This is a genomic window from Stenotrophomonas sp. CCNWLW57, from assembly GCF_037203925.1.
GTDB lineage: Bacteria > Pseudomonadota > Gammaproteobacteria > Xanthomonadales > Xanthomonadaceae > Stenotrophomonas > Stenotrophomonas rhizophila_A.
Map to the genome: position 1 here is coordinate 627295 of NZ_JBBCBJ010000001.1, position 57671 is coordinate 684965.

45 protein-coding genes (2 of these 45 only partly in view) are annotated in these 57671 nt (G+C 67.4%); 20 read left to right on the forward strand and 25 right to left on the reverse strand.

Features of this window, described 5'->3' with window-relative positions; translation table 11 throughout:
- The 8 genes from V9K91_RS02795 to V9K91_RS02830 all read right to left on the reverse strand — a co-directional run.
- Positions 1-50, reverse strand: the 5' portion of a protein-coding gene (locus V9K91_RS02795) for an excinuclease ABC subunit UvrA (protein WP_336442647.1). 2587 nt of this gene lie to the left of the window's left edge; only the first 50 of its 2637 coding nucleotides appear in the window; it begins with the start codon at positions 48-50; its stop codon lies beyond the left edge, outside the window.
- A gap of 69 nt (positions 51-119) precedes the next feature.
- Positions 120-2648 (reverse strand): methyl-accepting chemotaxis protein, encoded by a 2529-nt coding sequence (locus V9K91_RS02800; protein ID WP_336442648.1) that lies wholly within the window; start codon positions 2646-2648, stop codon positions 120-122.
- Between the two features lie 95 nt (positions 2649-2743).
- On the reverse strand, positions 2744-3577 hold the full coding sequence (locus V9K91_RS02805) for an NAD(P)H-binding protein (RefSeq protein ID WP_336442649.1): 834 nt from the start codon (positions 3575-3577) through the stop codon (positions 2744-2746).
- Between the two features lie 18 nt (positions 3578-3595).
- A complete protein-coding gene (locus V9K91_RS02810; protein ID WP_095363063.1) occupies positions 3596-4603 on the reverse strand; it encodes a bestrophin family ion channel in 1008 nt (335 codons plus the stop codon).
- A gap of 31 nt (positions 4604-4634) precedes the next feature.
- Entirely contained in the window at positions 4635-5141 is a 507-nt protein-coding gene (locus tag V9K91_RS02815; protein ID WP_336442650.1) for an Ohr family peroxiredoxin, read from the reverse strand.
- Between the two features lie 32 nt (positions 5142-5173).
- Positions 5174-5929, reverse strand: a complete 756-nt coding sequence (locus V9K91_RS02820) for an SDR family oxidoreductase (RefSeq protein ID WP_095363064.1) — start codon at positions 5927-5929, stop codon at positions 5174-5176.
- Between the two features lie 128 nt (positions 5930-6057).
- Positions 6058-7092 carry a LysR family transcriptional regulator gene (locus tag V9K91_RS02825; protein ID WP_095363065.1) on the reverse strand — a complete coding sequence of 345 codons (1035 nt, stop codon included), beginning with the start codon at positions 7090-7092 and terminating at the stop codon, positions 6058-6060.
- Entirely contained in the window at positions 7083-7346 is a 264-nt protein-coding gene (locus V9K91_RS02830; RefSeq protein WP_336442651.1) for a transcriptional regulator, read from the reverse strand. The genes V9K91_RS02825 and V9K91_RS02830 overlap by 10 nt, the downstream gene beginning before the upstream one ends.
- Before the next feature lie 137 nt (positions 7347-7483).
- On the opposite strand from V9K91_RS02830, the gene V9K91_RS02835 reads away from it, so the two are divergent.
- Together V9K91_RS02835 and V9K91_RS02840 are read left to right on the forward strand one after the other, a co-directional pair.
- Complete coding sequence (locus V9K91_RS02835) at positions 7484-8371, forward strand: RNA polymerase sigma-70 factor (protein WP_095363066.1); 888 nt, start codon at positions 7484-7486, stop codon at positions 8369-8371.
- Positions 8371-8982 carry a DNA-3-methyladenine glycosylase gene (locus tag V9K91_RS02840; protein ID WP_095363067.1) on the forward strand — a complete coding sequence of 204 codons (612 nt, stop codon included), beginning with the start codon at positions 8371-8373 and terminating at the stop codon, positions 8980-8982. The genes V9K91_RS02835 and V9K91_RS02840 overlap by 1 nt, the downstream gene beginning before the upstream one ends.
- A gap of 17 nt (positions 8983-8999) precedes the next feature.
- Here V9K91_RS02840 and V9K91_RS02845 read toward each other — a convergent pair whose 3' ends face one another.
- From V9K91_RS02845 to V9K91_RS02855, 3 genes are read right to left on the reverse strand one after another with little or no spacing between them, the layout of a single operon-like run.
- Positions 9000-9632 (reverse strand): M23 family metallopeptidase, encoded by a 633-nt coding sequence (locus V9K91_RS02845; protein WP_095363068.1) that lies wholly within the window; start codon positions 9630-9632, stop codon positions 9000-9002.
- An 18-nt stretch (positions 9633-9650) separates the two neighbouring features.
- Positions 9651-12704, reverse strand: coding sequence for an efflux RND transporter permease subunit (locus V9K91_RS02850; RefSeq protein ID WP_095363069.1), 3054 nt, complete (start codon positions 12702-12704; stop codon positions 9651-9653).
- Entirely contained in the window at positions 12701-13903 is a 1203-nt protein-coding gene (locus V9K91_RS02855; RefSeq protein WP_217977534.1) for an efflux RND transporter periplasmic adaptor subunit, read from the reverse strand. Before V9K91_RS02855 ends, V9K91_RS02850 begins: the two co-directional genes overlap by 4 nt.
- 155 nt (positions 13904-14058) lie before the next feature.
- On the opposite strand from V9K91_RS02855, the gene V9K91_RS02860 reads away from it, so the two are divergent.
- From V9K91_RS02860 to V9K91_RS02870, 3 genes are read left to right on the forward strand one after another with little or no spacing between them, the layout of a single operon-like run.
- Positions 14059-14859: a MipA/OmpV family protein gene (locus tag V9K91_RS02860; RefSeq protein WP_095363070.1), complete on the forward strand. Its 801-nt coding sequence runs from the start codon at positions 14059-14061 to the stop codon at positions 14857-14859.
- Positions 14859-15572 (forward strand): response regulator transcription factor, encoded by a 714-nt coding sequence (locus V9K91_RS02865; protein WP_095363071.1) that lies wholly within the window; start codon positions 14859-14861, stop codon positions 15570-15572. The genes V9K91_RS02860 and V9K91_RS02865 overlap by 1 nt, the downstream gene beginning before the upstream one ends.
- Entirely contained in the window at positions 15559-16953 is a 1395-nt protein-coding gene (locus V9K91_RS02870; RefSeq protein ID WP_141236204.1) for an ATP-binding protein, read from the forward strand. The genes V9K91_RS02865 and V9K91_RS02870 overlap by 14 nt, the downstream gene beginning before the upstream one ends.
- A 12-nt stretch (positions 16954-16965) precedes the next feature.
- On the opposite strand, the gene V9K91_RS02875 is transcribed toward V9K91_RS02870, so the two are convergent.
- On the reverse strand, positions 16966-17904 hold the full coding sequence (locus V9K91_RS02875) for a DUF1254 domain-containing protein (protein WP_249833199.1): 939 nt from the start codon (positions 17902-17904) through the stop codon (positions 16966-16968).
- Positions 17905-18305: 401 nt separating this feature from the next.
- Here V9K91_RS02875 and V9K91_RS02880 point away from each other — a divergent pair, with 401 nt between their 5' ends.
- The 3 genes from V9K91_RS02880 (at position 18306) to V9K91_RS02890 (ending at position 20149) form a co-directional block, all read left to right on the forward strand.
- Positions 18306-18692, forward strand: coding sequence for a response regulator (locus V9K91_RS02880; protein ID WP_068854208.1), 387 nt, complete (start codon positions 18306-18308; stop codon positions 18690-18692).
- 66 nt (positions 18693-18758) lie between these two features.
- A complete protein-coding gene (locus V9K91_RS02885; RefSeq protein WP_336442653.1) occupies positions 18759-19364 on the forward strand; it encodes a TetR/AcrR family transcriptional regulator in 606 nt (201 codons plus the stop codon).
- A gap of 101 nt (positions 19365-19465) precedes the next feature.
- A complete protein-coding gene (locus V9K91_RS02890; RefSeq protein WP_336442654.1) occupies positions 19466-20149 on the forward strand; it encodes a type 1 glutamine amidotransferase domain-containing protein in 684 nt (227 codons plus the stop codon).
- A 44-nt stretch (positions 20150-20193) separates the two neighbouring features.
- On the opposite strand, the gene arsN2 is transcribed toward V9K91_RS02890, so the two are convergent.
- Both arsN2 and arsC read right to left on the reverse strand, forming a co-directional pair.
- On the reverse strand, positions 20194-20619 hold the full coding sequence (arsN2, locus tag V9K91_RS02895; RefSeq protein ID WP_336442655.1) for an arsenic resistance N-acetyltransferase ArsN2: 426 nt from the start codon (positions 20617-20619) through the stop codon (positions 20194-20196).
- Positions 20620-20665: 46 nt separating this feature from the next.
- The gene (arsC, locus tag V9K91_RS02900; protein WP_095363078.1) at positions 20666-21085 is read right to left on the reverse strand and encodes an arsenate reductase (glutaredoxin); all 420 of its coding nucleotides are present in this window, start codon (positions 21083-21085) and stop codon (positions 20666-20668) included.
- Between the two features lie 95 nt (positions 21086-21180).
- Here arsC and V9K91_RS02905 point away from each other — a divergent pair, with 95 nt between their 5' ends.
- Together V9K91_RS02905 and arsB are read left to right on the forward strand one after the other, a co-directional pair.
- The gene (locus tag V9K91_RS02905) at positions 21181-21495 is read left to right on the forward strand and encodes a metalloregulator ArsR/SmtB family transcription factor (RefSeq protein ID WP_336442794.1); all 315 of its coding nucleotides are present in this window, start codon (positions 21181-21183) and stop codon (positions 21493-21495) included.
- 15 nt (positions 21496-21510) lie between these two features.
- Complete coding sequence (gene arsB / locus V9K91_RS02910) at positions 21511-22572, forward strand: ACR3 family arsenite efflux transporter (protein ID WP_249834394.1); 1062 nt, start codon at positions 21511-21513, stop codon at positions 22570-22572.
- 27 nt (positions 22573-22599) lie between these two features.
- On the opposite strand, the gene V9K91_RS02915 is transcribed toward arsB, so the two are convergent.
- A complete protein-coding gene (locus V9K91_RS02915; protein WP_068854832.1) occupies positions 22600-23493 on the reverse strand; it encodes a LysR family transcriptional regulator in 894 nt (297 codons plus the stop codon).
- Between the two features lie 158 nt (positions 23494-23651).
- Here V9K91_RS02915 and V9K91_RS02920 point away from each other — a divergent pair, with 158 nt between their 5' ends.
- Together V9K91_RS02920 and V9K91_RS02925 are read left to right on the forward strand one after the other, a co-directional pair.
- Positions 23652-24305, forward strand: a complete 654-nt coding sequence (locus tag V9K91_RS02920) for a hydrolase (RefSeq protein WP_306987373.1) — start codon at positions 23652-23654, stop codon at positions 24303-24305.
- A 69-nt stretch (positions 24306-24374) separates the two neighbouring features.
- Entirely contained in the window at positions 24375-27413 is a 3039-nt protein-coding gene (locus V9K91_RS02925) for a sensor histidine kinase (protein WP_306987372.1), read from the forward strand.
- A gap of 53 nt (positions 27414-27466) precedes the next feature.
- On the opposite strand, the gene V9K91_RS02930 is transcribed toward V9K91_RS02925, so the two are convergent.
- The gene (locus V9K91_RS02930; protein ID WP_184125871.1) at positions 27467-28060 is read right to left on the reverse strand and encodes a TetR/AcrR family transcriptional regulator; all 594 of its coding nucleotides are present in this window, start codon (positions 28058-28060) and stop codon (positions 27467-27469) included.
- Positions 28061-28072: 12 nt separating this feature from the next.
- Complete coding sequence (locus V9K91_RS02935) at positions 28073-28672, reverse strand: NAD(P)H-dependent oxidoreductase (RefSeq protein ID WP_306987371.1); 600 nt, start codon at positions 28670-28672, stop codon at positions 28073-28075.
- 235 nt (positions 28673-28907) lie between these two features.
- Here V9K91_RS02935 and aroQ point away from each other — a divergent pair, with 235 nt between their 5' ends.
- The 3 genes from aroQ to accC all read left to right on the forward strand — a co-directional run bounded on the left by aroQ (position 28908) and on the right by accC (position 31281).
- Positions 28908-29351 carry a type II 3-dehydroquinate dehydratase gene (aroQ, locus tag V9K91_RS02940; RefSeq protein ID WP_068854220.1) on the forward strand — a complete coding sequence of 148 codons (444 nt, stop codon included), beginning with the start codon at positions 28908-28910 and terminating at the stop codon, positions 29349-29351.
- Between the two features lie 63 nt (positions 29352-29414).
- On the forward strand, positions 29415-29903 hold the full coding sequence (gene accB / locus V9K91_RS02945) for an acetyl-CoA carboxylase biotin carboxyl carrier protein (protein ID WP_184125873.1): 489 nt from the start codon (positions 29415-29417) through the stop codon (positions 29901-29903).
- Between the two features lie 10 nt (positions 29904-29913).
- A complete protein-coding gene (gene accC, locus V9K91_RS02950) occupies positions 29914-31281 on the forward strand; it encodes an acetyl-CoA carboxylase biotin carboxylase subunit (protein ID WP_068854222.1) in 1368 nt (455 codons plus the stop codon).
- Between the two features lie 55 nt (positions 31282-31336).
- Here the strand turns inward: accC and V9K91_RS02955 are convergent, their stop codons facing one another.
- The 4 genes from V9K91_RS02955 to V9K91_RS02970 all read right to left on the reverse strand — a co-directional run bounded on the left by V9K91_RS02955 (position 31337) and on the right by V9K91_RS02970 (position 35604).
- Entirely contained in the window at positions 31337-33178 is a 1842-nt protein-coding gene (locus tag V9K91_RS02955) for a hypothetical protein (protein WP_337308172.1), read from the reverse strand.
- Positions 33179-33554: 376 nt separating this feature from the next.
- Complete coding sequence (locus V9K91_RS02960) at positions 33555-34259, reverse strand: alpha/beta fold hydrolase (RefSeq protein WP_336442657.1); 705 nt, start codon at positions 34257-34259, stop codon at positions 33555-33557.
- Positions 34260-34276: 17 nt separating this feature from the next.
- On the reverse strand, positions 34277-34648 hold the full coding sequence (locus V9K91_RS02965) for a hypothetical protein (RefSeq protein WP_336442658.1): 372 nt from the start codon (positions 34646-34648) through the stop codon (positions 34277-34279).
- Positions 34645-35604: a hypothetical protein gene (locus V9K91_RS02970; RefSeq protein ID WP_068854225.1), complete on the reverse strand. Its 960-nt coding sequence runs from the start codon at positions 35602-35604 to the stop codon at positions 34645-34647. Before V9K91_RS02970 ends, V9K91_RS02965 begins: the two co-directional genes overlap by 4 nt.
- Before the next feature lie 171 nt (positions 35605-35775).
- Between V9K91_RS02970 and prmA the strand changes: the two genes are divergently transcribed.
- The 5 genes from prmA to purD all read left to right on the forward strand — a co-directional run bounded on the left by prmA (position 35776) and on the right by purD (position 40834).
- Positions 35776-36696, forward strand: coding sequence for a 50S ribosomal protein L11 methyltransferase (gene prmA / locus V9K91_RS02975; protein WP_093534838.1), 921 nt, complete (start codon positions 35776-35778; stop codon positions 36694-36696).
- 8 nt (positions 36697-36704) lie between these two features.
- Positions 36705-37445 (forward strand): DUF3426 domain-containing protein, encoded by a 741-nt coding sequence (locus V9K91_RS02980; RefSeq protein WP_095363089.1) that lies wholly within the window; start codon positions 36705-36707, stop codon positions 37443-37445.
- Positions 37446-37557: 112 nt separating this feature from the next.
- A complete protein-coding gene (gene fis, locus V9K91_RS02985; protein ID WP_068854228.1) occupies positions 37558-37833 on the forward strand; it encodes a DNA-binding transcriptional regulator Fis in 276 nt (91 codons plus the stop codon).
- 64 nt (positions 37834-37897) lie between these two features.
- Positions 37898-39481, forward strand: a complete 1584-nt coding sequence (gene purH / locus V9K91_RS02990) for a bifunctional phosphoribosylaminoimidazolecarboxamide formyltransferase/IMP cyclohydrolase (RefSeq protein ID WP_249833215.1) — start codon at positions 37898-37900, stop codon at positions 39479-39481.
- A gap of 66 nt (positions 39482-39547) precedes the next feature.
- Positions 39548-40834 carry a phosphoribosylamine--glycine ligase gene (gene purD, locus V9K91_RS02995; RefSeq protein ID WP_095363090.1) on the forward strand — a complete coding sequence of 429 codons (1287 nt, stop codon included), beginning with the start codon at positions 39548-39550 and terminating at the stop codon, positions 40832-40834.
- Positions 40835-40992: 158 nt separating this feature from the next.
- Here purD and V9K91_RS03000 read toward each other — a convergent pair whose 3' ends face one another.
- The 4 genes from V9K91_RS03000 to V9K91_RS03015 all read right to left on the reverse strand — a co-directional run.
- Entirely contained in the window at positions 40993-41868 is an 876-nt protein-coding gene (locus V9K91_RS03000) for a hypothetical protein (protein ID WP_336442659.1), read from the reverse strand.
- 156 nt (positions 41869-42024) lie between these two features.
- Positions 42025-42900, reverse strand: coding sequence for an RNA polymerase sigma factor RpoH (gene rpoH / locus V9K91_RS03005; RefSeq protein ID WP_068854233.1), 876 nt, complete (start codon positions 42898-42900; stop codon positions 42025-42027).
- 305 nt (positions 42901-43205) lie between these two features.
- Complete coding sequence (locus V9K91_RS03010) at positions 43206-46820, reverse strand: hypothetical protein (protein WP_336442660.1); 3615 nt, start codon at positions 46818-46820, stop codon at positions 43206-43208.
- Between the two features lie 10 nt (positions 46821-46830).
- On the reverse strand, positions 46831-57671 hold the 3' portion of the coding sequence (locus V9K91_RS03015) for an Ig-like domain-containing protein (protein WP_336442661.1). 160 nt of this gene lie beyond the right edge of the window; 10841 of the gene's 11001 nt are visible here — the last part of the coding sequence; its start codon lies beyond the right edge, outside the window; its stop codon occupies positions 46831-46833.

Genomic DNA, 57671 nt, shown 5'->3' on the forward strand with positions numbered 1-57671 from the left:
AATGCGTTGCGGGTCTGGGCGGGAGACGATGTTTTTCGACGTGTGCTCATGGTGGGAAGCATACCGCCGGTGGCGCCGCCCATTGGGCGGCCCACGTAGACGCCGCAATCACGAACCCATCACGCTACCGCAGGACGAAGCCCGCGCACTACCGCAGGCCGTGCCACCACGAACGCCGCCACCGCTTCGGACAACAGAGCCGCCTGCCGCTGCATCGCCTGCGCGGACGCCGAGGCTTCCTCCACCATCGCCGCGTTCTGCTGCGTGCTGCCGTCCATCTGCAACAACGTCTTGCCTACCTGCTCGATGCCCACGCTCTGCTGCTGCGAGGCCGCCGCGATGCTGGCGCTGATCGCGGTGACCTGCCCCACGCTGCCGACGATGCGGCGCATGGTGGCACCAGCCTCGCCTACCAGCCGGGTACCGGCGTTGACCGTCTCCACCGAGGTCTCGATCAGCTGCTTGATCTGGCGGGCGGCATCGGCGCTGCGCTGGGCCAGCAGGCGTACTTCGCCCGCTACCACCGCGAAACTCCGGCCCTGCTCGCCGGCCCGTGCGGCTTCCACCGCAGCGTTGAGGGCAAGGATGTTGGTCTGGAAGGCGATGCCGTCGATCACCCCGGTGATGTCGCCGATGTGCCGTGAGGAGGCGGCGATGTCGTGCATCGTGGACACGACCTGTGCCACCGCGTTGCCGCCCTGCCCCGCAATGGCAGCGGCATCCATCGCCAGCTGGTTGGCCTGCTGCGCCGAATCCGCGTTCTCGCGCACGGTTGCAGTGAGTTCCTCCATGGAGGACGCGGTTTCTTCAAGATGCGCCGCCTGCCGTTCCGTGCGTTCGGCGAGGTCACGGTTGCCGGCCACGATTTCACCAGCCGCGCCGTTGATCGCCGCGGTGGCGTGCTGGATGCGCGCCACGATGTCGGCCAGCTGTGCCACGCTGGCGTTGGCATCGTCGCGCATCTGCGCGAACACGCCCTGGTAGTCACCCTGCATGCGGACGCCCAGGTCACCGTGCGCCAGCCCGGACAGCAGCGCCTGCAGCCCGGCCAGGTTGCCCTGGAAGGTATCCAGCAGGCGGTTGATGCTCACCGCCAAGGTCAGCACGAAACCCTGCTTGTCGTTCACCGCGATACGCGCCTGCAGCTGACCCTGCGCGGCGGCGTCCACCAGCGCGGCCACTTCGGTTTCGACCGTGGTTTCCAGCGCGCGGCTGCGCCATTCCACCGCGGCTCCCAGCAACTGGTCGTGGTCGAGGATGGGGTTGAGTACCAGCTGATAGCGGATTCCGCCCTGCTCGATCTCGTGTGCACTGGCATGGCCGCGCTGCAGCTGCGCGGCGACGCCCGCAAACACCGGATGCAGCACCTGCGCCGGTTGGCCCTGCCACTGGCTGGGCGTGCAGCCCAACGCAGTGCACAGCGCATGGTTGAGGAAGCCGATGCGGCCGTCGGGCTCCAGCACCATCAAGCCGGTCTGGGCACTGTCCAGGGCCTGGCGCGCACGGGTGTTGTCGCGCGCGGCGGCCCGCTCGGCCTCGATCCGGCCGCGCAGCCGTTCCTGCATATGTCGCAGGCGTTGCGCCAGCTGGCCGAACTCATCGTGCGGGTTATGCACGACCAGCACCGTATCCAGCCGGTCCTCGGCGATGTCCTCGGCGAAGCGCAACGTGTTGGCGATCGGGCGCTGCACCGCTTGCAGAGTCAGCAGCAGCGTGGCGATGAGCAACGCAGCCACCAGCAGCAGCGTGACCGCGAACACCACCGTCATCGCCCTCGCCTGTGCCTGCAGGCGCCCGCGCGCGGCCTCCAGCGCCGTTGCCTGCGCACGCTGCACCTGCTCAAGCGACGGCGCGATCTGTGCCGCGGTATCGGCCAGCGACTGCGCTTCCACATCCAGCCCGACCCGCGCGGCGGTGTAGCCAAGTAGCGCACCCTGGTAGCTGTCCATCGCGGTGCGGAGCGCGTCCTGTGCGGCCGCCGGCACGCCCGGCGCTGCCAGCGCCAGTTCGAACGGCAGCTTGGCGTCGCTTGCGCGGTCGGCATGGGTGGAATCGCCAGTGAGCAGCAGCAGCGCTTCCTGACGGCGGATGGCCTGCCACCGGGCGTCCAGTGCGGGTCGTTGCAGGGGGCCCAGCGCGGCCTCCATCGCAGAAGCGGCGGCCTCCAGCTGCGCGCGCAACCCGGCCTCGCCCCTTCCCATTTCATCCACGCGTGCATTCAGCGCGTTGATCCCCTCGGCAAACTCGCCGATGCGGGTGGCCAGGGCCCTTAGTGAAGCCGCATTGCCGTTGGCGGCAGCGGCGCGTTGCAGTACCTCCAGCGACACCTGCAGGCGCTGGCGTGCCCGTTGCAGTGCCTCCCGGTCGGCATCGTCGAAACTCGCCGCGTAGCGGGTCTGCAGGCGGCGGGCATCGGCCACCTGCGTGCCCAGTGCCGCCATCAGGCTGGTCGCCTGCTGATGGGAGGCGAAGGTGTCGGCGGCGCGTTCGCTGTTGTACCTTGTCCAGGCGTAGACGGCGGCCACCAGCAGCAGGCCCGCTGCACAGGCCACCAGGCTGACTTTAAGCTTGCGCGCCACGCTGAGCCGGCTCAGGGGTTCAGCCCTGCGGGCAAGGGACGACAGCACACGGCGGGGGATGGCCGACATGACGCACTCCAGACAGAAGGACGCATCGGTATCGGCTGCATTCGCCTGGACTTTAGGGCAGGATCCATTTGCATCCTGCCCTGTCCGCGCAGTGCCTACGTTGTAGCGGGCGTTGAAGACCGCACGATGACGGTCGGCGGTGCGGGCATTGGATTGGGGAGGTGCACCCGCGGCAGGGCACCGGGCACGTGGCTGGCGAGCCAATCGATGAAACGCGTAGTGCCCAACAGCGCGCCCGGCTCGGGGGTCAGCGTGGCATCTTTCAGCAGCGCACCGTAGTAGCGCGCCTCGGGATCTGCCACGACCGGACGCTGGTCCTGGTTGAAGTACATCACCCACTCCACCAGCTCGAACAGGCGATGACGCTCCGGGCCAGCGACCTGTACCGTGTGGCCGCGAGGCGGTGCGGTGGCAACCTGTGCGACCAGGGCGCCGAGATCGTCGGCGGCCACCGGCTGCACCTTGGCGGGCGACAGGTGCAGCACCTCGCGCGCAGCGACGGGCGGAACCAGCTGGACCATGAATTCGAAGCACTGGGTGGCACGGACCAGCGTGGCCGGAAGGGGCGCCCGGCGGATCAGGGCCTCCTGGATGGCTTTGGCCCGGAAGTAGGCGCTGTCCTGCAGGTAGGGAGTGCCCACCACGGAGAGGCCAACGTAGTGCGCAACGCCGGCGCGATCACAGGCCGCCAGCAGCCGCGTGGTGGCGCGCTCGAAATACGCGGTGACATCGGGGTCTTCGAAGATCGGTGCATTGCCCGCATCCACCACGACCTCTACCCCATCCAGAGCTTCATCCAGCCCATGCCCACCGACCACATCCACGCCGTTGCGCCGCGATGCCGCGCGCACGTCGTGGCCCTGCGCGGCCAACTGCTCCACCACGCGGCTGCCAATCAGCCCGTGACCTCCGATGACGACGATCTTCATGTGCGTGCTCCCGATGGGCTACATCACGATGGGGCTGGCCGGCACCTGCGGTACCGGAATGTCGCGCTCATCCAGCAGCAGGCGCAGGTCCAGCTCGATGGAGGTGCACAGCTGCGAAATCGGAATGTCGTTGGCGCCACCTTCGAAGGGATTGGCGCTGCTTTCGCCGACCTGGTCCAGCGCGGCATACATCCACGACACCAGCACGCTCAGCGGAATCGCCAGCCACACCATGTGCCCGGCCATCGCCCCGCCCACGGTGTCGTTCATGGGTGCCAGCAGGTCGATCATGCCCAGTGGCAGCAGCAGGCACAGGATGCGGACAAAGATCACGTTGATCACCGCGTACTGGCGCGGATAGGGGTAGTTCTTGATCCGTTCGCTGCGCGCCTGCTGGTCGTGCAGGTCGCGCAGCACGCGCTGCAGTTCGGCGAAGCTGGCCTGCGGTATGTCACCTGCATCCAGCAGCTGACGCAGCGATGCCCCCTGCAGGGAAAGTACTTCGGTGGCCTTGCCGCCAGCGCCCAGGATGCGCGAGCGCTCTTCGGGAGTGACGTACTTGATCAGCTCGGCATCCAGCGTGCGCACCTTTTCCGGCACGTCATAGCGCTTGCGGTACTCGATGTTGGGCGCCAGCTGCACGGTCTCCCAGGGTTTGGTTTCGCGCATCTGGTAGCGTAGCGCGGTCAGCCACGCCAGGTGGCGGTACACCAGCCGCCGGGTGTGTTCGGGATGGGCCACGTAGTCGCGGCTCATCGTGCCCCACAGGCGGCTGGCGGCGGTGATGGAGGCCCACACCTGCTGCGCTTCCCACAACCGGTTGTAGGTCTGGGTGTTCTTGAAGCCTGCGATCAGCGCCACGCTGGTACCCAGCATGAAGATTACGTTCCATGGCACCGCCAGCCAATGCAGCCCGCCGAGCTGGTACAGCGCCACCAGCGCCACATCCAGCAGGATCAGCAGGTACAGCGGGCGGCGGGTCCACAGCAGGAACTCGGTGAAGGTATAGGAGCGGCCGGCGTGCATGAGGGTGTTCTCCAGCAGGGGGAAACGCCGCTCAGGGGGCGGCGGTGGGCACCACGCTCACCACGTGCGTGATGCCGTTGCGGAACATCTTTGCGTAGGGGCAGACACGTTCGGTGTTGCGCACCAGCTCGGCGGCCACGCCGGCCTCAAGGCCGGGCAGGTAGGCTTCCACCTCGGCCGACAGCAGGTACAGGCCGTCGATCGGGTCGCGCGAGAAGGTCACCGACACCTCGATGCAGGGGTCCACCAGCACCAGCCCGGCACGGCTGGCCAGCAGGTTCATCGCGCCGTGGAAGCAGGCCGCATAGCCGGCAGCCAACAGCTGCTCGGGGTTGCTGCCGCCCCCTGGACCGCCCAGCGAGGGAGGCAGGCGCAGGTCGAGCGCCAAGGCGCCATCGTCGGAGACGACCACGCCCGAAGCGCGTCCGTGTCCCGTCTCGCCGCCGCTCACCCGCACCCGCCCGGTGTAGAGCGGGCGCACCTCGTCGCCACGGTATTTGTCGAGAACGGTGCGCGACGGCGGCTTCAGGTCGGACATGGCGTTTCCACGAGGTGCGGGCGGACGGGCAATCAGTTGCTGCGTACCAACCCGGACTGCTGCAGCCAGGCATCGAAGCCCTGCCGGCCCAGCCACGCCTGGCCGACCGGCACCAGCGTGTCGTTCTGCAGTTGCGCACCGAAGTACGGTGCCTGTGCGTCGCCCACCACCTGGCGAGGATCGTGGGTACGGTCGAGGAAGCGCTGTGCCAGTTCGTCCATCGGTGCGCGCTCGGGGCCGGCGATCTCCACCACCCCGTTGACGGCAGGCTGCAGCGCGATGCGCGCCACTGCGTCGGCCACGTCGTCCGCCGAAATCGGCTGCACCAGCGCGGTGGGCAGGCGCAGCGCTTCCCCGGCGGACTGGAGGATGCCCGGCAGGAATTCGAAGAACTGGGTGGAATGGATGATGGTATAGGCGATGCCCGCCTCGCGGATCAACGTCTCCTGCGCGATCTTGCCGCGGAAGTAGCCACTGGCCGCCAGCTTGTCGGTGCCCACCACGGAAAGGGCCACGTGATGGCGTACGCCGGCCTTGGCTTCGGCGGCCAGGATGTTGCGCCCCGCGGTCTGGAAGAAGGCCAGCACCTCTGCGTCTTCGAACGATGGCGAGTTGGCCAGGTCGATGACCACGTCGGTGCCGGCCATGGCCGCCTCCAGGCCGTCGCCGCTGATGATGTCGATGCCGGTGGACGGTGCGGCGATGACGATGTCATGGCCTGCCGCGCGCAGGCGGTCGACGACCTTGCTGCCAATGCGGCCGGTGCCGCCGATAACCAGGATCTTCATATTCTTGCTCCAGGGGTGGAAGATGGAACCCCGGTGGCTGGGGCATGTGACGATGCTAGTCAGGCCGCTACGGCGGCAGTAGGTCCGCGCGCGGACGCGCACTGTTGCCTGTCAGGCACCAATGGCGTTCATTGCCACGCGCCGGCATCGACGTCGCGCGCCGGTGCACTGGCCTGCTGCACGCTTTCCCAATGGGTCACCACGTCCAGGTCGAGTGCACGCACCTCGCTGGTGATGAAATCGATGAACGCGCGGATGCGCTTGGGCAGCTGGCGTCGGCTGAGGTAGCACAGGTAGTGCCCGCGGTCGTCGGCGGCGTACTGGTCCAGGCAGCTCACCGCCAACCCGGCATCCAGCGCAGCGCGCACCTGGTAGTTCGGCAGCTGCGCCAGGCCCTGTCCCTGCAGGACCGCCTGCAGCGCCAGGTCGGCGTCGTTGAACACCAGCGCCGACGCCGGTTCCACGCTCAGCGGCCGGCCTTCCACACGAAACTCCCACGGCTGCAGCCGCCCGTTGGCCTGCCGCTGGCTGATGCAGGCATGCGCGGCCAGCTCGCCCACGCTGGCCGGCAGGCCGTGCCGCACCACGTAGTCCGGGGCGGCGCAGACCAGCAGCTGCATCGGGATCAGGTGTTTTGCGATGACCTCGCTGTCTTCCAGCACGCCGTCGCGGAACGCCACATCGATCCGGTCGGCGGCCAGGTCCAGCGGGCGCTCCTCCAGCTGCAGTTCGAGGGTGACATCGGGGAAGTGGGCCCGGAATGCCGACAGCAGCGGCGCGATCACCTTGCGCCCGAACCCATGCGTGGCACTCACCCGCAGGTGCCCCCGTGGCGGCCCGTCACGCAGGTCGCGCATTTCCTCCAGCGCCTGCAGGATGCGGTCGACACCGGGGCGGCAGCCGTCGTGGAACAGCTCGCCTTCGCGGGTGAGCGAGGTCGACCGGGTGGTGCGCAGGAACAGGCGCACGCCCAGCTGCCCCTCCAGTTTCTGTACGCTGCGGCTGACCGCCGAGCGGCCGATGCCGAGCCGGTCGGCCGCGCGCGAGAAGCTGCCTTCGTGGGCCACGGCAATGAACGCCATCACCCCGGCGTAGCTGGCCGAGAAGCCGGTGGTGAGCGGGTCGACACCGTCGTCTACGGTGGCCGGATCAGTCAGGGACATGCGGGCGGCGCTCCAAGATGGCGCGCATGTGCGCGCAGGCAGGCGTGGGCCGCTTCCAGCCGTTGCCTGCATTCAGCAGCAGGCAACCCCAGCAACGGCATGAGCTCCTCGATCGACGCACCGGCCACGTCATGCAGCAACAGCAGCAGCCGGGCGTCGACTGGCAGCGCCTCCAGCGCAGACAGGAACGTGGTCCAGACCTGGTCGGCGGGGCGTGGCAGGCCTGCGGCGTCGGCGGTGGATGAGGTGCTCATGCAAGGCAGACGGACCAGCGCGATGCCCTGTGACAGCCCCCGTCCGTTGAATTGGTGCGCAGCGCTCAACGCCGTGCGTCGACAGTGTCCTGCTTACGGCACTGTCCCTGCGGCGCGCGCTCGTGTTGAATGCCGCCATGGATACTTCCCTCGACCGTTTCACCCAGCTGCGCCCGCGCGTGCTTGGCGTGGCCTATCGCATGCTGGGCTCCATGGCCGAAGCCGAAGATGTCGCGCAGGAGGTGTGGCTGCGCTGGAACGGCACCGACCGCGACGCCATCGAGAACGCCGAAGCCTGGCTGGTCGCCACCACCACCCGCATCGCCATCGACGAGCTGCGCATGGCGCGCCGCAGCCGCGAGCACTATGTGGGCATCTGGCTGCCCGAGCCGGTACTGACGGACGATGCCAGCACGCCGGAGCGCCTGCACGAAGCGGCCAGCGATCTCTCCGTTGCCTTCCTGGCGGTACTGGAACGGCTGGCGCCGGAAGCACGCGCCGCCTTCCTGCTGCACGATGTGTTCGACCGTGACTATCCCGAGATCGCCCGCATCCTCGACAAGAGCGAAGCAGCCTGCCGGCAGATCGTGCACCGCGCACGCGCCCGCCTGCGCGAGGAGCGCCCCCTGCACGCGGTGCCGCACCACACCCACCAGCAACTGCTGCAGGCGTTTACCGAGGCGCTGGACAAGGGCGACCTGAAGTCGATGATCGCGCTGATGGACACGTCGGCGCAGCTGATCGGCGATGGTGGCGGCTTCGTCAGCAGCTTCCCCAGGCCGATGCTTGGCGGCGCGCGCATCGCCCAGCTCCTGTTCGCGCCCACCCTGCGGCGCCGCGCCGAGCTGCGCATGGTGCCCGCGTTCATCAACGGCCGCTTGGGGGTGCTGCGCTACTTTGGCGAGCACCTGGATTCGGCGATGTCGTTCGATACCGATGGCGAGCGCATCACCCAGATCCTGGTGCAGCGCAATCCGAACAAGCTGGCGCGGATCCTGGCCGCGCAGCAGCCGGCGCTACGCTGATGCCCCTGCCTCCGTCGCGCTGGCGTACGCTCCCGCGCAGCTTCTACCGGCGGCATCCGACCGAGGTCGCGCCCGAGCTGCTGAACAAGCTGCTGGTGCGCGACGATGGCCGGGCCGGTCGCATCGTGGAAGTCGAGGCCTATGCAGGCGACCAGGACCCGGCCGCGCATTCGTTCCGGGGCATGACCCCGCGTACAGCCACCATGTTTGGCGAATGCGGCCATCTCTATGTCTACTTCACCTACGGCATGCACTGGGGCAGCAACGCGGTCTGCGGCGAGGTCGGCCAGGGCTGGGGCGTGCTGCTGCGGGCTCTGGAACCCGTGCAGGGATTGGAACTGATCCGTGAGGCGCGGCCAGCCATTCGCCGCGATCGCGAACTGGCCAGCGGGCCTGGACGGCTGTCGCAGGCGATGGGTATCGACAAGGCACTGGATGGCGCGGACCTCGTCAGCAATGACCGCGGCATCCGGATCGTGTCGGACGGGATGGCGCCACCGGAGGATCCGGCGGCGGGTCCCCGCATCGGCATCAGTCGCGCCGTGGAGTTCCCATGGCGCTGGCATGTGCGCGGGCATGCGCACGTGTCCGGCCGGCGGTCGAAGGCGTAACGACCAACGGTCGTTACCTACCGCGGTAGCGCACGACCGTTGGTCGTGCGGTGCGCCTTCAGCAGCGGCAGCGGATCGTAGGCGCCATCGGCGCCGTAGATCCCCCAGTGCAGGTGCGGCGGGGTACCGGCCGCATTGCCACTGTCACCGACGTAGCCCAGCACGGTGCCTTCGCTGACCACCTCGCCCTCGGCCAGCCCCTCGCGCCAGTCCTGGAGATGTGCGTAGTAGTAGCGCTCGCGCGCCGGTCCAATGACCCATACCTGGCGCCCGCCCAGCCCGCTGTCGCGCACCGCGACCACCACGCCTGGCGCCGCACTTCGTACCGGCGTGCCGCGCTTGGCGAAGATGTCCACGCCGGCATGGGTGCGGTCGCGTCCGCGTGGTGCGCCGAAGGTGTCGGCGATGCGCCGTGCCGCCACGCCTTCCACTGGCACCGGCAAGGTGCTGGGCGCAGGCATGCGCGCCAGCGCCCACATGGCGCGCGGTGCCTTCAGCCATTCGCTGTTCCAAAGGGTGAGCAGTGAAATGCCCAGCAAGGCAGGAACGACCAGCCAGCCCAGCCAGCGGCGCAGCGCAAAGGCGCGGGTACGCGACGACGTCGGCGCGGGGGGAACGGTGACGGTATCCGGAGGCAGTGGCTCTTTCATTGCTACAGCATCGCAGACTCAACGTGCAGGATGCATGTTGCGCTGCCCGGCCCGAAGCCGCACCCGCAGGTCGTCGATGCAGGTGAACAACACCGGCACCACCACCAGGCTGAGGACGGTCGACGTTGCCAGGCCGCCGATGACCGTGATCGCCAACGGCTGGCGGAAACTTGCATCGGCCCCCAGTCCCGCTGCGATCGGCAGCATGCCGGCCACCATCGCCAGCGAAGTCATCAGGATGGGGCGGGCACGATGACTGCATGCGTCCAGGAGCGCCGCGTCACGACCCATCCCCTGTTGGCGCATGGCCTGCGCCGAATGATCGACCAGCAGGATCGAATTCTTGGTCACGATTCCCATCAGCATGACCAGTCCGATCATCGCCGGCACATCCAACGCACTGCCGGTCGCCAGCAGCGCCAGCAGGGCACCTCCCAACGAGAGCGGCACGGCGGATAGGATGGTCAACGGCTGGAACGCGTCTTTGAACAGCAGAACCAGCACACAGAACATGCAAAGCAGGCCGGCACCGATGGCCAAGAGGAAGCCACCGGCAAGCTCGCCCGCCAGTTCGGAGTCCCCGGCTTCGATCGGATTGACCCCGGCCGGCATCGCCTGGCTGATCGGCAACGCCGCTACCGCAGCTTCGGCGTCGCCCAAGGGTATTCCCGCAAGGCCGGCGCTGAGGGTGACGACGCGCTGCCGGTCGAAGCGGTCTATCTGACTTGGGCCGCTTTCCATGTCCAGGGTAGCGATGCTGTGCAGCGGCACCGGACCCTCACGACCCGGCACGCGCAGGCGCCCGATCGCCGCCAGATCCGCTCGCAGCGCGGGAGCGACCTGCACGCGGATCAGGACCTGGCGCGTATCCAGGTTGAGCCGTGGCAGAACGGCGTCCGCGTCACCACCCAAGGCAATCCGTATTGTTTCTGCGATGGAGGCAGTAGTGACCCCCAGCTCGGCGGCGCGGTGTGGGTCTGGACGCACGGTCAGTTCCGGCTGCTCCAGGCTGGCCGAGGAACCGACGTTGGCCAAGCCGGGAATGCCGCGCATCTGCTGCTCAAGCGTCTGCGCGGTGTTCCGCAGCAGGCGCGCATCATCGCTGGCCAGAATCAGGGTCATCGCCGTGCCAAGGTTGCCGCCCCCCACGCTGAAGCGCGCTCCCGGCAGTGTTGCCAGCCGCTCCCGCACCTGTGCTTCGATCGCCTGCTGCCCCGCGCGCTGGTCACGCGGGCCCAGGGTGAGGGTCAACAATGCGCGACGCACTTCCAGGCTCGATGCACCATCCCCGTCGCCTGGCTCACCTACCCGCGCGAATACCTGCGCTACCCCGGGCACGTCCCCGAGGGCCCTTCGCACGCGCTCGGCGGCCGCCACCGAATCGACCAATGCCACCCCGGGTGGCAGTTCAACTCCTACGTCGACATAGCCCTGGTCGGCTGCCGGCATGAAGCCGGTAGGTAGCAGGGGAAGCAATCCGAACGAACCCAGGAGAAACGCCACTGCCGCCGCCAGGGTAATGCGTCGATGGGCCAGTGCCCACTGCACGGTGGCCAGGTACCTTCGCATCAGCCAGCCATGTACATGTGGGCGCGCGGGCAGCGGACGGAGCCAGTGCACGGCCAGCAGCGGCGTCAGCAACCGCGCTACCAGCAGCGAGGCGAGCACGGCGATGACCGTAGTCCAGCCGAACTGTGCGAACAGCAATCCGGCAATGCCCGGCATCATCGCGGTGGGCAGGAACACCACTACCAGCGTGAGCGTGGTGGCCATCACCGCCAACGCGATTTCGCTTACCGCGTCGGCCGTGGCCTGGGCAATCGACTTTCCACGCCTTCGGTGGGATTCGATATTTTCGATCTCGACGATGGCATCGTCCACGAGAATGCCTGCAACCACCGCCAGGGCCAGCAGCGTCAGCGTGTTGAGCGAGAATCCCAGCCACGGCATCAGCGCGAACGTCGGCAGGATCGACAGCGGCAAGGCCATCGCAGCGACCGCCGTGGCACGCCAGTCGCGCAGGAACCACCACACCACCAGCACCGCCAGCACTGCACCCTCCAGCAGCATCTGCATGGATCCTCGATACTGCTCAAGCGTGTAGTCCACGCGGCTGGAAACCGGACTCAGCACCAGGCCCGGGTGCTGCCGCTGCATGGCATCCAGCGCACGCCCCACCGCTGCAGCGGTAGCTGCCTCGTCACTGCCACGCGTGCGGTAGACATGGATGCCTACCACCTGCGCGCCATCGAGCAGTGCCGCCTGGTCCCGCTCACGATGGCCATCGACCACGTCGGCCACCTGGTCCAGACGCAACCAGCGGCCGCGGGCAAGTGGCAATGCCACTGCCCGCAGCGCATCGGCGGTCGCCACTGTGGCCAAAGTGCGCAGGGACTGCTCGCCGCCCCCAAGGCGCACCCCGCCCGCCGAAGACTCCATCTGCACCGACGCCAGCGCGCGCGAAACGTCAGTGGCGGTCACATCGAGCGCGGCCAGCCGCACCGGATCCAGCTCCACCCTTACTTCGCGCTGCACGCCGCCCAAACGTTCCACCTGCCCGACCCCGGGCACCGTACGCAGCGCCTTGCCCAGCACATCGTCGACGAACCAGGACAGATGCGCCTCGTCCAGCGTGGCCGACTCCACGGCATAGGTGAGGATCGGACTGCTGCCGACCACGTCCGCACTGACCGCCGGCGGAAGCAGGTCGTCGGGCAGCATGGTGCGTGTACGGTCCAGCGCCGCCTTGACCTCATCCAGGGCCCCGGACAACGATGTGCCGATCTCGAATTCGGCCGAGATGTGCACGGCGCCGTTACGCATCTGGCTGCGCAGGTGGCGCAGCCCGACCAGGTTGGCCAGCGCATCCTCAACTGGCCGTGCCACGGCCGTTTCCAGCTGTGCCGGCGCCGCTCCGGGCTGGGCCAGGGTCACATTGACGGTCGGCAGTTCGATATCGGGCAGGTTCTGGATGGGCAGGCGCACCCATCCCACCACGCCGGCCACCGAAAGAAGCACGAACAGCAGGATCACCGGGGTTGGGTTGCGGATCGACCACGTCGCGAAGTTCATGGCGTACCCGGCACGATCTGGACGCGGTCGCCGTCGGCAAGGAAGCCGGCACCCTCTTCGACGATCCATTCCCCCGCTTCCAGGCCCGAAGCGATTTCAACCTGACGGTCGTGCCGCCGTCCCACCGCTACCTCACGTGCGCTCACATGGCCGTGGGTCCCTGAGGCATTGAGGGTGAACACCCGGTTCCGTCCGTCGCGGACCACCACCGACGCGGCGGGCACCACCAGTGCAGGCGTGCGTGCCAGGCCGATGCTGCCTTCCACATACATGCCGGCGCGCGCCGCGCTGCCTGCGTCGATATCCGCGTAGACCAGCGCCTGCCGCGTCTCCGTCGCCAGTCCCGGGGCGAATTGGCGGATTCTCGCCTGCGCAGCGCTGCCATCGGGCAGGCGCAGCAGGACCGGCTGGCCAACCTCCACCTGGCCCAGCTGGACCGCGCCCAGCTCGCCCCGCCATTCCAGCCGCCGCTGGCGGATGAGTTTGAACAGGGCATCGCCGCGCTCCGGCACGGCGCCAAGGGTAGCCGTGCGTTCACTGATCACCCCGTCATCGGGCGCGCGCAACACGCTGTAGCTGATTTCCACCTGTCTGGCGTGCAGCGCTGCCCGCGCTGCGCGTACTGCGGCCGCTGCAGAGGCCGCGTCTGCAAGCGCCTGCAGGATCGACTGCTCGCTCAACGCTCCACTGGCGCGCAGCTGCTCCGCACGCCGCGCATCGCGACCGGCCTGTGCGGACGCGACCTCGGCCTGCGCCAAGGCCGCCTGCAGGCGGTCAGCGTCGGCCCGCAGCAGCGCGTCGTCGAAACGCGCCAACACCTGGCCCTTGCGCACCAGGTCGCCAACGTCGGCATCCACGCTGGCCAGGCGCAGCCCGGCCAATGGGGCGCCGACCACCGATTCCTGCCAGGCTGCAATCGCACCGGACGCGGTAACGTCGCGTTGCCAGGACTGTCGCGCCACGCGCACGCGCGTGACCGTCATGGCCGCCGGTGCCTCGGCCGCGCCACGTGGTACGCGGGTTGCCCGGTTGCCGGGTTGGACCAGTACCAAGGAAGTCAGCACCGCCAGGGTGATCGCCAACGCGGCCACCAGCACTTTGAAGCGCAGCGTGGTGCGGCCGCTCAACCGCGACGGAATCGGCGGCAGCGAAGCGGCCCAGTGGCGGTTGCGGGAAGGGCGCGGGCGATGGTCGACCATGCGGGGCTCGGGGGCGGAGGAGGCGGCGGCGATTCTGGAGCCGGACGGGTTACCCGGCTCTTACTGACCCGCAGGCAACCGCGGCATGGACGGTAAGTCGCGTGTAAGTCCGCGGCGGCAAGACTCGCTCCGCCCTCCCTCGGAAGTTCCGCCCCATGTTCAAGTACCTGGTTTCCGTTCCGCTCCTGCTTCCCACCCTCGCCCTGGCGCAGAGCACCACCAGCAGTGGTGACCTGATCGCCAAGGCCAATGACGATCGCTGGTCGATCGGCGTGGCCGCCTCCGTGCGCCAGAGTCCCTATGCCGGCGAAGGCACCCGCGTGCGCCCGGTACCGCTGCTTACCTATGAAGGCGAGCGGATCTTCTGGCGCGGCTTGACCGGTGGCGTGCACGTGGTCCAGGGCGATACCTTCAGCTTGGATGCCGTTCTGAGTGGCCGTTTCGACGGCTTCGACATCAAGGACCTTGGCCGCCGCGAGCTGCAGGCCAACGGCGTGGACCCCGAGCGCCTGGACGACCGTGATGATGGGCTGGATGCCGGCATCACCGCAAGCTGGAGCAGCCGCGCCGGCGAGTTCAAGCTGAGTGCACTGGCCGATGTGACCGATGCCAGCGGTGGCTACGAGATCGCCGCCGACTATGCGTATGCGCTGAAGTGGGGCCGTACTACCGTCATTCCGGGCGTCGGGGTACGCTGGATGTCCGATGATCTGGTCAACTACTACCACGGCACTCTGGATGAGGAAGTTGCACGCGGCGTGGCGCGCTACCAGCCCGGCTCGGCCGTGGTGCCACAGGTGAGCATCGCCTTCACCCGTCCGCTGGGCAACAAGTGGCGTTTGATGGGCGGGGTGGACTACAAGTTCCTGCCCGATGAAATCACCGACAGCCCACTCAGCGAGCCGGACACGGACGGCTCTGCCGGCCTGCGCATCGGCATCACCCGGAGCTTCTGATGTCCCAGCCCACGCCTGCTGCCCTGCCCAACCGGATCGCCCTGGTCGAAGACCACGGGCGCCTGGCGAGCCTGGTCGAGCGTGGGCTGGGTGCCGCGGGCATCGCCGTCGACACGTTCCCCACTATGGAAACGGCCTGGCATGCCATCGGCCAGCATGCCTATGCGCTGGCCGTGATCGACCGCGGCCTGCCTGACGGCGATGGCCTGGACCTGGTGCGGCGGATGCGGGCGGCCGGCAACCGCATGCCCTGCCTGATGCTGACCGCGCGCGATGCCCTGCACGACCGGGTGGATGGACTGGACGCCGGTGCGGATGACTACCTGCCCAAACCCTTCGCCATCGAAGAGCTGGCGGCGCGGGTGCGTGCATTGATGCGCCGCCCGGCCGAACTGCGCGACCTGCAGCTGGTGCATCACGACCTGCGGGTCGTTGCCGAAGAGAGTTGCATGCGTTGCGGTGACGAACAGGTCAGCCTGGCACCGGCCGAACTGCAGATCATCATTTCGCTGGTTCGTGCCGCCGGCCAGGTGGTGCGCCGGGGTGCATTGGAATCCGCGGCATGGGGGGTGAGCGAAGCGGTCACCCCCAACGCGCTGGATGTTGCCCTGCATCGACTGCGGCGCAAGCTGGGCGCAATCGATTCAACGCTGTCCGTAGTGAACGTACGCAACCTTGGCTTTGCCCTGCGGCCTGCCGATGCTGCCGCGTAGCCTCAGCGCACGCTTGATGCTGGCCACGCTGGTGGCGCTGCTCGCCGCAGCCACCGCTGCGGCGGCCGTGATGCTGATGCTTCGCACCAGCTCCCTGGAAGACATGGTGCGCGAGGAACTCGCCGAAGAAGTGGTGGAGCTCAGGGAGGGCATGCGGGTCGGCGCCGACGGCGCCGTAACCCTGGAACTGTCGCCCGAGGTCGGCAACGTCTATGCCGCCATGCGCAACGACGCCGCGTACCGCCTGACCGACCAGCACGGCCATACCGTCGCCACCAGCCAGGACGGCCCGGCCCTGCAGACGCTGTCGGCGCTGCCGGCGGGCGCGCCCGCAATGACGGTCGCCGCACCCGACGGTGACGTTCACCTGCGGGTGGCCGACGCGGCATTCGAGCACGCAGGCCGCACCTACCACGCCCGCATCGCGCGCAGCGACCGCCTGGTGGCAACCCTGAAAGACCACGCCTCCAAGCTGTACCTGCGCGCCGGGGCGGCGGTGGTGGTGTTGGCATTGCTGACCTTCACTGCCGTGATCTACTTCATCGTCAACCGGATGGTTCGTCCACTTCGCCAGGCCTCGCGTGTGGCGGCACGGGTGGGCCCGCGCAACCTGGGCACACGCTTGCACAGCGAAGGCCTGCCATCGGAAGTCGTGCCCTTGATCGACGCCTTCAATGCCGCGCTGGAACGCCTGGAACAGGGCTTCCGGGTGCAGCAGGAATTCCTTGCCTCGGCGGCGCACGAGCTGAAGACACCGCTGGCACTGCTGCAGGCCGAAATCGAGCTCAGCGGCGCCCCCAACACCGCGTTGCTGCTCCGCGACACCGCGCAGATGGCGCGGCAGGTGCACCAGCTGCTGCACTTGGCCGAGGTCAGCGAGGGACATAACTACACGTTTGCACCGGTGCAGGTGCGCAGCGTGATCGATGACGCCGTCGATTACCTGTCACGGGTCGCCGATCAACGCGGGGTGGATGTGCTGGTCACTACCGAGGGCGCGGAGTTCCCGCCGGTGGAGGCGGATGCGGGCGCGCTGTTCGTGCTGGTGAAGAACCTGCTGGAGAATGCGCTGAATCATGCGCCCCAGGGCAGCATGGTTCGGATCGTGGTGGAGCCGGATCGTTTCCACGTGCGCGATGCCGGCCAGGGCGTTGGCGTTGCCGACCGTTCGATGCTGTTCAAGCGCTTCTGGCGCGGCAACGCAAAGGACGGCGATGGCGCTGGTCTGGGACTGGCGATCTGCATGGAGATCTGCCTGTCCCATGGGTGGTCCATCGCGCTTTCAGCGGACGACGGTGCCCCCGGTGCATGCTTCGTCGTGGTCACAAACACCGCTGCCTGTTCGGCGGCAGGCTGCCGCTCAACGGCTACCGGGTGGTAGCCGTTGGCCGCATCATTGCACCGGCACGGCGTCAGGGAAGGTCCAGCGCCCTTCCAGGATCTCTGCACGGGGCCGGTACAGCCGCACCATGTAGTTCCAGCCGGCCATGGTGGGCAGGCAGTTGGGCACCTGGCCATCGCAGCCACCGAACTGGATGTCGATCGAGCCGTCGGCGCTCTTCTTCGCGGTGAGGTTGTTGAGCGTGTAGGCGTTCTGCGGGTTTTTTTCGTAGTACCCGTCGGCGTTGTACAGGCTCACCGACCAGAACCCGTCCACGGGCACATCGGCCACCTGCAGCCGGTACACGGTGCTGCCATCGTTCCGGGCCGGCACCACGTTGAGGTACATCGCGTCCTTGTCAGGGTTGCCGCCCCAGGCCGAGGCGGCACCGATCACGCGGCGCACCGGGTCGACCGTGTCGCGGGTGCCGAACATGTGCCGGGTGTCGGGCAGCGTGGATGCCAGCGTCAGCAGTGCGGCGCGCACCTTGTCCTGGCTCACCGTGTCCCACTTCGGTACCTCGAAGCTGCCCGGCGCAGCCTGCTGGACCTTGATCGCATCCTGCAGCGCGTGCACCTTTGCGACATCCTCCGGGCTGGATGGATCCACCAGCGTTCGAAGGGCGACCACCACGTAGCGGGTGCCGTCCTTGCCACGGCTGAGCGTGTAGTCGCCGGGCGTGTAGTTGACCTGGGTGGTGTACTGGTCCTCGTCGATGACCTGCATGGACATGAAGCGATCACCCGCATCGGGGAGCGTGATCGTGACCGGGCCGGCATCGAGGTCGAACACCGCGCTGGAGTACAGCGTGTCGCGATTCAAACGGACCACGGTCTGGCTGTCGATCGATGCCGGTTCGCGATGATGGAACAGCTTGCCCAGTCCCTGCTCCTTCACCAGCGCGCCGAGATAGCGATCGGATTCGGCGCGCACGAAGTTGTCGGCGGTCACCGGCACGCTTCCGGGTTCTGGCGCGCGGTTGGGTTCTGCGGACGGCGGTGCGGGTGGCACCGTTGATGAAGCAGGCGCCGGTGGCGCACTGGCTGCATCTGCGGCGGGCGCGTCCGGCTCCCGTCGGCAGGCGGATAAGGCCACCGCGAACGCGAGGGCGACCAACGGGAGGGCGAAGTGGGACTTACGCGTGACGTCGTGATTCACGGCGGGATCTCCAACGCGGAAAGCTGGAGCGTAGCAATGGCCCCGCGCGCCAAAAACCGTACTTCTACTGCGGTTCGGCCCGCATTGCCCGCAGCGTGGTCGACCGCTGCGATGAAGACCGCGACTAGAGGACTTTCCGCCGCGTTGACACCTGAAGGTAGACCTTAGGCGTATCTACCGTTCCTGCGCACTTCATGAGCACCCTGGCGTCATCACGTACAAACAAGGTCATCCTGGTGGTCGAGGATGAAATCGAGCTGTCGAGACTCTTCATTGAAGTACTCAGTGGCGCGGGCTACACGGTCGTTCCGGCCTACTCGGTGACCGATGCCCTGTTCGCCATTGCCGACCAGCCGTTCGACGCGGCGATCCTGGACGTTGAGCTGCGCGACGGCGCCGTGTTTCCGGTTGCTGATCGCCTTGCGCGTCTGGGCACACCGTATCTGTTTGCGTCCGCCGTGTACCTGCAGGCGGTGCCCGCCGCACACAAGGCGGTGCCCTTCATCGCCAAGCCGTTCGAGATAGACGACCTGCTGGCCCACGTGGAGCGTGCGTTGGGCTGCAGCCGGAAGGCCAGCTAGCCTGGGCGCCGGCCGACAGAGTCGCGACACTAGACGACCGGTCTAATCGAGAGTAAAGTGCGGTCCATGAGCCCGATCGCAGCCACTGAAAGCACCGACGTCCGCGACAGGATCCTGTCCACCGGTCAGCGCATCATGGGCGGCAAGGGCTTCTCGGCGGTGGGCTTGAATGAAGTGCTGAGTGCCGCAGGCGTACCGAAAGGCTCGTTCTACCACTACTTCGCGTCCAAGGAAGCCTTCGGCGACGCCCTGCTTGACGACTACTTCGCGGCCTATCTGGCCGACATGGACCGTACCTTTGCCCAGCCCGGGAAGAACCGCGCGCAGCAGTTGGAGGCGTATTTCGCCGCCTGGAAGGACAACCAGTCGTTCGAGGACTGCCAGGGCAAGTGCCTGGCGGTGAAACTCGGCGCCGAAGTGGCAGACCTGTCCCACAGCATGCGCACAACGCTGCAGCGGGGCACCGCCGGCATCATCGAGCGGCTGGCGCATGTACTGGAAGCGGGCACCGCCGAGGGTTCGTTTGCCTTCACCGGCAAACCCGACGCAGTGGCGCAGAGCCTCTACGCGCTGTGGTTGGGGGCGAGCCTGATGGTGAAAATCGTGCGCGATACCCAGCCCTTCGACACCGCGTGGCGGACCACGCAACAGATTCTCCACCCGGCGGCCTGACCCCAGGCCGCAGGTACTTCACGCCCTGTGGGCGTTTTTTCACGCCGGCATTCTAGACGACCGGTCTACTGTAATCCTCCATCTACCAGGAACCGTTCCCCATGAAGGTATTGATCGTCCTCACCTCCCACGACGCGCTTGGCAACACCGGTCGCAAGACCGGCTTCTGGCTCGAAGAACTCGCCGCGCCCTACTACGCGTTCCAGGACGCGGGCGCCACCATCACCCTGGCCTCGCCCAACGGCGGGCAGCCGCCGCTTGATCCAAAAAGCAACGAGCCCGACTTCCAGACCGACCTCACCCGTCGCTTCGAGGCCGATGCGGCGGCGACCGCACAACTGGCCAGCACCGTTCGCCTGGACAGCGTTTCGCAGGCCGACTTCGACACCGTGTTCTATCCCGGTGGCCATGGGCCACTCTGGGACCTGGCCGAAGACAGCCAGTCCATCGCGCTGATCGAATCGTTCATCGCCGCCGAAAAGCCGGTCGCGCTGGTCTGCCACGCCCCGGGCGTGCTTCGCCACGTCAAGGCCGCCAACGGCAACCCGCTGGTGCAGGGCCGGAAGGTCACCGGTTTCACCAACAGCGAGGAAGCCGGCGTCGGCCTGACCGACGTGGTGCCCTTCCTGGTCGAAGACACGCTCAAGGCGCTGGGCGGCGACTACTCGAACGGGCCGGACTGGGGCTCGTACGTGGTCAGCGATGGCCTGCTGATCACCGGGCAGAACCCCGCGTCGTCCGCTGAGACCGCCGCCGTGCTGCTGAAGCGGCTGGCGGCGAAGTAAGCGCAGCCTGCGACCATCGCCCGCCATGCGGCGGGCGATGCGTATCAGATCCGCTTTCGCATGACCGCGCAGGTCGCCGGGCACAGGCCGGAAAACTGCTCTGTTTCCCGAATCGAAACGGGGACATCGTCCCGTGCAACGTGGGCAAAGCCGCAGCGCTCGAACAGGGTGCTGGAAGAGACCGTAAGCAGATAAAGCTCCTCCACGCCCACGCGGCGGGCAAGCTCCTCCGCCTTGCCCACCAGCACCTCACCCTGGCCGCGGCCTCGAAACGCGGGGCTGACCGCGAGCGACCTCAGCAGTCCGACACCGTGGTACGGCTCGATCGCGATGACCCCGCACAGCATTTCGTCTTCCCACATACCGCAGAACGTGGTGGACACCGGGTCGAGGTCTTCGGTGGGCAACCCGACGCGTTGAAGCAACGCAATGACCTCTGCGTTCAATGCCATCTGCTTGAAGGACAACATGTTCTCGGCTCCAACAGGGCTGACCCTGGCTGCACTACGGCGGTGATCAGTAAACCCGCTTGCCGTCCTGATCGATCACCACCTCACCGTCTTCCTTGGCGAAGGGCGCGGTGACGGTCGGAAGAATTTCCAGGACGACCTCGGAAGGCCGACACAGGCGCGTTCCCAGATCGGTCTGCACCCACGGCCGTTCGATCAGGATCGGGTTGTCCATCAGCGCATCCAGCAATGCATCATCGCTGAGCGCAACATCGTCCAGCCCCAATTCCAGGTAGCGCTTCTCTTTCTGGCGGATGGCGCCGCGTACGTTCACGCCGGCGGCATTGATCAGTTCGACCAGGCGCGCACGGCTTGGCGGATCGACCAGGTATTCGATCACCTCAGGTTCGATCCCCGCATGCCGGATCATCGCCAGCGTGTTGCGCGAGGTGCCGCATTTCGGGTTGTGGTAGATGACGGCCTTCATGTGCCCTCCTCATCAAGAACGGTTACGACGACGCCGGCAGCAGCGAAGGTCAGTCATGGTTTGTCGTGTCGTACTATTTCCATTATTCTAGAATTATGGAACATAAGCGCGCAACCCGGGCCCTCGCCGCCCTGAGCCATGCCACCCGCCTGTCCATCTACCGTCTCCTGGTACAGGCCGGTACGGGCGGCAAACTGGCGGGCGATATCGCCCAGGCACTCAACCTGCCTGGCGCGACGCTGTCTTTCCACTTGAAGGCACTGTCAGCCGCCAAGCTGATCAGCGCCGAACACCTGGGCCGGTCCATCTGCTATCGGGCGAACTTCACTGCGATGAACGCCTTGGTGGGCTACCTCACCGAGAACTGCTGCGCTGACGACACACCGTCCGAGCGGCCTGGCTGCTGCTGATTCCCTTCCATGCGCATGGAGACCTCCCGCCTGTCCTTCCTCGATCGATATCTGACGCTGTGGATATTCATCGCGATGGCGGTGGGCGTGGGCCTCGGTGCACTGTTCCACGACGTTCCCACCGCGCTGAACCGCCTGTCGATCGGCACGACCAACGTACCGATTGCCATCGGCCTGATCCTGATGATGTATCCGCCGCTGGCCAAGGTGAAGTACGAGGCGCTGCCAGAGGTGTTTGCCGACAAACGGGTGCTGGCGCTCTCGCTGCTGCAGAACTGGATCGTGGGGCCGTGCCTCATGTTCGGCCTGGCGGTGCTGTTCCTGCGCGATTCCCCCGAGTACATGACCGGGCTTATCCTGATCGGGCTGGCCCGCTGCATTGCCATGGTGCTGGTGTGGAACCAGCTTGCACGCGGCGACAACCAGTACGTGGCCGGGCTGGTGGCCTTCAACTCGATCTTCCAGATCCTGTTTTTCAGCGTGTACGCCTGGTTCTTCCTTTCCTGGCTGCCACCGATGTTCGGCCTGCAGGGAAGCGTGGTCAACGTCAGCATGTGGACCATCGCCGAAGCGGTGCTGATCTACCTGGGCGTTCCATTCCTCGCCGGCTACCTCACCCGTCGCTGGCTGCGGGCCGCCAGGGGCGAACGCTGGTACGAAGAGCGCTTCCTGCCGGCGATCAGCCCGATCACGCTGGTCGCACTGCTGCTCACCATCGTGGCGATGTTCAGCCTGAAGGGCGCCGACGTGCTGCGCCTTCCGTTCGATGCGGTGCGCATCGCCATTCCGCTCACGCTCTATTTCATCATCCAGTTCGGCCTCAGCTTCTTCATGGGGCGGCTCATCGCAAGGGATTATCCGCGTACCACGGCCATAGCCTTCACTGCCGCCGGTAACAACTTTGAACTGGCCATCGCCGTTGCCATCGCTGCTTTCGGGCTTGCCTCCCCGGTGGCCTTTGCCGCCGTCATCGGGCCACTGGTCGAAGTACCCGTGCTGGTGCTGCTGGTCCGCGTGGCGTTGGGGCTGGGCGGGCGCTTCTTTCCCGCCGGGCACGCGATCAAACAGCGCAGATGATGGCCCCGACGCGGCCAGCCTGAGGCACTACCGCGAATGCTTCACTGGCAGAGGCGCCAGATCGAAACACGCAATCAGCAGCTCGGTGAGCGCCCGCACCTTCAATGACGGGTGCTGGCCCGGCGGCCTGACGACATAGATGCCGGCCGGCGGTGGCGGATGGCGCGGCATGACCGGCACCAGCGCACCCGCATCCAGGTGCTCACGGGTGATGCCATCGGGCAGCCACGCGATGCCGAGGCCGGCCAGGGCGGCGGCAAGCAGCGCGGTACCGTTGTCGGCCTTGAAGCGACCACGCGGATGCACCGTCACCACGCTGTCGCCGTCCATGAACTGCCACGCTTCGGTGCCCTGCATCAGCGCCTCGTGGTCGGCCAGCTGGTCCGGCGACTGCGGGGAGCCGTTCGCGGTGACATAGCCCGGGCTGGCGACCAGGCCGCCGTGGAGCGGCCCGACGCAGCGCGCGATCAGGTTGGAATCCTGCAGATACCCCACGCGGATCGCACAGTCATAGCCTTCTCCCACCAGATCGACGAAGCGATCGCTGTAAGTAGCATGCACGTGCAGCTGGGGATGTCGCCGTGCCAGGTCCGCGAAGACCGGTGCGAAGTGGGTGGGACCAAAGGTCAGCGGCGCTGCAACGCGCAGCCGCCCGCGCAGGTCGCCACTGGGCAGGATGGCATCGCGCGCCGCATCGATCTCCGCGCAGGCCTTGGCCGCGTGGATACGGAACGTGGCACCGGCCTCGGTCAGCGATGCACCGCGCGTGGTCCGCGCCAGCAGTTGCACGCCCAGCTCGTCTTCGAGGCGCCCAAGTCGTCGGCTGACGATCGACTTGGCCACGCCGAGTCGACGCGCCGCCGGTGACACGCCACCGGCGCTGGCCACTTCCACGAATGTCCGCAGGTCTTCGATATCCACGCCGTTCCTCCCGGGTTCGCCCACCAGCCTGACACAGCAATGGCCCAACGCGCGTTCCACTTTCCGCGACACAGCTTGGCACGGAACGCGGCTACCGCCTCACGGAGGGGAATGACAAGGTTTGGGCTTGTTCTGCCCCACCCACACAGGATGCATCCATGACCTTCCGCAATGGCCTCGACTCGCTGCTTCGCCCCGAAGATTCCGTCCTCGTGCTCATCGACCACCAGCCCTACCAGCTGGCCAACCTCAACAGCCACGACCCGCATGCCGTGGTGAACAGTGCCACGGCCCTGGCCAAGACCGCCAAGGCTTACCGCGTTCCCACCATCCTCACCAGCGTGATCGCTGAACGCGGCGGGCTGATCTTCCCGCACATCACCGATGTGTTTCCAGACCACCAGGTCATCGACCGTACCCTGATCAACACCTGGCAGGACAAGGCGGTGGTGGATGCGGTCAAGGCAACCGGCCGCAAGCAGCTGATCATCGCGGGTCTGTGGACCGAGATCTGCGTAGCGATGCCGGTCATCCAGGCGCTCGGCGAGGGCTGGGATGTCACCGTTATTACCGATGCATGTGGCGCGGTATCGGTGGAAGCGCACCAGGTTGCCATCCAGCGCATGATCGCCGCCGGCGCCAACGTGATGACCTGGATGGCCCTGGCTGGCGAATGGCAGCGCGACTGGGCACGGCTGGATCACGTGGCCGAAGTGACCGAGGTATTCAAGCAGCACGCCGCCGGCAGTGGCATCGCCTACCTATGGGAGCAGCAGCTGCTCAACACGCCGGTGCCGCCCAGCGCCGGGTGATAAGCTCCGGCGCGTCCCGCTGCGGTCCTCACCGCAGCGGGCCCCTGCCCCGGCCCCGTAGTTCACCGCATGCCCCTGTTGTCTTCGTTCCCCGGCCACGCCATGCGTGCGCTGCTGCTGGTTGTTCTTTTCACCCTGTCTCCGCCGGGTCTTGCGCAACAGCATCCGTCGCCCGGCACCGGGTTTACCGGCTACCACCACACCGCGTGGCGGGCCGGCCAGGGCGCACCGGGCGATATCTGGGACATCCAGCAGGACCCCAACGGCACGCTGTGGCTGGCGACAGGCTCCGGGCTGTACAGCTTCGATGGGCACCGGTTCGTACGTCAGCAGACGAACGCCGGTGCTGCGCAGCCCTCGCTCAACCTGGTGACCCTGCTTGGCGACAGGAGCGGTGGCCTGTGGTTGGGGTATTACCACGCCGGCATCGCCCATCTGGGCAGCGACGGCACCCTGCGCTCTTACCAGCGCAAGGACGGGGTGCCGCCAGGCGTGGTGTCGGGGTTTGCGTACGACAGCAACGGCGTGCTCTGGGCAGCGGTTGACGAAGGCCTGCGCCGGTTCAACGGCACGCGCTGGGAGAAACCGCCCGCATCCATGGGCCTGCCCGAGCGCCACGCGCACTGGCTGCTCAACGATTCGCGGGGCCGGTTCTGGGCGCTGGTCGGCCAGAAGGTGTGGTTCATTCCCAAGGGCGGCGCTGCGTTCGTCCCCACCGGCATCGAGGTCTCCTTGATGGCGACGCTGGCCGAAAGCCCGTCGGGCGAGATCTGGCTGGCCGACCGGCGCCGCGGTGCGGTGCCCATCGCCGATGCCAACGGCCTGCTCCCCGCCGCTGAACGGCAGGCCCGCCTGCTTCCGGACGTGCTGGCCAGCCGCCTGCATTTCACCTCGGACGGCGCCATGTGGGCGCCCATGCGCGGGGGCGGCGGCATCCTGCGGGTGCTGTTCGACGGCAAGCACGCGGTGCGCATGGAGCGCTTCGATGTTCCGCAGGGGCTGACCTCCACCTCGGCCGTGCCGGTCTTCGAGGATCGCGAAGGCAACGTGTGGGTAGGTACCAATCTCGGCCTCAACCGCTTCCGCGCGCAGAGCGTGCGCACTCTCACGGAAGGGCCCAACGATCCTTACCGCATCCTGGCGAGGAATGCGGACGGCGCGCTCTTCGGGTATGGCGAAGACATGGTGCCGTATGACCTCGACCGCCATGGCCTTGGCCTGGATCGGGCCGGTCTGCAGCGCGCGGCATTGAGGGACACCCGCCCGCTGTGGCAGTTCGAATGGACCAGCCTCGCCCGGCGCAGGGGAACGGCGCTGGAGGTAGTGCAGTTCCCCGGCACTGCACGCGGCCTGCAACCGCAGGCACTGCATTTTCCGGGCGCCGAAGAGGCCTGGGCCTGCGTGGGCGAGAACCGCGTCGTGCATTACCTGCGCGGCTCCTGGACGGAGGACGCGCGCATCACCCTGCCCGGCTGCACCGTCATTGCACCGGGCAGCGCGCAGGGCCTGCTGTTCGGCTATGCGAGCGGCGAGCTGGTCCTGCGCGATGCCACCGGGGTGCACCGCATCGGCTCGACCCGCGGCCTCGATGCAGGGCCGGTCACCGCCGTGCTTGCCCACGAGCACCTGCTGCTGGTTGCCGGCGAGAAGGGCTTCAGCATCAGCAGCAACGGAGGTACGTTCAGCGCGGTAACCGCCGACATTCCCGGCGTGCTGGAAGGCATTACCGGCATCGTCATCGACCCGGACCAGCAGGTGTGGTTGAACGGCGGGCGCGGACTGGTGCGCCTGGATCTTGCCGATGTGATCGCCAGCGCGCGCACCGGAAACGCCGTCTCGCCGAGGCTGTTCGATGACGTCGATGGCATGCCCGGTATCGCGCTGCAGAGCGGCCCGATTCCCACCGCGCAACTTTCGAAGGATGGACTGCTGTGGCTTGCAACCAACCAGGGCCTGGCGTGGCTGGATACCACCCGCCTCCACCGCACGCGCGCCGCCCCCAGCGCGCGCATCGGCGATGTGCATTTCGGTGATGAAACCCTGCCCCTGCGCGACGGCACCGTGGTTCCCGCGGGCATCACCCAGCTGCAGATCGACTTCGTCGCCCAGTCGCTGGCCCGCCCGGAACGCAACCGCTACCGGTACCGGCTTTCCGGCGTGGACTCCGGCTGGCGCGACGCCGGCAGCGCCACCACGGCGTACTACACCAACCTAGGACCGGGCAGCTACACGTTCGAGGTGCTGGCTGCCAACGAAGACGGCGTATGGGGGAGCGCCCCAACCGCGCGTGCCTTCCGGATCGAGCCGCTGCTGACGCAGACGTTCTGGTTCCGCGGGCTGCTGTTGATCGCGCTGGTGGTGCTCGTCGCTGCGGCCGCGCGCATGCGGGGCCGCCACATCACCGCCCTGGTCAAGGCGCGCTACGAAGAGCGGCTGGAGGAACGTGAGCGCATTGCCCGCGACCTGCACGACACCCTGTTGCAGGGCGGCCAGGGCCTGTTGTTGCGGCTGCACGCGATCAGCGCCATGCCGTCCCTTCCGGACGAGGCGCAGGCGCGGCTTGAATCGGCCATGCAGGCTGCGGAAGACAGTCTCCGGGAAGGCCGGGAACGCGTCGCTTCGCTGCGCCGTGACACCGGCGCCGGGCTCGATCTCGCTGCGGCGCTCACCCATGTCTACAACGAAGAGACGAACCCGGCGGGCACGCGGTTGCGGGTGGTGGTCTCGGGCGAAGCGCCGCGCCTGAACGACGCCGCCGCCGAAGAAGTGTTCCTGATCGGCCGCGAGGCAATCCGCAATGCGCTGGCGCATTCGGCCGCCACGGACATCGACATTGAGCTGAGTTTCGGCCACACCTTCTGCCTGCGGGTACGCGACAACGGCCGGGGCATGGTGGAGGGCACCGTGAAGCAGGGTCGCTGGGGCGTGCAGGGAATGCACGAGCGGTCAGCGCGCCTGGGCGGCACCCTGCGCATGTGCTCCAGGCCAGCACGAGGCACCGACGTTGCGCTGTCAGTGCCGGGTGTGCGTCTGTATGCACGTCAGCAGGCCGTTGCGCCGAAACGGTGGCATGCTTTCTTCAGGAGAGGGCGGGGTCGTCAGGGCTGAGGGACGGGAATTCCCTTGGCCCGCCAGCGCACTGGTCGCCGCGGAGGGATCTATCAGCTGCGCTTGATGGTCGACACGATCAGCCGCACCAGCTCTGCCTCCGCCACCGCGTGCTCAACCACCCCGGCGGCGACCGCTTCGGAGAGCGACTCCGCCGCGCCCAGGATCGCCCAGTAGCCCGCATCTGGTACTTCGCTGCCGGTGGCGAAGCCACCCACCCATTCCGCGCACTTGGCGATGAACTCCTGCTGGTACCGCCGCTTTACCTCCATCAACTCGGGTGACCCCGCGAGGGCAGCGAGGATTCCCTGGATCTCGCTGCCCTGCGACAGCACGCAGTCGATGTAGCCACCGGCAATGGCATGGGCGCGATCCTTCAACTGCGCCCTGGCCTTGCCGATGCGCGCTTCAAACACCGCAGTCTGGCGCTGGTCGTAGTCCTGGTAGAGCGCAGCCAGCAGGCCATTGCGGGTGATGAAGTGGTCGTAGGCTACCGGCTTGGTGACACCGGCAGCTTCGGCCAGGCGCCCGAGCGACAGCGCATCGGTTCCCTCTTCGCCCACCAGCGCCCACGCCACATCCAGCAACTGGCGCGCGCGTTGTTCGCGTGGCATGCGGCGACGGGGCGGTTCGGGGCGTGCGGGCATCGGAAGGGTCGGTCAGGCGGCAGCAGACGCACCAATGGTACGGCCGATGTCCGCCGCGGTGCGCAGGTGCGCTTCTGCGGAACCACTGTCCGATTCCAGCAGCAGCGTGGACGACTGCACGCGTGCGCCGCAGTAATCAAAGATGCCCATGTCGATCTGCGTCTTCATCGCGGTGCCGTAGCCACGCCGCTCGATCATGGCCGCGTCCGCGCCCCCCAGTCCCACCAGGTGCACCTGCAGGCGCTGCAGCTTCTTGACCACCTTGCCATCCGGACTCTCGGCATAGGCCCAGCCCTGGGTGAACACGCGGTCGATCCAGCCTTTGAGCAGTGCCGGGAATGACCACCAGTACAGTGGATAGACCAGCACCAGCGCGTCCGCCCGATCAATCCGGGTATGTTCGGCGGCCACATCCTCCGGCGGCGCTGCGGTTTGGCGGAACAAGGCGTTGTCGGCCTGGTTGAAGCGGGGGTCGAAGCCCTCCGCAGCCAGGTCGGCGATCTCCACCGTGTTGCCGGTGCTGGCGGCGAGGATGGCGTCGCCGATCCGGCTCGCCACCGCGTGGGTGAGTGAGCCGGGTTCGGGGTGGGCAACTACGATCAGGCTGTGCATGGGGAATGCTCCCGGAGTGACGTTACCTACTAAAGGTAATATCGCTCTCCCGGAACACCAGTGCCATGAACGGAACGCTGGGGCGGCATCTGCGGCGGTCGAGGTGCGACATCGCCCGCGCCCCAAGCGATCCGCCAGAGATTCAAACGGTTGCTTGAAACACCCGTAACTTCGCCGAACTGGACACGATCCACCAGTTCCGCCAGACTCCGCCCTTTCCTGTTCTCTGGCTCCCATGGCGAAACTGCTGGTCCTGCATGGCCCCAACCTCAACCTGCTCGGTACGCGCGAGCCGGGGGTGTATGGGCACACCACGCTGGCGCAGATCGACCAGGCCCTGCTGGCCCAGGCGCAGGGCGCCGGGCACGCGGTGGAAAGCCTGCAGTCCAACGCCGAGCACGTGCTGGTGGACAGGGTGCAGGCCGCCCGTACCGACGGTACCACCTTCATCCTGATCAATCCGGCTGCGTTCACCCACACCTCGGTCGCCCTGCGCGATGCGCTGGCGGCGGTGGATGTGCCGTTCATCGAAATCCACCTGTCCAACCCGCACGCCCGCGAACCGTTCCGCCAGCACAGTTACTTCAGCGACAAGGCGGTCGGCGTGATCTGCGGCTTTGGCGCCGACAGCTACCGCTACGCGATGGACGCGGCGCTGGTGCGGCTGGCCGCCGCCTGAAACCCCATTGACCCGAGCGCTCCGCGCTTCCCACCACACTGACATCAAACACCAGAGGCCCCTATGGATCTCCGCAAAATCAAGAAGCTGATCGACCTGTTGGAAGAGTCGAACCTTGCCGAAATCGAAATCAAGGAAGGCGAAGAATCCGTCCGCCTGTCGCGCGCCCCGGTGTCGGGCTACGGCATGGTGCAGGCCCAGCCGCAGATGATGATGGCCCCGGCCCCGGCCCAGCCGGCCGCCCAGGCGATGCCGATGCAGTCGCCGACCGAAGCCTCCACCGGCGGTACCGCCAAGCCGGCTGCGGCGCTGCCGGAAGGCCACGTGCTGCGCTCGCCGATGGTCGGCACCTTCTACACCTCGTCCGCACCGGACAAGCCGGCCTTCGTCACCATTGGCCAGCAGGTCAAGGCCGGCGAAACGCTGGCGATCATCGAAGCGATGAAGATGTTCAACCCGATCGAAGCCGATGCTTCCGGCACCATCGTGGCCATCCTGGCTGAAAACGGCCTTCCGGTCGAATTTGACCAGCCGCTGTTCGTGATCGGCTAAGGATCCGTCCATGCTCGACAAAGTCGTTATTGCCAACCGAGGGGAGATCGCGCTGCGCATCCTGCGCGCGTGCCATACCCTGGGCATCCGCACGGTGGCCGTGCATTCCACGGTCGACCGCAACCTCAAGCACGTCGCCATGGCCGACGAGTCGGTCTGCATTGGTCCGGCGCCGTCGCCGCAGAGCTACCTCAACATTCCGGCGCTGATCGCGGCGGCGGAAGTCACCGATGCCCAGGCCATCCACCCGGGTTACGGTTTCCTGTCGGAAAACGCCGACTTCGCCGAGCGCGTGGAAGAATCCGGCTTCATCTTCATCGGCCCCAAGGCCGACACCATCCGCATGATGGGTGACAAGGTCGAAGCGATCCGCGCGATGAAGGCCGCCGGCGTGCCGTGCGTGCCCGGTTCTGGCGGCCCGCTGGGCGAAGACATCGTGGCCAACACCAAGATCGCCCGTGAGATCGGCTACCCGGTTATCATCAAGGCTGCTGGTGGTGGCGGCGGGCGCGGCATGCGCGTGGTGCATGCCGAGGCCTCGCTGAAGACCTCCATTGAAACCACCAAGAGCGAGGCCAAGGCCGCGTTCGGCAATGGTGAGGTCTACATGGAGAAGTTCCTGGAGAATCCGCGCCATGTGGAAATCCAGGTGCTGGCCGATGGCCAGGGCAACGCGATCCACCTCGGTGAGCGCGACTGCTCCATGCAGCGCCGCCACCAGAAGGTGGTGGAAGAAGCGCCGGCACCGGGCATCAGCGCCGAACAGCGCGAAGAGATCGGCAAGGTCTGCACCGAAGCCTGCGTGCGCATCGGTTACCGCGGCGCGGGCACCTTCGAGTTCCTCTACGAAGACGGCCGCTTCTACTTCATCGAAATGAACACCCGCATCCAGGTGGAGCACCCGGTAACCGAAATGGTGACCGGCATCGACCTGGTGGTGGAGCAGCTGAAGATCGCCGCCGGCCACAAGCTCAGCATCAAGCAGAGTGATGTGGTGCTCACCGGCCATGCGATCGAATGCCGCATCAACGCCGAAGATGCCGAAACCTTCGTGCCGAGCCCGGGCCTGATCACCGCGTTCCATCCGCCGGGTGGTCCCGGTGTGCGCGTGGATACGCACATCTATGCCGGCTACCGCGTGCCGTCGAACTACGACTCGATGATCGGCAAGCTGATCGTGCACGGGCCGGATCGCGAAACGGCCATTGCGCGCATGCGCGTGGCATTGAGCGAGATGGTGGTGGACGGGATCAAGACCAACGTGGCGCTGCAGCAGCGCATCATGCGGGACAAGGGCTTCCAGGCCGGTGGGCAGAACATCCACTACCTGGAAAAGCGTCTGGCGGAGCGCAAGAACAAGTCGATTGCATTGACCTGATTGGCCTGCGGTGAAGTGATACGGGAAGGCGGGCAATGCCCGCCTTTTCGTTTTTTCAGGTGCCCCGCAGGGGTACGGAATGCAGGGGTTGCGCACCCAGCTTCCCCATGGCCTGTCGGGTCGGGCTGAGTTCTTCCAGGTGCAGTTCGCCTGGCGATTTGCCGATGACCTTGAACAGGACGTTGTTGCCGATCAGCACCTGCGCTTCGTCCTGCAGCGAAATCAAGCCCGTCGGGTGGGCTCGGTGCTGCATCTCCAAGGTCAGCACGGTGGACGCACCCTGCGGTCCGTCCCCGGCCCTGGCCACCGCTGCAACCGCACGGCCACGGTCACCACTGGCCACCAGGAAACTGTCGCTGTACAGCGTCTGTCCTACCTCCAGCAGGGCAAGTTGCCGCGTGTCCACCGCCAGCGCCGTATACACGCGCCCGGCGTGTGGCGGGATGCGCGCCAGGCCCCGATTGATCCGCGCCACCACCTGGGGCGCATCGGTGAACATCGGCGGCAGCACCCCGCCGGACTGCAGGAACTCATCCACCGAACGACGCCGCAGCAGGTAGCTGCGGATGGCCGCGCGCTGCAGTTGGCTGAGGCGCAGCCGGCCGGCGTGCTGGATCGCACTTTCGTACACCTCCGCCGCCTCCAGGCTGGGCATGCCTCGGTACTCGACATTGAACTCGGCCTGGGTCATGAAGCGGTGCTCGTGCGCAGGCAGCGACTGGCGGATGTCAGCGATGCGGTGCGCCAGCCGCCCCCAGTGACTCAGGCGGCCTGCCCCGGACGCGCGGGGCAGGTACAGCGAAAGCCGTTGGGTGAACTCGTCCAGTTGGCGCATGCGCACCCGGAAGTAACGGCCACTGAACTGCACGTAGTGGCGCAGGCGGTCGCCCTTGCGGCTCAGATGCCAGCCCGGTCGCGCCGGGTCGGCGACGATGCCGCGATTGCGCGCCTGCTCTGCGGTGAGCGCATGCGCATGTTGCTGCCGGAGGATGCGCGAGAGACCCGTCGAGAACTGCGGCTGACCCATTGCGCACGCCGCGTCCGGCGCCCGGCGGCAGCGCGGTGCATTACCGGCCTGCGTCGGTCGCTCCGCCTCGCGTGGCTGGTAGATGCCGTCCTGCAGGACCAGCTCAAGCGTGCCGATCCGCAATCCCAGCTGCGGTTCCAGCGTGGCGCCGTAATAGCGCCCATCGACGCACACGGCATTGCCGACCTGACCGCTGGCCGGGTCTTCGTAATAGAGGATGCCGTCCTTGCCCAGCAGGTCCAGCCGCACGCGCACGTTGTCCAGCGGAGGCTGCTCACGCACCCGTGCTGCGGCGTGGTCGAACAGCCGGATGGAGCTCTCGGCGCGGACGCGGCCGGCAGGGGGCGTCACCGTCACCGGGCTGCGCTTCCACTCCCAGTCGGCGGTGTCCCACCGCACGGGCACGACGCCGCTGTCGGTGTGGACCTGGAGTTGGCCGTCGCTGATCGACAGGGTGTGCTCCGCGCCCTCGAAGCGCACCTGCATCCTGCCTTCGCGCAGTTCCACGGTGGTCTGGGCGACCACCAGACGCGGGCCTCGGGCATCGGCCCCAGGCTCGTCCAGTCGCAGTCCCGCCTGGCCCAGCACCGCGTCCACGAGCGTGTCACGATCAAGCGGGCGGCGCTCCATCGCATCTGCACCCAGGTCCAGCACGCTGGCCACCTCCTGCATCGCGAACACGCCGCGCGATCCGATCACGGCTGCTTCGGCAAGGGTACTCACCGCGTCACCCACCTGCAGCAGCGCGCGCACGCCGGTGCTCAGTGGCGGCGCGCAGCGCACGCCCTCGTGGCGCTCCCAGGCGTTGCGCGCATCGGTGAACAGTTCGGTGACCGGACTGCGCAGCAGTCCCGCTATGCCGTGCAGCACGCCAGGCATCCCCGGCGAAACAGGAACCGGGACGCAATCGGCAGGCAAGGTCCCAACCGCGCGTGAGCCGGGCCGTACCGTGGCGGCCTGCAGCCCCGATGCATTGGAGATCAACAGCACCGCTGCCAGTGCCTGTGCGGGTGTGTCCACCCTGCGGATGGTCGTTGTATCCAAAGGCCGCAGGACCGGGGCGGTGGCGGGAGTACGGGCGTGAAAGCGACCGGCGGCGTGCCGATGCGCTGCGGCGGTAGTGGGCATGGGCAACTCGTTGAAAGGTCGTGTCCGATGAAATCGAAACCGCCCCGTGCTGTCCAAGCGAAGATGCCTACTGATATTCTGCCTGCGATAGGCGTGGTGCATCGTGATGCGGAAGGCGTCAGGTCAGGCCGCGAAGGTATCGGCCCACTTCGTCGGCAACGGCCTGTGGGCGGGCCTGGAGCAACAGGTGGGGCCCGTCCAACCAACGCACCGAAGTTGCGTGCAACAACCCGGAAAGATGCCGCTGACAGAATCCCGGCAACAGTCGGTCATGGCGAGCGTGCAGGCACAGCACAGGAGTGTCGACGCTCCCGGCATGTGCACTGCGATCCACACCGATCGCGGCCACGGCGCGGGTGCGCAGCACGTCGTCATCTACTTGCGCCAGTGCTGCGGCCAGCTCCCGCCGCAGCGCGGGCGTGCTCCAGCGCCCCAGCAGCCACCAGGACAGCAACGGCATCGGCAGCAACCGTACCGGTGCGCGGTATACCAGCGACTGCATCGCGCGTAGTGAACGCCACGGCGACCGCGCGAAGGTGGTGGAGAGAATCAATCCGCGCAGCAGCGGCGGCGGGTGCGCGGCGATGGCCAGCGCCAACGGTCCGGAGAACGACTCACCCAGCAGCACATAGGGGGTGGAAGTGGGCAGCGCCTGCCGCACGAACGCGTCGAGCTCGGTGTAATCGAGCGCACGGTCAACCGGATAGGCAATGACGGTGGTGGCAATACCCTGTGCGTGCAGGGCGGCGCAGAACGCCGCGTGCTGCGTGCCGGTAGCATCCAACCCCGGCAGTATCACCAGATGTGGCAGGCCCGGCGACAACGTGCCAGGCAACTGCATCAGCGGCTGGCGTCGGCGGCCGTGATCTGGGTGTCCTTGACCGGCGCCACGCCCAGCGACGACGTCGGGTCGACGATCACCATGGTTTCGGTCGAGCCGTCCGGCCAGACCACCTGGAACGTACTGCCCGCCGGCAACGAAGCGAAGGGCATGCCGCTCTGCGCGCGGTACACCGCAGCCACCTGGCTGGCACCGGCGCGGCGCACGTCTTCTTGTGCCTTCACCGAGGTCAGGGTCACCTTCGACAACTTCCGGTAGCGGTCATCGTAGGTGTCGATCATGACCAGGCCCACGGCACCGGCCGAGTAGGCCACGAACAATGCCACCCAGAACCAGAACTTGGCACCATGCAGGAATCGACGGTAATTCATGACCGGTCACTCCGCTTGATCAACTGCTCAACCAACGTTTTCATTTTCCCCGCACCTTGCCGCGAAACCGCAGCGTCATACACAAAAGTGGCGAAGTCCTGCCCACCGTCCTGCGAACAGATCCCTCCGTTCGCGCAGAAATTGTTCATCAACACACTGTCCGGCCCGCAGGCCATGCCCAGCTCGCACGCCGCCAGGCGCCAGGCCAGTTCACTGAACTGGTCGCCGGCCACCAGGCCCTGCAGGGCGCCATCGCCGCTGGCGCGCTGGCCCATGGCGGTGGAAATGGCCATGTACGCTTCTGGATCACGCGAATCCATTACCCGCTCCACCAGGCCACGGCGGTACTCGGGGGTGTCTTTCAATGGCTGGCCATCGGCGAACAGCGCCGCTTCGGCCGCCAGGTTGCCTGCGCGCGCAGCCAGCACGCGCTGGGTGACAATCAACGAGCGGCCAAGGCCGTCGCTGGAGACGAATCCGGCGCAACGGCGCGCTACACGCTCGCGTGCCTGCACCATCGGCGAAGATGCGTTCATGCCCAGCCCGGTAAGCACGTTGTTGTCGAGCTGGTAACCGCCCGGGTCCATCGCATAGATCGCGCAGTAGTCATACACGCGGCTGACCATCCAGCCTGCTTCGGCATTGCCGTTGGCCGCCTGCAGGCGCAGGCGCTGGGCGTAGGCGAACAGGTCGGTGTCGCCCTCGATATCGGCGCGGATGTCCAGCGGCAATCCCGACGGCACCGCTGTGCTGCGCTCGCTGGCCAGCAACTGGCGCGCCAACTGCTGGGCCTGCAGCGGCGCAGCCGACCCCGTGCCGACCTGCAGCTCACTCACGGCAGCCGACGCGTGGTCGGCCTGCAGCGCACGGCCGCCCGCGCGGTAGCCCACCACCCCCAGCAACGCCAGGGCCGGTACCACCAGCAGCCAGGTTTTGAGCGTGGGCGCGAGGGCCATTCAGCGAACCGGTTCAAAGGAGACAGACAGCAGGATGCGGAGTTTAGCAATGGCGTACCCTGTTGTCTGAACAGGCCGTCGCGTCGCTTCTCACCGCCTTCTGAGACGGTCATCGCCGCGACCGTCCGCAATCGTCTAGCATTTACCGTTTTCCGCAGGTCCTTATCGCCCATGCCGTTCCTGGAACTCACTCTCCACTGCACCGAAGCCACCCAGCCGCGCTATGAGAATGCGCTGGACGACGTGGGCGCGCTGGCGGTGACCCTGCTCGACGCCGATGCCGACACCAGCAACGAGCGCGCCATCCTGGAACCGGGCGTGGGCGAAACCCCGTTGTGGAATGACCTGGTGCTCAGCGCCCTGTTCCCCGCCGATTCGAATGCCCTGGCGCTGCTGGCCGCGCTGGAGGCGTTCGACCCGGGCCTGGAATGGAGCGATGTCAGCTTCCGCGCAGTGCAGGACGAGGATTGGGAACGCGCCTGGCTGGACCAGTTCCAGCCGATGGCCTTCGGCGACCGCACCTGGATCGTGCCGTGGAACCACGAACTGCCCGAGGCTGCCCAAGCCGCTGATGCTGCGGTGGTAAGGCTGGACCCGGGCCTGGCGTTCGGTTCGGGCACCCACCCCACCACCGCACTGTGCCTGCGCTGGCTGGACGGGCTGGCCGCCGAAGGCGCGTTGGCCGGGCAGACGGTACTGGATTTCGGTTGCGGCTCGGGCATCCTGGCGCTGGCTGCGCTCAAGCTCGGCGCGGCCAGGGCCGTGGGCGTGGACAACGACCCGCAGGCGGTACTCGCCACGGGCGACAACGCCGAGCGCAACGCGCTGCAGGACCGCATGCAGGTCTACCTGCCGGCCGACGAACCGCAGGCCACCTACCCGGTAGTGGTGGCCAATATCCTGGCCTCGGCGCTGGACGCCCTGGCCGAGGTGCTGGCCGCACGCGTGGCACCAGGCGGCCGCATTGCGCTGTCGGGCATCCTGCATGGGCAGGAAGACGAACTGCTGGTGCGGTATGCGCCCTGGTTCGAGCAGCTTGAAGTGGCGCGCGACGACGACTGGATGCGCATCACCGGCGTGCGCCGTGCTTGAATGATCCGATGAGCGAACCGACTCCGCCACCGCGACGTCCCCTGGCCACGTTCCTGCGTGCGTCCGCTGAACCCACGCCCGAGGCGGTCGACGCGGTCGCCCCGGACAGCGAGGCGGACAACAACGAGGACAGTCCCGTTGTTGCCGAGGCGTATGTGGAGGACATCGAGCAGACCGAAGCGGACATCGACCCCGCTCCGGTCGCAGTGGCCGAGCCCATCGCGCCCAACGGTGCTGCCACGCCCGCACCCAGTTTCATGCGCGCCCCCGAACGTGCAGCGCCCACGCCGCGTTGGCAGTGGGCGCTGGTCGGTGGCCTGGTCGTGCTGCTGTCGCTGCAGATCGCCGTCGCCGACCGCGCGCGGCTGGCCGCCGATGCTGGAAGCCGGCCGTGGATTGCCGGGCTGTGCAGCGTGCTGCGCTGCAGCCTGCCGGCCTGGCAGGAACCGGCCGCCTTCAGCATGATCAGCCGCGATGTGCGGCCGGTGCCCGGCCAGCCCGGCGCGCTGCAGGTGCAGGCCAGTTTCCGTAACGATGCCCGCTGGGCACAGGCCTGGCCATCGCTGCGGCTGTCGCTGTCCGACGCCGATGGCCGCGTGATCGGTACCCGCGTGTTCGCGCCGCACGACTACCTGGACCCTACGGCCGATGCCGCTTCCGTACTGGAACCGGGCCAGAGCGCGCAGATCGCGTTCCGGGTGCGCGAACCGGCGGCGTCCACCGTCGCATTCACCTTCGAGTTCCTGTAACCCGGCGTCCTGCCAACGAGCGTGGCGGCACGGCCACGCACGCGCTAGACTGGCCCCCTCCAAATTCTCCGCCAGGGTTGTGGTCCGCCCTGGCTTCGCACCGGGATCCTTCTTGAACGCTGTCCTTTCTCGTCCTGACAATAGTCGTGGCGCGCCGAAGCCGCCGCTGCGCGAACACGTGGCCCAGTCGGTCCGGCGTTACCTGCGCGACCTGGACGGCTGCGATGCGGATGACGTGTACGAGATCGTCCTGCGTGAAATGGAAATCCCGCTGTTCGTGGAAGTGCTCAACCACTGCGAAGGCAACCAGAGCCGCGCGGCGTCGATGCTGGGCATCCACCGTGCCACCCTGCGCAAGAAGCTGAAAGAGTACGGCATCGCCACCTGAGGCCCCGGTGGGGGTGCGGGACGGCCTACAATATGGGCCCGCTCCGCTTCGATCTCCTGCCCCCATGAGTTCCGATCTGCTGCCCGTGCGCCGGGCCCTGCTTTCCGTTTCCGACAAGACCGGTCTGATCGACCTGGCCCGCGCCCTCGCCGCGCGCAACGTCGAGCTGCTTTCCACTGGCGGTACCGCCAAGGCAATCCGCGACGCCGGCCTGCCGGTCAAGGACGTGGCCGACGTCACCGGCTTCCCGGAAATGATGGATGGCCGGGTCAAGACCCTGCACCCGCTGGTGCACGGCGGCCTGCTTGGCCGTGCCGGCCAGGATGAGGCGGTGATGGCCGAACATGGCATCGCGGCGATCGACCTGCTGGTGCTGAACCTGTACCCGTTCGAGCGCGTCACCGCCAACGCGGACTGCACGCTGGCCGATGCGGTGGAAAACATCGACATCGGCGGCCCGGCCATGTTGCGTTCGGCGGCAAAGAACTTCGCCCGTGTTGCGGTGGCCACCGATCCGTCGCAGTACGCCGAATTGTTGGCCGAGCTGGATGCCAATGATGGCAGGCTGTCGGCCGCCAAGCGCTTCGCGCTGTCGGTGGCCGCGTTCAACCGCGTGGCGCAGTACGACGCGGCGATCAGCAACTACCTGTCGGCGGTAACCGCCACCGATGCGGCCGTGCCGATGCGAACCGAGTTCCCGGCGCAGATGAATTCCAGCTTCGTGAAGGTCATGGACCTGCGCTACGGCGAGAATCCGCACCAGGCCGGCGCGTTCTACCGCGACCTGTCGCCGGTGGCCGGCACCCTGGCCACGTTCCAGCAGCTGCAGGGCAAGGAACTGAGCTACAACAACCTGGCCGATGCCGATGCCGCATGGGAATGCGTGCGCCAGTTCGACGCGCCGGCCTGTGTGATCGTCAAGCATGCCAACCCGTGTGGCGTGGCCGTGGGCGCCGGCAACGGCGATGCCTACGAATTGGCGTACGCCACTGACCCGACCAGCGCCTTCGGCGGCATCATCGCCTTCAACAAGCCGCTCGACGCGGCCACCGCCAAGGTGATCCTGGACCGCCAGTTCGTGGAAGTGCTGATCGCCCCGGATTACGAACCGGCTGCGCTGGAGTACGCGCAGAAAAAGGCGAACGTGCGCGTGCTGCGCATTCCGCACGGCGAAGGCCGCAACAATTACGACACCAAGCGCATTGGCTCGGGCCTGCTGGTGCAGAGCGCGGACAACCGTGGCATGCGCCGTGACGAACTGACCGTGGTCAGCAAGCTGGCTCCGACCGAGAAGCAGTTCACCGACCTGCTGTTCGCCTGGAGCGTGGCCAAGTTCGTCAAGTCCAACGCGATCGTCTATGCCAAGGACAACCGCACCATCGGCGTCGGCGCCGGCCAGATGAGCCGTGTGTATTCGGCGCGCATCGCCGGCATCAAGGCCGCCGACGCGAACCTGGTGGTCGAAGGTTCGGTGATGGCGTCCGACGCGTTCTTCCCGTTCCGCGACGGCATCGACGCCGCTGCCGCCGCCGGCATCAAGGCGGTGATCCAGCCGGGTGGTTCGATGCGCGACGCCGAGGTGATTGCCGCGGCTGACGAACACGGCCTGGCGATGGTGTTTACCGGCGTGCGTCACTTCCGCCATTGATTGTCACAGGGATCCGGTTGCTGCCGGATCCCTTTTTTCTTCCCCCCCCTTGTTGCGAGAACAGCCTTGAAGATCCTCGTCATCGGCTCCGGCGGCCGTGAACATGCCCTGGCCTGGAAGCTGGCCCAGTCGTCCCGTGTCACCGAGGTGCTGGTTGCACCGGGCAATGCGGGCACCGCCACCGAGGCCGGCTGCCGCAATGTCCCGGTGAAAGTCACGGACCTGGACGGGCTGCTGGCACTTGTGCAGGCAGAAGGTGTCGAGCTGACCGTGGTTGGCCCGGAAGTACCGCTGGTGGCCGGCGTGGTCGACCGCTTCCGCGCTGCGGGCCATCGCATCTTCGGCCCCACCGCTGCGGCGGCGCAGCTGGAAGGCAGCAAGGCCTACGCCAAGGACTTCCTCGCCCGTCACAACATTCCCACCGCGTTCTACGCTGTGCATACCGAGGTGGATGCTGCGCTGGCCTACGTCCGAGAGAAGGGCGCACCGATCGTGGTCAAGGCCGATGGCCTGGCCGCGGGCAAGGGCGTGATCGTGGCGATGACGCAGCAGGAGGCCGAAGACGCGGTGCGCGACATGCTGTCGGGCAACGCGTTCGGCGATGCCGGCGCGCGCGTCGTGATCGAGGAATTCCTCGATGGCGAGGAAGCCAGCTTCATCTCGATGGTCGATGGCACCACGGCCCTGCCGATGGCCACCTCGCAGGACCACAAGCGCGTTGGCGATGGCGATACGGGTCCAAACACCGGCGGCATGGGCGCGTACTCGCCCGCGCCTGTGGTCACCGATGAAGTGCATGCACGGGTGATGCGCGAAGTGGTCAATCCCACCGTGCAGGGCATGATCGCCGACGGCATCCCGTTCACCGGCTTCCTCTATGCGGGGCTGATGATCGATGCCAGTGGCGCGCCGAAGGTGATTGAATTCAACGTGCGCTTCGGCGACCCGGAAACCCAGCCGGTAATGCTGCGCCTGCAGTCGGATCTGGTGGAACTGGTGGAAGCGGCGATCGATGCACGCCTGCATGAAGTGGAAGCGCAGTGGGACCCGCGTCCGTCGCTGGGCGTGGTGATGGCGGCGGCGCCGTATCCGGAAACGCCGATCACCGGTGATGTGATCCACGGGCTGGACCAGGTGCCGTCTACGGCCAAGGTGTTCCACGCCGGTACCACGCTGGACGCACAGGGCCAGGTGCTCAGCGCTGGCGGCCGCGTGCTGTGCGTGGCCGCACTGGGCGACAGCGTGGGCGATGCGCAGGCCAATGCGTATGCGGGCGTGGCGAAGGTGAAGTGGGAAAACGAATTCCACCGCAATGACATTGGCTGGCGGGCTATCGCGCGCGAGAGGGCGTAACAGCAGCCGACTAACAGTCGGCTCTACCCTCGGTAGGCGCCCACCGTTGGTGGGCACGTCCTTGGCGCAACAAAAAAGCCCGGCGATGCCGGTTTCTTTGTGTGATGCGCATATTCGGGGTGCGTCCGCCCTCAACGGGCGGATGCGTTGGGCGCAAGCTACTGCTTGAAGAGTGCTGCCACGTTGTTCAATCCCTTGTTCAATCCCTTGAAGTTCGCCAGTGCTCCCACCGTGTAACCCGCGTCATTCACCACGTTGGGCATTGCGCCAGAATTAAGCAATGCGCGTATCTTGCCGAAGTCCTGCGGGAACTGCCCGTACTGAACAACCTGGTGCAGGGCTGAACTGCCGTTCCATATGTGATTCACGTCCAGGCTGGGGTGCCGTTCAAGAAACGCATGGATCTCGTGCGGTTCCCAGTGATTGACGCGAGCGAACAGCATTTTACTGAGCAGCAGTTGCTCAACGCTATTGTCGCCAACGCCAGCTTGGACAAGGCTGTCGATGTCCCGTTCGGCATAGCCATAGGTTTCGAGCAAACATTCTACCGCCGGCGCGCACTTGCCTTGGACGGCAGCGTTCAGCACCTGCACGCGCTCGCTGTAGGTAATGCTGGTGTTGTCGCAGAAGTGCTGCACAGCGACCGCGTCGCCGCGCCCGGCAACTTCAACAAAGCGGTCGAGCAGCCTGCCTTTCCAGACATCGATGGCGGCAACCACGTCCGACCGCTGATTCTGGTCTGCCAACCAGCGGGGAGTCGCGCCGTTCTCGTCCCTCATGAAGACGTCCGCTCCACCCTGCAAAAGCTCCGTGACGCGGGTGATGTCCCCCGCTTCAGCCGCTTCATGCAGTCGGCTCCTGCCCTCGTAGCCACGCGCATTGATATCCATCGAGCGGTAGCTCGCCTGTCCGCACAATGCGATGGCATCGGGTTGCGCTTGATCAACCAGGACGCTATTGGAGTTGCTTCCGTGCGCCATCGGCGAAGCGAAGCGTGCTGCGCCGGGTGAGGTGGGTGCGGTGGGTCCAATCATTATCTTGTCGCATTTCGTGGGGACAGAAAGCCTATTGCAAAGCGTCGATACGGCGCTTTCCATAATCTCTCATCATCACGGCAGGCCAAACTTCGACAGTGCCCAACAAAAAAACCCGGCGAGGCCGGGCTTTTATTTGACAGTTGCACCATCGAGTCAGGCGGTGAACAGCGCCTTCATCTTCTTCAGCGCGTTCGCCTCGACCTGGCGGATGCGTTCGGCGGACACGCCGTACTCATCGGCCAGCTCCTGCAGCGTCACCTTGCTGTCGGCGTCCAACCAGCGGCGACGGATGATGTCGCGCGAGCGGGCGTCGAGTTCGGCCAGGCCTTCGCGCAGCAGCTGCAACTGGTTGTCCTCGCTGTCGGCGCGCTCATAGGCCATCGACGGATCTTCATCGTTGGCGACCAGGAACGCAGCCGGCGACGGCGGCGCATGTTCGTTGTCGTCATCGCTGGGCGCATCGAAACCGATATCGCGACCCGAGAGGCGCGATTCCATTTCCAGCACTTCGCGTTCGGACACGTTGAGGTCCTTGGCGACAGCGGTGACTTCCGCCGCGTTCAACCAGCCCAAGCGGGTCTTGGACTTGCGCAGGTTGAAGAACAGCTTGCGCTGCGCCTTGGTCGTGGCGACCTTGACGATGCGCCAGTTCTTCAGGATGAACTCGTGCATTTCGGCACGGATCCAGTGCACCGCGAAGGACACCAGACGAACGCCCATGTCCGGGTCGAAGCGCTTCACGGCCTTCATCAGGCCGATGTTGCCTTCCTGGATCAGGTCGCCCAGCTGCAGGCCGTAGCCGTTGTAGCCACGGGCCACGTGCACCACGAAGCGCAGGTGGGAATGGACCAGCTCGCGCGCGGCGTCCAGGTCCTGCTCGTCGCGGAAGCGGCGGGCCAGGTCCTGCTCGTCATCGACCGTCAACACCGGGATCTGGTGCACGGCGCCGATGTAGGCGTCCAGCGAACCGAGCGCACTGGGAATCGGAAGATTGTTTGCCACAAGGGCAGTAGACATGTTCTGGCTCATAGGGGTCATCTTATCAGTCCTGTATTTGGACTGCTGACAGTTCAAAAAGTTCCAGCGTTCCGCAGGTGAAACGCTGACGCAGATCAGGCCCCTAACGTACCGCGAAATGTTGACAGTTGCGAGTGGCCGCCATTCGGCGCAATTTCAATACAAATCAATAAGATAAGGAGAAAAACGTCACCACCACGTCGTTTTGGGCAGGACAATCCCACCTAGATCAGCCCATTCAGGATGGAAACGTTGCCAAGCATTCAGCCGAAGCGTCCAAGGGAGATGAACGGTGGCAGGCCAGACAATGCCGAAGCCTAGTAATACCCGGACAAATTCAGGAAGAACCCCTTCGCCTCGTACCGCAACTCGGTCAGGTCATCACTGAACTCGGTGAAGTTGTACCCCGCCCCGATCTTGAAGTTCTGTCCCACCTGGCGGTCCACGCCCACCAGCCAGCCTTTCTTGTCGCCGCCCTCGCGCACGTCCAGCCAGCGGTACTCGCCCATCGCCTCCCACTGCGCGAACAACCGGTAGCGCAACTGCAAGGCGGAGAAGTTGACCCGGCTGTCCAGCCACGCGCCCTCGCCGCGCCCGGTGCGGTAATCGCCCCAGCGCCCGGCCAGCTTCCCGGCCAGCTCCCAACGGTCGCTGAGTTGCATCACCCCTTCAAACGAGACGATCTGCGATTTCTGGTCGTACACGTTGCCGCCTTCCTGGCCCAGCGACGCCACGTCGTAGAGATACGTGTATTTGCCGAAGGCCGCCCAGCGCGTGTTGTCGTGCGGACGCCAGGCAAAGCCCAGGTTGGACTCCACCAGCTTGGCATCAGCCAGCGGATTGCGCTTGTCATCGGTGTCGGCGTAGTTGGCGCGCAGCGCGATGCGCCAGTCCTCGTTGACCTTGTACAGCAGCCGGTTGGTGGTCACCCACTGCCGACGATCTTCAGCGCCTTCGTCGCGGCGGTATTCGAGCTTGCTCGTCCACTGCGTATCGGCATCGGTGCGGCCACCGCTGACGCTGTAGGCGCGGCGATCGACGCGCCCGGTCGTCGCGTCCAGTTCGCCGTCCATCACGCTGAAGCCCAGCGTCCAGCCCTGCGCGGGGTAGAAGTCCATGCCGAAGGTATGCACCAGCCCGGCGCTGTCGTCGCGACGGTCCTTCAGGTACTGGCTTTCGTTGAACACGTTGACCTGGTTGCTCAGGCGCCAGCGCTGGCCGAGTGTCCAGCCCGACTGCAGCCCGGTGTCGTAGAGCGGGTCGGTGGTGGTGCGGTCGGTGCTGTAGCTGTAGTTGCCATAGAAGCTGTGCTCGGGCGTCATCCAGTATTCGCCTTCGAGCTTGGCGCCATCGCCGCGGCTGCCGCTGCTCACTTCCGCCCCCAGGCTGGAGCGGTCGCCGAACAGGTAGCGTGCGCCGAGCGTGGCCAGGTCGTTCTTCTCGTAGGCGCCGCTGTCGTCATCCACGGTCAGCTGCCCTACCCCGTACAGCTCCCACTTTGCACCGAAGCGCTGCCGGTAACTCAGCGCCGCCAGGGTGCCGTCCACGTCGGTACCGGCGTTCTCCTCGCGTACCCGGCGCAGTTCGGCCCCGAGCTGGCCGTCGTTGCCCAGCCGCCAGTCCATGGTCAGCTGCGACTGCTCCACCGCCACCTCACCGCGCTCGGCGCGGCTGTGCCGGCCATACAGGCTCAGGTTGTCGGTGAAGTAGCCCAGGAATTCGGCACCGTATTCCTCCAGCGCCAGCCCACTGTCCATGCGCGAGACCGAGAAGCCGGCGTCCACGTCGCGCCACCAGGCGCCCATGCTCCAATCCTGCTTGGTCCAGCCCAGCTCGCGCAGGTTGGCGCGCGCTTCCACCGCGCGGGCATCGCCCTTGCGGTCGCCGCTGACCGGGTTGCGCTGGATGAAGCTCAGGCCGCCGTTGTCGGAGTAGAAGATCGGCGCTGCGGTGGCTTCGGTACGGGTCTGCTCCAGCTTGAGGTAGGTGCCACGCCCGGCCTGCAGGGTCAGGTCGGCGCCCATCAGGCTGTAGTCGTCGCCACTGCGGTTCTCGTCGACGTAGGTGCCGCCCACCGCCACGTGGTCGCCGAACCACTGCTTGCCGCGCAGGCCGGCGCTCACGTCGTCGGTGCTGAAGCCCAGCGGGATGTACTCGTAGTCCACCAGCAGCAGCTGGTCATAGCCATCCAGCGGCGTATCACGGGTCAGCGTGCGTACGTTCTCGCGCGTGATCTGCGACAGCGCGCGGGTCAGGAACAGGCGGCCCTGGATCTCGTTGATCTCGTAATCCCGACCGCGCTGCAGGGTGGTGCGTGTCTCGGTGCGCCCGGTGGTGCGATCGCGCACTTCCATCACCACCTGCTCCGAGCCGGGCAGCAGGTCGGTGTGGCGCAGGTAGTAGAGGCTGCCGCCGGTGCCGAGGAACTCGGTGTGGCCGAGCGCGGACTGCGCCTCGGAACCGAAGGCCTTGAGCAGCGAACGCGGGTCGCCCAGCGGGGTGGTTGCGCGCGAGCGCCAGCTCACCGCCGCGCCGTACAGCGAACGCACGTACTGGCCGTACTCGGTGCCGGTGAAGCCAGTGGCGAAGTTGCCCCACAGCGCCTGGTTCTGGTCCCAGTCCACGCGCACGTACAGCTTGCCCTGCGTGTCGATGTCGCGATACGTGGTGGAGTCGTCACCGTATACCGGGTAGTACTGGTCCGGATCGAGGCGGCGGAACACATCGCGCGCGTCGGCGTCCAGGAAGCCGTCGAACAGCCGCTTCAGCTCGCGGTCGTAGGTGTCGGCCTGCGCGGTGACCAGGTACTTCCCGCGAAGCTTGCTCTTCAGGTAGAACGCCAGCCGACCTTCGCTGAGGAAGCTGTCGTCCTGGTCGCGGTCGGCGGCGAGTGGATCCAGGTTGCCGCTGGCGGTATTGCGCGACAGCGTCACATCGGCCAGCGCCACCAGGAAGCGGTAGCTGCCGGTCACTTCCACGTCGAGCGTGCGGGTCAGCGTCGGCGCGTCCATGGCCTCCACCTGCACGGTGTACCGGTGCTCGCCGATCGGCTCCAGGAACTCGGCGGCGAACTTCTGCTCCAGGTCCACCGGGAAGCTCTGCCCGTTGATCATCACCCGTGCATTGGGGCTCAACCCACGCCCGTAGATCCTCACCCGCGAGCCATAGATCGGAATGTTCTGCTGGCGCAGCGCGTTCTGCCCGTAGATGGCATTGCTCAGCTGCTGGGCCTGCGCATCGTCGCCATCCAGCACGCGACCCAAGGTGCGCTGCAAGTTGTCCCGCACCAGCTGGGTGCCGCGTTCGTAGTCGGTGGGCAGTACCAGCTGGAAGCGCTGCGCGTTGGTTTCATCGAAGGAACCATCCCGGCCGTAGGCGCGGGCGATGTACTGCAGGTCGTCGCCAACGCGCAGGTTGAGGTTTTCCGGCAGCTGCCCGTCCCACTCGGTGTTGCCGACGTAGTCCACCGGCATCTCGATGCGCGCCAGCGGCGTGACCAGGTCGGTGTCGCTGCCGCGGTAGATCACCACTTCCAGGCGCTCGATGAACGAGGCGTAGTTGTTGTAGCCGTGGAAGCGCAGCGGCTTGGTCAGCCGGCCGTTCTCGAAGGGGGCCATGGAGCCGGTCTGCACATTGAGCACCGGCGCCGACAGCGCCGGATCTTCGGTAGCCCAGACCACGGCGCCATCGGGGAGCTCGGCGGCCGACGCACCATTGGGTGCCGGCACCACCGCGCCGGGTTCTGCGGGACCGACGGGAGCATCCGCAGCCGGATGCACCTGCAGCAGCAGGTCATTGCCCTGCCGGCAGCCGTCCACCCCGCACAGGGTGGTGGGCACTTCGGGCAGCGGTTGCGGCGCCTGTGCGTGGGTGATCGGCAACCACAGCGCCAACAGGAGCATCAGGGGGCTGAGTGAGGTCTTGCGGTTCATGGTCATCTCCTCAGCGGTCCGCACGGTCGGCGGGGCGGGCCGGCGCAGCGGGCTGCACCTGGACCTGCACACGGGCGGCAACATCGGCAGGCAGCCGTGGCAGCAGGGCCTTGCGCAATACCTCGGCGCGCTGCCCGGCCAGTGCGGGCGTGGCCTGCCCGGCGGCTACGTTGACCTGCCCCCCACCCTGCGCCTCCAGCGTGCGTGCTGCATGCGCCAGCACCGTCTCGGCAGCGGCGCCCAGCGTGGCCTGGCCGGGAACGAACAGCCCTTCCCCGACCTCCAGCACCGATTGCGGTGGCCCGGCGTTGAACCTGCCTTCGGGCAATGCCACGCCGAAGTCGAAGCGCACCGGCAACCCCGGGGTGATCCGGCGCAGCAGCGGATTGCGGGTCGTGAAGCGTGCGTCGGCTGGCAACGTGGTTGGATCGACCTTGAGGATGAAGTTGCGTCCGCGCGCCTGGCCACCGTTGATACCGACCAGGTGGTAGCGCCCGTACGCATCGGTTTCGATCACCAGGCCTTCCACCGATGCCACGCGGACACCGGGGATGCCACGTTCGCCTGCGTCCTGCACGCCGTTGCCGTTGCGATCGTTGAACACGCTGCCGATGACCAGGCTTTCGTCCAGCAGCGGGTCGCCGATCACCTCCACGTCGGCCGAGGCCACGTTGCTGATGGTGGTGCCCAGCACGTCATTGGCGGTGATGCGGTTGGTATGCACACCCAGCCCCACGCCCGCCCCCACCCGCAGGTAGTACACCAGCGTGGCCGAACCACCGGCGCGAATGTCCAGGCCGTCGATGCGCAGCGGTGCCACGCCGCTGGCACGTGCGGCGTTGTCGATGTCCTGCGCTTCGAACCCGCCCGGGATGAAGGTGAAGCCGCTGGGCAGGGTGTCGAACAGGGTGACGCCCAGCGCGTCGAAGTCGCCCATGTTCTCCACGGTGACCACGTAGCGCACCACGTCACCCACCTTCACGCTGCGCTGGGTGGCCTGCTTGGTCAGGCGCAGCACCACCGCATCGGCGGTGACCACCACGTTGACCCAGCCTTCCACGCACACCGGGGTGGGCATCGAGGCATCGCAGATGTTGTAGCTGAAGTTGTCCAGGCCGCTGTAGCCGACGAAGGCGGTGTAGATGCATTCGCCGTTGCCGCAGGTTGCGCGCCCGTTGCCCGCCGCCCGGCCCAGCCGCATCGACGCCGGGTTGATGCGCGCACCGCTGGTGGTGAGGTTGTCCAGCAGCGGTACGGTGGTGGTGGTCCCACTGAGCACGGTGATGTTCTCGTCCACCACGTCCACGTCGTTGACCTGGGTCTGCACGTTGACCGTGGCACTGCTGCAGACCGCCGGCGAGGCCTGGTTGCAGAGGCTGTAGGTGAAGCTGTCGGCACCGCTGAAGTGGGTCATCGGGGTGTAGCGCACGCTGCCGTCAGGCAGCACCACCGCCGTGCCCATGGTCGGCGCGGTGGTGATGGTCACCGCCACCGTGCCCGGGTCGACCGGCGCGCCATTGACCAGGTCGTTGGCCAGCACCGGCACATCGACGGCCGTGTCCTGCGGCGTGCTGGCCTGGTCGTTGTTGGCCACCGGCACGCTGTTCGGCGCTGCCGCCAGGGTCACCGACACCGTACCCACCGCGCATATCGTGGGCTGCGCCACCAGGCAGATCTGGTAGGTGGTGGTGTAGGTCGTCCCGGGCGTACCGGCAGTGACATCGACGCTGCCGTCAGGCTGGATGGTCAGCGCCGGGGTGTTGGTCGGGGTCAGCACCACCGTGCTCGGGTCCACGGGCGTGCCGTTCAACGTGTCGTTGGTCAGCACGTTGGTCACGCCGGTGGCGCCGCCCGGGGGGACGCCGGGCACGCTGTCGTCATTGGCCACCAGGACACCCGCGCTGGCCAGCGTCACCGACACCGTGCCGATATCGCACACCGCCGGCTGGGCCACCAGGCAGATCTGGTAGGTGGTGGTGTAGGTGGTGCCGGGCGTGCCCGCCGCGACGTTGACACTGCCGTTGGGCTGGATGGTGATGGCGGCGGTGTTGACCGGGGTCAGCACCACGGTGGCCGGGTCCAGCGCGGCACTGTTGTAGGTGTCGTTGGCCAACACGTTGGCCACACCGTTGGCGCCGGCGGCCGGCACATTGGTCACTGTGTCGTCCACCGCGTCGAGCAGGCCCGGCGTGGTGGCCAGGGTGACCGACACCGTGCCGATGTCGCACACCGTCGGCTGTGCCACCAGGCAGAGGCGGTAGGTGGTGGTGTAGGTGACACCCGGGGTACCGGCCGCCACGTCCAGGCTGCCGTTGGGCTGGATGGTCAGCGCGGTGGTGTTGTTCGGGGTCAGCACCACCGTGGCCGGGTCGAGCGCGGCGCCGTTGAAGGTGTCGTTGGCGAACACGTTGAGCAGGCCGAGCGCACCGGTTGCCGGCACGTTGCTGGCGGTGTCGTCCACAGCGTCCAGCAGCGCGGCCGTGACAGTCACGCTGACCGTGGCGGTGTCGCACACGTTGAGGTTGGGCGCGGGCAGGCACGCCTGGTAGGTGAAGGTGTCGGTACCGGTGAAGCCTGCGTTGGGGGTGTAGCTGATGGTGTTGTCGCCGTTGACCACGGCGGTGCCGTTGGCCGGCGGCACCGGCACGGTGAACACCGCGCCGACCGGCAAGGTGTCGTTGGCGGCCACGGCCAATACCGTGGTGCCGGTCCCGGCGGGCAGCGCGTCGTCGGCCGCATCGGGGCGCACCGCGACCAGCGCGGTGGCCTGGGCGCAGTTGCCCGGCTGTGCGTTCTCGCACACCTGGTAGGTGAGCGTGGTCGCTGCCGGCAGCGTGCCCGGTGCCACGGTCACCACGCCGTTGGCGGCCATGCTGTAACCCGGCACCGTGCCGACCAGCGAGGCGGTCACCGGCGTGGTCCCCGGAACGATCGGGGCGCCGTTGAAGGTGTCGTTGAGCAGCACGCTGGCGGTGGTGCCACCGGTCGGCGCAACCGGCGCGCCGCTGAAGTCATCGGCCTGCGCGACCAGGGCGCTGGCCGTCACCGTCAGGCTCACCGACGCGGTATCGCACACGCTGCCATTCGGTGCGGGCAGGCACACCTGGTAGGTGAAGCTGTCCGCGCCGGTGAAGCCTGCGGTTGGCGTGTAGCTGATGCTGCCATCGGGATTGACCACGGCGGTGCCGTTGGCCGGCGCGACCGGAATGGTGATCGTCGGGTTGAGCGGCAGCGTGTCGTTGGCGGTCACCGCAAGCACCGTGGTGGTGCCTGCCGCGGCAGACAGCGTGTCGTCCGCAGCGGCCGGGCTGACCGCCACCAGCGCGGTGGACTGCGCGCAGTTGGTCGGCACGGCGGTCTCGCAGACTTGGTAGTTCAGCGTTACTGCAGCGGGCGTGGTGCCGGCCGCAACAGTGACGACACCGTTGGCGGCCATGCTGTAGCCCGGCACCGCGCCGACCAGCGAGGCAGTCACCGGCGTGGTCCCCGGAACGATCGGGGCGCCGTTGAAGGTGTCGTTGAGCAGCACGCTGGGCGTGCTGCCACCGGCAGCCGGTGCTATCGGGGTGCTGCTGAAGTCATCGGCAACGGCGGTGACCGTGGTGACGGCGACGGTGATCGAGACCGTCGCGGTGTCGCACACGCCGGCACCCGGGGCGGGCAGGCAGGCCTGGTAGGTGAAGCTGTCCGGGCCGGTGTAGCCGGTGTTGGGCGTGTAGCTGATGGTGCCGTCGCCGTTGACGATGACCGTACCGTTGGCCGGTCCGGCCGGCACGGTGATGGTCGGATTGACCGGCAGGGTGTCGTTGGCGATGACATTGAGCACCGTGGTGGTACCCGCCGCTGCGGTCAGCGTGTCATCAACCACGACCGGGCTGACCGCGACCACGGCGGTGGACTGCGCGCAGTTGGTCGGCACGGCCACTTCACACACCTGGTAGCTGAGCGTCACCGCCGCCGGCGTGGTGCCGGGGGCCACGCTGACCACACCGTTGGTGGCCATGCTGTACCCGGTCACCGGGGTCACGAGCGATGCCGCGACCGGAGTGGTCCCGGGCACGATGGCAGCGCCGTTGAAGGTGTCGTTGAGCAGCACGCTGGCGGTGCTGCCGCCGGTCGCCGGTGCGATCGGTGCCGCGGTGAAGTCATCGGCCACCGCAGTGAGCGTGGTGGCGCTGACAGTGAGGGTCACGGTGGCGGTATCGCAGACACTGCCGCCCGGTGCGGGCAGGCACAGCTGGTAGGTGAAGCTGTCCGGGCCGGTGTAGCCGGCGGTCGGGGTGTAGCTGATGGTGCCGTCGCCATTGACCACGGCCGTGCCATTGGTCGGTGCGACCGGGAGGGTGACGACCGGGTTCAGCGGGGCGCTGTCGTTGGCGAGCACGTTGAGCACGGTGGTGGTGCCGGCTGTCGCCGGCAGTGCATCGGCGACGGCATCCGGGCTCACCGCCACCAGCACAGTCGCAGCCGCGCAGTTGGTCGGCACCGCGTTCTCGCACACCTGGTAGTTCAGCGTCACCGCGGCGGGCGTGGTGCCAGCTGCAACGGTGACGACACCGTTGCCGGCCATGGTGTAGCCGGGTGCCGTGGTCAGCAGCGATGCGGTCACCGCCGTGGTCCCGGGCACGATGGCCGCGCCATTGAAGGTGTCGTTGAGCAGCACGCTGGCGGTACTGCCGCCGGTCGCCGGTGCGATCGGTGCCGCGGTGAAGTCATCGGCCACCGCGGTGAGCGTGGTCGCGCTGACAGTGAGGGTCACCGTGGCGGTATCGCAGACACTGCCGCCCGGTGCGGGCAGGCACAGCTGGTAGGTGAAGCTGTCCGGGCCGGTGTAGCCGGCGGTCGGGGTGTAGCTGATGGTGCCGTCGCCATTGACCACGGCGCTGCCGTTGGTCGGTGCGACCGGAAGGGTGACCACCGGGTTCAGCGGCGCCGCATCGTTGGCCAGGACGTTGAGCACGGTGGTGGTGCCGGCGGTGGCCGGCAGTGCATCGGCCACCGCATCCGGGCTGACCGCGACCACGACGGTGGCGCCGGCGCAGTTGGTCGGCACCGCGTTCTCGCACACCTGGTAGTTCAGCGTCACGGCGGCGGGCGTGGTGCCGGCCGCAACGGTGACGACACCGTTGCCGGCCATGCTGTAACCGGGCTCGACGGTGAGCAGGGTGGCAGTCACCGGGGTGGTACCCGGCACGATCGGCGCACCGTTGAAGGTGTCGTTGAGCAGCACGCTGGCGGTACTGCCGCCGGTCGCCGGCGTGATGGGCGCGTTGGTGAAGTCGTCGTTGACCGCGGCAAGGCCGGTCAGGCTGACGGTGACCGCCACCGAGGCGGTATCGCAGACGGACGCCCCCGGTGCAGGCAGGCACACCTGATAGGAGAAAGTGTCCGCGCCGGTGAAGCCGGCCGTGGGCGTATAGGTGATGGTGCCGTCGCCATTGACCACGGCGACGCCGTTGGCGGGCGCAACCGCGATCGTGATCGACGGGTTGGCCGGCAGGGTGTCATTGGCGCCGACATTGAGCACGGTGGCGGTACCCGCCGTGGCCGGCAGGGTGTCGTCCACCGCGTCCGGGCTGACCGCCACCACGGCGGCAGCCGCGGCGCAGTTGGTCGGGACGGCGGTCTCGCAGACCAGGTAGTTCAGGGTGACCGCGGCAGGCGTGGTGCCCGGGGCCACGCTGATCACACCGTCGGCGGCCATGCTGTAGCCGGTTTCCACGGTCAGCAGGGTGGCGGTCACCGGGGTGGTGCCCGGCACGATGGGTGCACCATTGAACGTGTCGTTGAGCAGCACGCTGGCGGTGCTGCCACCGGCAGCCGGGGCGATCGGCGTGGCGGTGAAGTCATCGGCCGCAGCGGTGAGCGAGGTCACCCCCACGGTCACGGCGACCGTGGCGGTGTCGCAGACACCGGCTGCTGGCGCGGGCAGGCAGACCTGGTAGGTGAAGCTGTCCGCGCCGGTGAAGCCGGCCGTGGGCGTGTAGCTGACGGTGCCGTCGCCGTTGACGAGCGCCGTGCCGTTGGTCGGCGCGGCAGCGATGGTCACGGTCGGTGCCAGCGGGGCGGTGTCGTTGGCCAGCACGTTGAGCACGGTGGTGGCGCCGGCGGTGGCCGGCAGCGCGTCGTCCACCGCGTCCGGGCTGACCGCGACCACCGCCGTGGCACCGGCGCAGTTGGTCGGCACCGCGTTCTCGCAGACCTGGTAATTCAGCGTTACCGCCGCCGGCGTGGTGCCGGCGGCCACGGTGATCACGCCATTGGCCGCCATGCTGTAGCCGGTGACCGGGGAGGACAGCGAGGCGGTCACCGCCGTGGTACCGGGAATGATCGCGACACCATTGAAGGAGTCGTTCAGCAGCACGCTGGTGGTGCTGCCACCGGTCGCCGGCGCGATGGGCGTGGCCGTGAAGTCATCGTTGGTCGCGGTGAGCGTGGTGGCGCTCACGGTCAGCGACACCGTGGCGGTGTCACACACCCCGGCGCCCGGCGCCGGGAGGCACACTTGGTAGGTGAAGCTGTCAGCACCGGTGTAGGCGCCGGTCGGGGTGTAGGTGATGCTGCCGTCGCCGTTGGCCACGGCCGTGCCGTTCGCGGGCGCGCCGACAACGGTGACCACCGGGTTCAGCGGTGCGCTGTCGTTGGCGAGCACGTTGAGCACGTTGGCGGTGCCGGCGGTAGCCGGCAGCGTGTCATCGGTCGCGTCCGGGCTGACCGCAACGAGCGCGGTGGCGGCTGCGCAGTTGGTCGGCAGGGCGGTCTCGCACACCTGGTAGCTCAGGGTCACCGCGGCAGGCGTGGTGCCTGGCGCCACGCTGACCACGCCGTTGGCGGCCATCGTGTAGCCGGTAACCGGACTGATCAGCGTGGCGGTCACCGGGGTGGTGCCCGGCACGATCGGCGCGCCATTGAACGTGTCGTTGAGCAGCACGCTGGCGGTGCTGCCGCCCGCCGCCGGCGGGATCGGCGACGCGGTGAAGTCGTCGTTTGTCGCGGTCACCGTGGTCGCCGTCACCGTGAGCGCCACCGTGGCGGTATCGCACACGCTGCCATGCGGGGCCGGCAGGCACAGTTGGTAGGTGAAAGTATCGGGTCCGACAAACGCACCGGTGGGCGTATAGCTGAGCGTACCGTCGCCGTTGACGACCACGTTGCCGTTTGCCGGCACCGCAATCACGCTGAGGACGGGGGTGAGCGGCGCCACGTCGTTGGCCAGCACGTTGAGCACGGTGGTGGCGCCGGCGGCCGCCGGCAGCACGTCATTGACCGCGTCGGGGCTCATCACGACCACGGCGGTGGCCGTGGCGCAGTTGCTGGGCAGCGCGGTTTCGCAGACCTGGTAGTTCAGGGCGATGGAACCCGGCAGCGTGCCGGCCGCCACGGAGATCACGCCGTTGGCAGCCATGCTGTAGCCCGAGGCCAGCGTGGTGAGGGAGGCGGTGACCGGGGTGGTGCCCGGCACGATGGCCGCGCCATTGAAGGTGTCGTTGAGCAGCACGCTGGGCGTGCTGCCGCCCGTGGGCGGGATCGGGCTGGCGCTGTAGTCGTCGTTGACCGCGACCAGGGCGCCCGCGGCGATGGTGATCGCGACCTGTGCGGTATCGCAGGTGGCGCCGTCCGGTGCCGGCAGGCACACCTGGTAGGTGAGCGTGTCCGCGCCGCTCTGCCCGGCGTTGGCGGTGTACTCCAGGGTGCCATCGGCCGCGAGCACGGCAACGCCCTTGGTCGGCAGCTGGGTCACCGTGAAGGTGGCACCGGCGGGCACATTGTCATTGGCGGCCAGGTTGAAGCTGCCCGGCTGGGTGCCGGTGACGGTGGCCGTGTCATCGGCCGCATCCGGCGCGATCAGCACCTGTACGTCGGCCGTGTCGCAGTTGGTCGTGGAGCCGAGTTCGCACAGGGCATAGCTGAGCGTGGTGGCGCCAGCCGGGGCGAACCCGGCCACGGTGATGACACCGGCACCATCGATGCTGAAGCCGGCCGGTGCGCCCACCAGGTTCACCGTGACCTGCAGCGGATTGGCGGCGGCCCCGTTGAAGGTGTCGTTGCCCAGCACGCTGGGCGTGGTGCCGCCCACGCCCGGCGCGAACACCGGTGCGCGGAAGTTGTCGTCCAGCGCGTCGAGGGTGTTGGCGACCACGGTGATGTTCACCGTGCCGGTGTCGCAGGTCGCGGCGTCCGGGGCGGGCAGGCAGACCTGGTACTGCACGGTCTGCGGGCCGGCGGCAGCCGGCGTGTAAGTGAAGCTGCCGTTGGGCTGCAGGGTGAAGCTGCCTGCGGCGGGCGGCGTGACCAGGGTGTAGCTGGCGCCGGCCGGCGCGTTGTCGTTGATGCTGACGTCGCCGACCAGCGGTTGCCCGGCCGGCGTGGTGTAGGTGTCGTCTGCAGCCGCGGGGGCGATCAGCAGGGCCACCTGCGCGGTATCGCAGTTGCTGCCCGCGCCGGCTTCGCACAGCTCGTAGGTGAGGCTGACTGCACCGGCGGCGGCACCGGCGGGCACGTTGATGACCCCGGCGCTGGTGATGGTGAAGCCCGGTGGCGGCGCGTTGACCAGGCTCAGGGTGACCTGGGCGGCGGTGACCGGGGCGGCATTGAAGGTGTCGTTGCCCAGCACGCTGGCGGTGCTCCCGCCGGTGACCGGCGAAATCACCGGGGCGGTGAACACATCGTCGACCGCGTCGATCGTATTGGCCGCGATGATCACGCTCACCGTGGCCGTCGCGCAGGTGGCACCGTTCGGCGCCGGCAGGCAGACGCGGTAGTCGAACGTGTCGGTACCGGTCGTGCCAGGGTTGGCGGTGTAGGTGAGCGCGCCGTTGCCGGCAAGGTCGATGCTGCCCAGCGTGGGCGCGGTGAGGGCGAAATACTGCGACCCGGCCGGCGCGTTGTCGTTGATCGCAACCAAGCCGTTCACCGACTGCCCGGCCTGCACGTTGAAGGTGTCGGCCAGCGCAGTGGGCGACACCACCAACTGGACGTCGGCGTCGTCACAGTTGGTCGGCACGGCGACTTCGCACAGGCGGTAGCTGAGCGTGACCAGGCCGGCCGGAATGTTGGCGGCCACGGCGATGGTGCCGGAGGTCGGGTCCAGGGTGTATCCCGGCGTGGTCGACAGCAGGGTTGCGGTCACTGTCCCCGGCACCACGGCGCTGCCATTGAGGGTGTCATTGCCCAGCACGCTGGGCGTGGTGCCGCCGGCGCCCGGAATGGCGGTGGCGAAGGTGTCATCGTTGGCCAGCAGCGCGTTCGCGCCGAGAGTGACGGTGACGGTCGCGGTATCGCAGACAGTGCCATTCGGTGCAGGCAGGCAGACCTGGTAGCTGAAGGTGTCGGTACCGGCAGCGCCCGCGTTGGGGGTGTAGGTGAAGGCGCCATCGCCGCCGATGACGGCAGTGCCCTGGGTGGCCGGGGTGACCAGCGAGAATGCTGCGCCGGGCGCGGCAATGTCGTTGGTGCCCACGTTACCCAGCGCCGGTTGCCCTGCACCGGGCGTGGTCACGGCATCGTCCACCGCATCGGGCCCGACCACCAGCTGCACGTTGGCGGTATCGCAGAGCGTGGGCGCGCTGGTGAGGCAGATGCGGTAGGCCAGGGTCACCGCGCCGGCGGCGGTGCCTGCAGGCACGGTGATGAAGCCGCCGGCGTCCATCACGTAGCCGGCCGGAGCGGTGATCAGCGTAGTGGTCAGATTGGCCGCGACGACCGGATTGCCGTCGAAGGTGTCGTTGGCCAGCACGCTGGTGGCCAGCGTGCCGCCGCTCTGTGCCGGCACCGGGGTTGCGGTGAAGTCATCTGCCACCGCGTCGATGACGCTGGCGTTGATGTTGAGCGTGACCGTGGCGGTATCGCACGCGGCGCCATTGGGCGCGGGCAGGCACAACTGGTAGCTGAAGGTGTCGGTGCCGGTCGCGCCTGCATTGGCGGTGTAGGTGAAGCTGCCATCGCCGAGCAGCTGCAGGGTGCCTTGGGTGGGCGCGGTGCCGGTCTGGGTGAAGGTGGAGTCGACCACGTAGTTGTCATTGTCGCGCACGTTGGCGACCAGCTGCGCGCCAGCCTGCACGGCGTAGCTGTCGTCCACGGCATTGGGCCCGACCACCAGCAGCACGTTGGCGGTATCGCAGTTGGCCGGCGATGCCTGTTCGCACAGTTGGTAGGTCAAGGTCACCGGGCCGGCGGCGGCGGTGGCCGGCACGTTGACGGTGCCATCGGCGGCAATGCTGTAACCCGACGGCGCACTGGTCAGCGACAGCACCATGTTGGCGGCCACGACCGGGACGCCATTGAGGGTGTCGTTGGTCAACACGCTGGCGGTGATGCCGCCGACGCCCGGCGGCAACGGCGCGGCACGGAAGTCGTCGTCGTTGGCAATCAGCGCTGCGGCCTGCACGGGAATGCTGGGGGTGGTGGCGGTGTTGTCGCCCGGGGTCGGGTCGGTGGTGCCCAGCGGCGGGGTGATCGTAGCCACGTTGGCGGCGATGGTGGCCGGCGTGGTGGTCGGCGCGGTGCCGTTGACCAACACCACCAGGACCTCACCGACGCCGACGTTGACGCCGATGTTGACGCTGCCGGTGCCCGATGCCGCCGCACACTGCGTGCTGGGCGAGACCACCGCGCAGGTCCAGCTCACCGCGGTCAGCTGCGCCGGCACGCTGTCGACCAGCGTGGCCCCCACTGCCTGCGACGGCCCCTGGTTGCGCAGCTCGATGCGGTACTGAACCGCGCCGCCGGCGGCGACCGGCGTGGGCGTGGTGATGGTCTTGGACACGCTCAGCTGCGCGCTGGCGGCCAGCGTGTTGCTGTCGCTGCTGGTGTTGTTGCCCGGGGTGGGATCGGAGATGTCGGCCGGCGCGG

Coding starts and splice junctions, on each gene's coding strand:
- V9K91_RS02800 (WP_336442648.1), bottom strand. CDS start 2,648: ATGTCGGCCATCCCCCGCCGTGTGCTGTCGTCCCTTGCCCGCAGGGCT.
- V9K91_RS02805 (WP_336442649.1), bottom strand. CDS start 3,577: ATGAAGATCGTCGTCATCGGAGGTCACGGGCTGATTGGCAGCCGCGTG.
- V9K91_RS02810 (WP_095363063.1), bottom strand. CDS start 4,603: ATGCACGCCGGCCGCTCCTATACCTTCACCGAGTTCCTGCTGTGGACC.
- V9K91_RS02815 (WP_336442650.1), bottom strand. CDS start 5,141: ATGTCCGACCTGAAGCCGCCGTCGCGCACCGTTCTCGACAAATACCGT.
- V9K91_RS02820 (WP_095363064.1), bottom strand. CDS start 5,929: ATGAAGATCCTGGTTATCGGCGGCACCGGCCGCATTGGCAGCAAGGTC.
- V9K91_RS02825 (WP_095363065.1), bottom strand. CDS start 7,092: ATGTCCCTGACTGATCCGGCCACCGTAGACGACGGTGTCGACCCGCTC.
- V9K91_RS02830 (WP_336442651.1), bottom strand. CDS start 7,346: ATGAGCACCTCATCCACCGCCGACGCCGCAGGCCTGCCACGCCCCGCC.
- V9K91_RS02835 (WP_095363066.1), top strand. CDS start 7,484: ATGGATACTTCCCTCGACCGTTTCACCCAGCTGCGCCCGCGCGTGCTT.
- V9K91_RS02840 (WP_095363067.1), top strand. CDS start 8,371: ATGCCCCTGCCTCCGTCGCGCTGGCGTACGCTCCCGCGCAGCTTCTAC.
- V9K91_RS02845 (WP_095363068.1), bottom strand. CDS start 9,632: ATGAAAGAGCCACTGCCTCCGGATACCGTCACCGTTCCCCCCGCGCCG.
- V9K91_RS02850 (WP_095363069.1), bottom strand. CDS start 12,704: ATGAACTTCGCGACGTGGTCGATCCGCAACCCAACCCCGGTGATCCTG.
- V9K91_RS02855 (WP_217977534.1), bottom strand. CDS start 13,903: ATGGTCGACCATCGCCCGCGCCCTTCCCGCAACCGCCACTGGGCCGCT.
- V9K91_RS02860 (WP_095363070.1), top strand. CDS start 14,059: ATGTTCAAGTACCTGGTTTCCGTTCCGCTCCTGCTTCCCACCCTCGCC.
- V9K91_RS02865 (WP_095363071.1), top strand. CDS start 14,859: ATGTCCCAGCCCACGCCTGCTGCCCTGCCCAACCGGATCGCCCTGGTC.
- V9K91_RS02870 (WP_141236204.1), top strand. CDS start 15,559: ATGCTGCCGCGTAGCCTCAGCGCACGCTTGATGCTGGCCACGCTGGTG.
- V9K91_RS02880 (WP_068854208.1), top strand. CDS start 18,306: ATGAGCACCCTGGCGTCATCACGTACAAACAAGGTCATCCTGGTGGTC.
- V9K91_RS02885 (WP_336442653.1), top strand. CDS start 18,759: ATGAGCCCGATCGCAGCCACTGAAAGCACCGACGTCCGCGACAGGATC.
- V9K91_RS02890 (WP_336442654.1), top strand. CDS start 19,466: ATGAAGGTATTGATCGTCCTCACCTCCCACGACGCGCTTGGCAACACC.
- arsN2 (WP_336442655.1), bottom strand. CDS start 20,619: ATGTTGTCCTTCAAGCAGATGGCATTGAACGCAGAGGTCATTGCGTTG.
- arsC (WP_095363078.1), bottom strand. CDS start 21,085: ATGAAGGCCGTCATCTACCACAACCCGAAATGCGGCACCTCGCGCAAC.
- V9K91_RS02905 (WP_336442794.1), top strand. CDS start 21,181: ATGGAACATAAGCGCGCAACCCGGGCCCTCGCCGCCCTGAGCCATGCC.
- arsB (WP_249834394.1), top strand. CDS start 21,511: ATGGAGACCTCCCGCCTGTCCTTCCTCGATCGATATCTGACGCTGTGG.
- V9K91_RS02920 (WP_306987373.1), top strand. CDS start 23,652: ATGACCTTCCGCAATGGCCTCGACTCGCTGCTTCGCCCCGAAGATTCC.
- V9K91_RS02925 (WP_306987372.1), top strand. CDS start 24,375: ATGCCCCTGTTGTCTTCGTTCCCCGGCCACGCCATGCGTGCGCTGCTG.
- V9K91_RS02930 (WP_184125871.1), bottom strand. CDS start 28,060: ATGCCCGCACGCCCCGAACCGCCCCGTCGCCGCATGCCACGCGAACAA.
- V9K91_RS02935 (WP_306987371.1), bottom strand. CDS start 28,672: ATGCACAGCCTGATCGTAGTTGCCCACCCCGAACCCGGCTCACTCACC.
- aroQ (WP_068854220.1), top strand. CDS start 28,908: ATGGCGAAACTGCTGGTCCTGCATGGCCCCAACCTCAACCTGCTCGGT.
- accB (WP_184125873.1), top strand. CDS start 29,415: ATGGATCTCCGCAAAATCAAGAAGCTGATCGACCTGTTGGAAGAGTCG.
- accC (WP_068854222.1), top strand. CDS start 29,914: ATGCTCGACAAAGTCGTTATTGCCAACCGAGGGGAGATCGCGCTGCGC.
- V9K91_RS02965 (WP_336442658.1), bottom strand. CDS start 34,648: ATGAATTACCGTCGATTCCTGCATGGTGCCAAGTTCTGGTTCTGGGTG.
- V9K91_RS02970 (WP_068854225.1), bottom strand. CDS start 35,604: ATGGCCCTCGCGCCCACGCTCAAAACCTGGCTGCTGGTGGTACCGGCC.
- prmA (WP_093534838.1), top strand. CDS start 35,776: ATGCCGTTCCTGGAACTCACTCTCCACTGCACCGAAGCCACCCAGCCG.
- V9K91_RS02980 (WP_095363089.1), top strand. CDS start 36,705: ATGAGCGAACCGACTCCGCCACCGCGACGTCCCCTGGCCACGTTCCTG.
- purH (WP_249833215.1), top strand. CDS start 37,898: ATGAGTTCCGATCTGCTGCCCGTGCGCCGGGCCCTGCTTTCCGTTTCC.
- V9K91_RS03000 (WP_336442659.1), bottom strand. CDS start 41,868: ATGATTGGACCCACCGCACCCACCTCACCCGGCGCAGCACGCTTCGCT.
- rpoH (WP_068854233.1), bottom strand. CDS start 42,900: ATGAGCCAGAACATGTCTACTGCCCTTGTGGCAAACAATCTTCCGATT.
- V9K91_RS03010 (WP_336442660.1), bottom strand. CDS start 46,820: ATGAACCGCAAGACCTCACTCAGCCCCCTGATGCTCCTGTTGGCGCTG.